37 protein-coding genes and 1 pseudogene are annotated in these 44,894 nt (G+C 68.4%); 24 read left to right on the top strand and 14 right to left on the bottom strand.

The genetic code is table 11. The features are described 5' to 3' along the window. From V7778_RS21680 to V7778_RS21660, 5 genes are all read left to right on the top strand, one after another. On the top strand, positions 1 to 543 hold a 543-nt coding region (locus tag V7778_RS21680), incomplete at its 5' end, for a chemotaxis protein CheW (RefSeq protein ID WP_335559077.1). Beyond that, the gene (locus V7778_RS21675) at positions 540 to 2,174 is read left to right on the top strand and encodes a methyl-accepting chemotaxis protein (protein ID WP_335559075.1); all 1,635 of its coding nucleotides are present in this window, start codon (positions 540 to 542) and stop codon (positions 2,172 to 2,174) included. The genes V7778_RS21680 and V7778_RS21675, both read left to right, overlap by 4 nt. Positions 2,175 to 2,180: 6 nt before the next feature. Then, the gene (locus tag V7778_RS21670; protein WP_335559073.1) at positions 2,181 to 4,325 is read left to right on the top strand and encodes a hybrid sensor histidine kinase/response regulator; all 2,145 of its coding nucleotides are present in this window, start codon (positions 2,181 to 2,183) and stop codon (positions 4,323 to 4,325) included. Further along, positions 4,322 to 5,398: a chemotaxis-specific protein-glutamate methyltransferase CheB gene (gene cheB / locus V7778_RS21665; protein ID WP_335559071.1), complete on the top strand. Its 1,077-nt coding sequence runs from the start codon at positions 4,322 to 4,324 to the stop codon at positions 5,396 to 5,398. The genes V7778_RS21670 and cheB overlap by 4 nt, the downstream gene beginning before the upstream one ends. A gap of 32 nt (positions 5,399 to 5,430) precedes the next feature. Beyond that, positions 5,431 to 8,610, top strand: coding sequence for an EAL domain-containing protein (locus tag V7778_RS21660; RefSeq protein ID WP_335559069.1), 3,180 nt, complete (start codon positions 5,431 to 5,433; stop codon positions 8,608 to 8,610). 74 nt (positions 8,611 to 8,684) lie between these two features. On the opposite strand, the gene V7778_RS21655 is transcribed toward V7778_RS21660, so the two are convergent. Next, the gene (locus V7778_RS21655) at positions 8,685 to 9,977 is read right to left on the bottom strand and encodes an NCS2 family permease (protein ID WP_335559068.1); all 1,293 of its coding nucleotides are present in this window, start codon (positions 9,975 to 9,977) and stop codon (positions 8,685 to 8,687) included. Between the two features lie 182 nt (positions 9,978 to 10,159). Here V7778_RS21655 and V7778_RS21650 point away from each other — a divergent pair, with 182 nt between their 5' ends. Further along, a complete protein-coding gene (locus V7778_RS21650) occupies positions 10,160 to 11,389 on the top strand; it encodes a hypothetical protein (RefSeq protein ID WP_335559066.1) in 1,230 nt (409 codons plus the stop codon). 421 nt (positions 11,390 to 11,810) lie between these two features. Next, complete coding sequence (locus V7778_RS21645) at positions 11,811 to 14,420, top strand: FAD-dependent oxidoreductase (protein WP_335559064.1); 2,610 nt, start codon at positions 11,811 to 11,813, stop codon at positions 14,418 to 14,420. A 720-nt stretch (positions 14,421 to 15,140) separates the two neighbouring features. Here the strand turns inward: V7778_RS21645 and V7778_RS21640 are convergent. Both V7778_RS21640 and V7778_RS21635 read right to left on the bottom strand, forming a co-directional pair. Next, the gene (locus V7778_RS21640) at positions 15,141 to 15,488 is read right to left on the bottom strand and encodes a KGG domain-containing protein (RefSeq protein ID WP_335559063.1); all 348 of its coding nucleotides are present in this window, start codon (positions 15,486 to 15,488) and stop codon (positions 15,141 to 15,143) included. Positions 15,489 to 15,666: 178 nt separating this feature from the next. Continuing rightward, positions 15,667 to 16,761 carry a mechanosensitive ion channel family protein gene (locus tag V7778_RS21635; protein WP_335559061.1) on the bottom strand — a complete coding sequence of 365 codons (1,095 nt, stop codon included), beginning with the start codon at positions 16,759 to 16,761 and terminating at the stop codon, positions 15,667 to 15,669. Positions 16,762 to 16,890: 129 nt separating this feature from the next. Here V7778_RS21635 and V7778_RS21630 point away from each other — a divergent pair, with 129 nt between their 5' ends. After that, complete coding sequence (locus tag V7778_RS21630; protein ID WP_335559059.1) at positions 16,891 to 17,316, top strand: NUDIX hydrolase; 426 nt, start codon at positions 16,891 to 16,893, stop codon at positions 17,314 to 17,316. Between the two features lie 7 nt (positions 17,317 to 17,323). Here the strand turns inward: V7778_RS21630 and V7778_RS21625 are convergent, their stop codons facing one another. After that, the gene (locus tag V7778_RS21625; RefSeq protein ID WP_335559057.1) at positions 17,324 to 19,684 is read right to left on the bottom strand and encodes an ATP-binding protein; all 2,361 of its coding nucleotides are present in this window, start codon (positions 19,682 to 19,684) and stop codon (positions 17,324 to 17,326) included. Between the two features lie 446 nt (positions 19,685 to 20,130). Between V7778_RS21625 and V7778_RS21620 the strand changes: the two genes are divergently transcribed. Then, a complete protein-coding gene (locus tag V7778_RS21620; protein WP_335559055.1) occupies positions 20,131 to 20,988 on the top strand; it encodes a phytanoyl-CoA dioxygenase family protein in 858 nt (285 codons plus the stop codon). An 87-nt stretch (positions 20,989 to 21,075) separates the two neighbouring features. Here V7778_RS21620 and V7778_RS21615 read toward each other — a convergent pair whose 3' ends face one another. The 4 genes from V7778_RS21615 to V7778_RS21600 form a co-directional block, all read right to left on the bottom strand. Beyond that, positions 21,076 to 21,345, bottom strand: coding sequence for a hypothetical protein (locus V7778_RS21615; protein WP_335559053.1), 270 nt, complete (start codon positions 21,343 to 21,345; stop codon positions 21,076 to 21,078). A 66-nt stretch (positions 21,346 to 21,411) separates the two neighbouring features. Continuing rightward, positions 21,412 to 21,693 carry a DUF5985 family protein gene (locus V7778_RS21610; RefSeq protein ID WP_335559051.1) on the bottom strand — a complete coding sequence of 94 codons (282 nt, stop codon included), beginning with the start codon at positions 21,691 to 21,693 and terminating at the stop codon, positions 21,412 to 21,414. Then, on the bottom strand, positions 21,686 to 21,943 hold the full coding sequence (locus tag V7778_RS21605; RefSeq protein ID WP_335559049.1) for a DUF5985 family protein: 258 nt from the start codon (positions 21,941 to 21,943) through the stop codon (positions 21,686 to 21,688). Before V7778_RS21605 ends, V7778_RS21610 begins: the two co-directional genes overlap by 8 nt. A 1-nt stretch (position 21,944) precedes the next feature. After that, positions 21,945 to 22,337 carry a hypothetical protein gene (locus V7778_RS21600; protein WP_335559048.1) on the bottom strand — a complete coding sequence of 131 codons (393 nt, stop codon included), beginning with the start codon at positions 22,335 to 22,337 and terminating at the stop codon, positions 21,945 to 21,947. Between the two features lie 184 nt (positions 22,338 to 22,521). Here V7778_RS21600 and V7778_RS21595 point away from each other — a divergent pair, with 184 nt between their 5' ends. From V7778_RS21595 to V7778_RS21575, 5 genes are all read left to right on the top strand, one after another. Beyond that, the gene (locus V7778_RS21595; protein WP_335559046.1) at positions 22,522 to 23,310 is read left to right on the top strand and encodes a DNA/RNA non-specific endonuclease; all 789 of its coding nucleotides are present in this window, start codon (positions 22,522 to 22,524) and stop codon (positions 23,308 to 23,310) included. Between the two features lie 20 nt (positions 23,311 to 23,330). Then, positions 23,331 to 23,591, top strand: a complete 261-nt coding sequence (locus V7778_RS21590) for a hypothetical protein (protein ID WP_335559045.1) — start codon at positions 23,331 to 23,333, stop codon at positions 23,589 to 23,591. A 175-nt stretch (positions 23,592 to 23,766) separates the two neighbouring features. Continuing rightward, positions 23,767 to 25,245, top strand: a complete 1,479-nt coding sequence (locus V7778_RS21585) for a YsnF/AvaK domain-containing protein (RefSeq protein ID WP_335559043.1) — start codon at positions 23,767 to 23,769, stop codon at positions 25,243 to 25,245. A gap of 166 nt (positions 25,246 to 25,411) precedes the next feature. Continuing rightward, the gene (locus tag V7778_RS21580; RefSeq protein WP_335559041.1) at positions 25,412 to 25,849 is read left to right on the top strand and encodes a DUF2382 domain-containing protein; all 438 of its coding nucleotides are present in this window, start codon (positions 25,412 to 25,414) and stop codon (positions 25,847 to 25,849) included. 26 nt (positions 25,850 to 25,875) lie between these two features. Further along, complete coding sequence (locus V7778_RS21575; protein WP_335559039.1) at positions 25,876 to 28,152, top strand: hypothetical protein; 2,277 nt, start codon at positions 25,876 to 25,878, stop codon at positions 28,150 to 28,152. 106 nt (positions 28,153 to 28,258) lie between these two features. Here the strand turns inward: V7778_RS21575 and V7778_RS21570 are convergent, their stop codons facing one another. The 3 genes from V7778_RS21570 to V7778_RS21560 all read right to left on the bottom strand — a co-directional run bounded on the left by V7778_RS21570 (position 28,259) and on the right by V7778_RS21560 (position 33,353). Beyond that, positions 28,259 to 31,138 carry a M16 family metallopeptidase gene (locus V7778_RS21570; protein ID WP_335559038.1) on the bottom strand — a complete coding sequence of 960 codons (2,880 nt, stop codon included), beginning with the start codon at positions 31,136 to 31,138 and terminating at the stop codon, positions 28,259 to 28,261. Positions 31,139 to 31,226: 88 nt separating this feature from the next. Continuing rightward, a complete protein-coding gene (locus V7778_RS21565) occupies positions 31,227 to 32,168 on the bottom strand; it encodes a sensor domain-containing diguanylate cyclase (protein ID WP_335559080.1) in 942 nt (313 codons plus the stop codon). 273 nt (positions 32,169 to 32,441) lie between these two features. Then, positions 32,442 to 33,353: a hypothetical protein gene (locus V7778_RS21560; protein ID WP_335559035.1), complete on the bottom strand. Its 912-nt coding sequence runs from the start codon at positions 33,351 to 33,353 to the stop codon at positions 32,442 to 32,444. Between the two features lie 215 nt (positions 33,354 to 33,568). On the opposite strand from V7778_RS21560, the gene queE reads away from it, so the two are divergent. The 6 genes from queE to V7778_RS21530 all read left to right on the top strand — a co-directional run bounded on the left by queE (position 33,569) and on the right by V7778_RS21530 (position 38,480). Beyond that, positions 33,569 to 34,204, top strand: a complete 636-nt coding sequence (queE, locus tag V7778_RS21555) for a 7-carboxy-7-deazaguanine synthase (protein WP_335559033.1) — start codon at positions 33,569 to 33,571, stop codon at positions 34,202 to 34,204. Positions 34,205 to 34,235: 31 nt separating this feature from the next. Then, complete coding sequence (gene queD, locus V7778_RS21550) at positions 34,236 to 34,682, top strand: 6-carboxytetrahydropterin synthase QueD (RefSeq protein ID WP_335559032.1); 447 nt, start codon at positions 34,236 to 34,238, stop codon at positions 34,680 to 34,682. Beyond that, the gene (gene tadA, locus V7778_RS21545) at positions 34,675 to 35,160 is read left to right on the top strand and encodes a tRNA adenosine(34) deaminase TadA (RefSeq protein ID WP_335559030.1); all 486 of its coding nucleotides are present in this window, start codon (positions 34,675 to 34,677) and stop codon (positions 35,158 to 35,160) included. The genes queD and tadA overlap by 8 nt, the downstream gene beginning before the upstream one ends. Positions 35,161 to 35,348: 188 nt before the next feature. Beyond that, entirely contained in the window at positions 35,349 to 36,275 is a 927-nt protein-coding gene (locus V7778_RS21540) for an alpha/beta fold hydrolase (RefSeq protein ID WP_335559027.1), read from the top strand. Continuing rightward, positions 36,272 to 37,189, top strand: coding sequence for a muramoyltetrapeptide carboxypeptidase (ldcA, locus tag V7778_RS21535; protein WP_335559025.1), 918 nt, complete (start codon positions 36,272 to 36,274; stop codon positions 37,187 to 37,189). Before V7778_RS21540 ends, ldcA begins: the two co-directional genes overlap by 4 nt. Beyond that, positions 37,182 to 38,480, top strand: a complete 1,299-nt coding sequence (locus V7778_RS21530; RefSeq protein WP_335559023.1) for an NAD(P)/FAD-dependent oxidoreductase — start codon at positions 37,182 to 37,184, stop codon at positions 38,478 to 38,480. The genes ldcA and V7778_RS21530 overlap by 8 nt, the downstream gene beginning before the upstream one ends. 51 nt (positions 38,481 to 38,531) lie before the next feature. Here V7778_RS21530 and V7778_RS21525 read toward each other — a convergent pair whose 3' ends face one another. Beyond that, a complete protein-coding gene (locus tag V7778_RS21525) occupies positions 38,532 to 39,398 on the bottom strand; it encodes a PEP-CTERM sorting domain-containing protein (protein ID WP_335559021.1) in 867 nt (288 codons plus the stop codon). Positions 39,399 to 39,601: 203 nt separating this feature from the next. Here V7778_RS21525 and V7778_RS21520 point away from each other — a divergent pair, with 203 nt between their 5' ends. From V7778_RS21520 to V7778_RS21505, 4 genes are read left to right on the top strand one after another with little or no spacing between them, the layout of a single operon-like run. Then, positions 39,602 to 41,203 carry an ABC-F family ATPase gene (locus V7778_RS21520; RefSeq protein WP_335559019.1) on the top strand — a complete coding sequence of 534 codons (1,602 nt, stop codon included), beginning with the start codon at positions 39,602 to 39,604 and terminating at the stop codon, positions 41,201 to 41,203. A 60-nt stretch (positions 41,204 to 41,263) separates the two neighbouring features. Next, a complete protein-coding gene (gene nadA / locus V7778_RS21515; RefSeq protein ID WP_335559017.1) occupies positions 41,264 to 42,412 on the top strand; it encodes a quinolinate synthase NadA in 1,149 nt (382 codons plus the stop codon). Further along, positions 42,409 to 43,284 (top strand): carboxylating nicotinate-nucleotide diphosphorylase, encoded by an 876-nt coding sequence (gene nadC, locus V7778_RS21510; RefSeq protein ID WP_335559015.1) that lies wholly within the window; start codon positions 42,409 to 42,411, stop codon positions 43,282 to 43,284. Before nadA ends, nadC begins: the two co-directional genes overlap by 4 nt. Beyond that, entirely contained in the window at positions 43,284 to 43,598 is a 315-nt protein-coding gene (locus V7778_RS21505) for a hypothetical protein (protein WP_335559013.1), read from the top strand. The genes nadC and V7778_RS21505 overlap by 1 nt, the downstream gene beginning before the upstream one ends. A 45-nt stretch (positions 43,599 to 43,643) precedes the next feature. Here V7778_RS21505 and V7778_RS21500 read toward each other — a convergent pair whose 3' ends face one another. Both V7778_RS21500 and V7778_RS21495 read right to left on the bottom strand, forming a co-directional pair. Next, positions 43,644 to 44,672: an alpha/beta fold hydrolase gene (locus V7778_RS21500; protein WP_335559011.1), complete on the bottom strand. Its 1,029-nt coding sequence runs from the start codon at positions 44,670 to 44,672 to the stop codon at positions 43,644 to 43,646. Next, positions 44,669 to 44,894, bottom strand: a pseudogene (locus V7778_RS21495) (NAD-dependent protein deacetylase); the annotation flags it as partial. The pseudogene V7778_RS21495 and the gene V7778_RS21500, both read right to left, overlap by 4 nt.

The raw sequence follows: 44,894 nt of genomic DNA, 5'->3' as shown, positions 1-44,894 counted from the left end.
CGCCAGGCCGTGCTGCGCGAACGGCGCGCCCTGCTGGCCCGCCTCCCTGCGCAGTCCGAGGCCGGCGAGCCCGGCGATGCGCTCGAGGTCCTGGGTTTCGAGGTGGCGGGTGAGCGCTACGCCATCGAGACGCGCTGGGTGGCGCAGGCGCTGGCCTTGCCGCCCCTGACCCAGTTGCCCGGCGTCCCGGCCCATGTGGCCGGCATCGCCGCCTTCCGTGGCCGGGTAGTGGCGGCGCTCGACCTGCGCTTGCTGCTGCAGGTGCCCCTGGCGCGGTTGACGGAACCAAGCGCCCTGGTGGTGCTGCAGGGCGCGGGCATGGAATTCGGCCTGCTGGCGGACACCGTGCTCGGGGTCGAACGCTACGGACGCGCGGCGCTGTCGCCCGGCGTCTCCGGCGGCGCGGCGACGCGCCGGGGCTATCTGCTGGGCGTGAGCCCGGACCGCACCGCGCTGCTGGACGGCGCCCGTCTGCTGGGCGATCCGGCGCTGGTGGTGGGTGCGCAGGCGCGCAGCCGAATGAACGAGGAGGAAACCCCATGATGTTACTGTCGAATTACAGCACCCGCGCCAAGCTGGTGGCCGGCCTCGGGCTGCTGGTCGCCCTCCTGGCCGGCGCCAGTGCGCTCACCTGGCACGCCACCGGGCTGCTGAAGAAGTCCCAGCGCGCCCTGTTCGAGGACGACCTGGCGGCCGCGCTCGATGTCACCAGCCTGCGCAACGAATTGAACCGTGAGCGGGTCACGATGTTGTCGCTGGTGGTCGCCGAGCCCGCCGCGCAAGCCGCGCTGCTGGAGCGGATCGCCGCGGTGCGCCCGCGCGTGGCGGCGATCCAGGCACGCCTGCACGAGCGCGCCGCGCGCGATCCGCGCCTGGCGCGCTCGCTGGCGCAGCTGGATCCCGTGATGCGCGCCTATACCTCGCTGCGCGATACGCGCGCGATGCCGGTCCTGCGCGAGGGCCGTCGCGCCGAGGCGGGCGCGCTGATCGCCGGGCCGCTGCAAGAGCGCTACGATCCGCTGCGCGATATCGCCGAACGCATCAACGCCGAGCAGTTCGAGCAGGCCACCGCCCGCATGCGCGAGGCTGACGCGGTGGTCGAGCGCGCCCGCACGACGCTGGGCGCCTGCAACCTGGCGGCGCTGGCCGTGGCCGCCGGCCTGGTGTTATGGCTCGACCGCGCCCTGGCCGCACCCTTGCGCGAAGCGACGGCGCTGGCCGAGCGCATCGCCACCGGCGATCTGTCGGTGGCGGTGCCGCCGCCCGCCGGGCGCGACGAGGTCGGCCAGCTGCTGGGCGCCCTCGGCCGCATGGTGCAGTCGTGGCGCCACCTGATGGGCGAGACCAGCAGCGGCATCGCGACCCTGGGCGCCGCGTCCGGCGAGATCCTGGCCAGCACCATGCAGGGCGCCGCGGGCGCGGCCCAGACCGCGGCCGCGGTCAGCGAGACCACCGCCACCGTCGAAGAAGTCAAGCAGACCGCCGTGCTGGCGAGCCAGAAGTCGCGCATGGTGTCGGAAGCGGCGCGCGACGCCGCCGGCACCGCGCAGCGCGGGCGCCAGGCCATCGAGCATGGCATGCGCGGCATGGAAAGCGTGCAGGAGACCATGGACTCGATCGCCGGCACCATCGTGCGCCTGTCCGAGCGCAGCCAGGCGGTGTCGGACATCGTGGTGACGGTGGCCGGCCTGGCCGACCAGTCCAATCTGCTGGCGGTGAATGCGGCGATCGAGGCGGCCAAGGCGGGCGAGCAGGGCAAGGGCTTCGCGGTGGTGGCCCAGGAAGTGCGGGCGCTGGCCGAACAGTCGCGCCAGGCCACGCGCCAGGTGCGCGAGATCCTGGGAGAGATCCAGAAATCGATCGGCACGGCCGTGCTGACCACCGAGCAGGGATCGAAGACCGTGGCCGAGGGCGTGGCGCGGACCAGCGAAGCCGGCGCGGCGATCCAGACCCTGGCCGAAAGCATCTCGGGGGCTGCGGAGGCGGCGGCCCAGATCGCGGCCTCCAGCCAGCAGCAGCTGGCCGGCATGGACCAGGTGGCGCTGGCGATGGAAAACATCCGCCAGGTCAGCGCCGAAAATGCCGCGGCCTCGCGCCAGTCGGAGCAGGCGGCCCACAACCTGCATGAGCTGGGCCGGAAGCTGCGCGACGCGAGCGAACGTTTCAAGGTGTAGGAGCCGATGAGCGACCCCGCGGCCTTCCACCAGCGCCTGCTGGCCATCTTCGCCGACGAGGCGCAGGAGCATCTGCGCCGGATCGAGGCCAGCCTGGCCGCGCTCGAGCGGCGTGAGGCGCCGGCCCGGCGCGCGGCGCTGGAAGAGATGCTCAAGACCCTGCATACGCTCAAGGGAGCGGCCCGCGCGGTCGACCTCGACCATCTCGAGCGCCTGTGTCATGCGCTGGAAAGCCTGTGCACGGCGCTGGCCGCAAGCGCCGCCGCGCCCGGCACCGAGGAACTCGACCGCCTGCACCGCGCGCTGGCCCTGGCGCGCGAACTGGCCGCGGCAGGCGGCGGGCGTGCGCGCAACCAGGCCGAGATCCTGTGCCGGGAGCTGGACCAGGCCGCGCAAGGCCTGCACGCCGCGCCTTCCGAGGACATGGAAGCGGCGCCGCCCCCGCAGGCGGCGCCGCCTGTTCCCATGGCCGAACCGTCCGGCGACCCCGAGCCCGCGCGCGGCGAGGAACTGGTCATGGTGCGGGTGCGCGCAGCCCAGATCGACGCCATCCGCACCGAGACCGAAGCCTTGCTGGCCTCTGAACTGGCGCTGCTGCACCAGGCCGGGGAATTGCGCCGGCTGGCGCGCGAACTCGGCGCAGGCGCATCGCATGCCGCGGTCCAGTTGCGCTGCGAGCGCCTGGCCCAGGACCTGGCCGCCAGCTGCACTGGCCTGGCGATCACCCGCAAGCGCCTGATGGGTGCCGTGCTGGAGACCGCGCTCGAGCCTTTCGGCAGTGCCCTCGGCGAACTGCCCTCGCTGGTGCGCAAGCTGGCGCGCAGCCGCGGCCGCGAAGCCGCCTTCGACAGCGCGGGCGCCGATATCCAGGTCGACCGGCGCGTGCTGGCGGTGCTGCGCGAGGTACTGATTCACCTGGTGACCAATGCGGTCGACCACGGCATCGAGGCGCCGGCGCAGCGGCGCGCCGCCGGCAAGCCCGATGCCGGCCACTTGCGGGTAGTGGCCAGCCAGCCGGATGCGCGCCACGTGCTGGTGCGGGTCGAGGACGACGGCGCGGGCATGGACGCCGAGGCCGTGGCGCGGGCGGCGGCGCGCGCAGGCGTGGCGGCGGACCTGGAAGGGCTGGACGAAGCCGGGCGCCTGGCCCTGGCCTTGCGCGCGGGCGTCTCGACCCGCGCCGAGCTCAGCGAAGTGTCCGGACGCGGCCTGGGGCTTGCGGTGGTGGCCGACAAGGTGGCCCAGCTGGGCGGCACGGTGCGCATCGAAAGCCGGCCGGGCGCCGGCTGCGCGTTCGAGCTGCTGCTGCCGGTCAGCCTGGCCAGCCTGCGCGCCCTGGTGGTCGAGGTGGCCGGCCGGCGCTTCGCCGTGCCCCTGGGTGCGCTGGACACGGTAAGGGCGGTGCCGGCGGGGTCGGTGCGGACGGTGGAAGGCCGCGAGACCGTGGCGCTGGACGGCCGGGTCCTGCCCCTGGTGCGCCTGGCCAGCCTGTGCGGCGCGCCGCAACCCGAGACGGCACTGGCGACCGGCGTGGCCCTGCTGGCCGGGGCGCGCTACGGCCGCTTCGCGCTGCTGGTCGATGCGATCGTGTCGGAACAGGACGTGCTGCCGCGCGGCCTGGGCCCGCTGCTGCAGCGCGTGCGCTGCTTCAGCGGCGCCACCCAGCTGGGCGACGGCAGCCTGGTGCCGGTACTGGCTCTGGACGACCTGGGGGCGCTGGCCCAAGGGGCGCCCGGTCCCGCGCCGCCAGCGGGCCCGGACGCGGCGCCGGGCACGGGACAGGACGGGGGGAAGCGCGTGCTGGTGGCCGAGGATTCGGTCACCTCGCGCCTGCTGCTCAAGCATATCCTGGAAGGCGCGGGCTACCGGGTCGACGCGGCCGCGGACGGCATGGAAGCCCTGTCGCGCCTGCGCCAGGGGCGCTACGACGCGGTGGTGTCGGACGTCGAGATGCCGCATCTGGACGGCATCGGCCTGACCGCCGGCATCCGCCAGGACCCGCGAACGGCCGACCTGCCGGTGATCCTGGTGACCTCGCTGCAGACGCCGGCCGAGCGCGAGCGCGGGCTGCACGCCGGCGCCGACGCCTACCTGACCAAGGGCAGCTTCGACCAGGACCAGCTGCTGGCCCTGCTGGGGAGGATGACATGATCCGGGTGCTGGTGGTCGACGATTCGCCTTCCGTGCGCGAGCTGCTGGCCTACATCCTGGGCGGCGACCCCGCGATCCGGGTGGTCGGCTGCGCCGCCGACGGCGAGGAGGGCGTGGCCATGGCGGTGCGCCTGCGGCCGGACGTGGTCACCATGGACCTGCACATGCCGAACATGGACGGCTACGAAGCCACGCGCCAGATCATGCAGGCCTGCCCGGCGCCTGTGGTGGTGGTCAGCGGCAGCGAGAACCCGGAGGAGGTCGGCGCCAGCTTCCGCGCGATCGAGGCCGGCGCCCTGGTGCTGGTGCGCCGTCCCTACGGCCTCGCGCATCCCGAGCACGCGGCCAGCGCGGCGGCGCTGCTGCGCACCGTGAAATCGATGGCCGAGGTAAGGGTGGTGCGGCGCTGGGCCGGCACGCGGACGGGGCGCCAGCCGGCGCGCTCCCCCGCGCAGCCGGGCTACCGCCTGGCCGTGATGGGCGCCTCGACCGGCGGCCCGGCGGTGTTGCGCGACATCCTGGCCCAGCTGGGCGAGGGCTTTCCGCTGCCGGTGCTCATCGTCCAGCACATGGCGGCCGGCTTCACCGCCGGCCTGGCCGAATGGCTGGGCGCCGCGAGCGGCTTCCCGGTGCGCATCGCGGCGCACGACGAGCTTCTCGCGCCGGGCGCCGCCTACCTGGCGCCCGACGGCGCACATCTCGGCGTGACACAGGGAAGGGCGGCGGGACTGCAGGCGCGCCTGTCGGCCGAGGCGCCGGAGCACGGCATGCGTCCCGCCGTGTCGCGGCTGTTCCGCTCGCTGCCGCCGGAACTGCGTCCAGCCAGCATCGCGGTGCTGCTGACCGGGATGGGGAAGGATGGGGCGCTGGAACTCAGGCAACTGCGCGAAGATGGGGCGGTGACCATCGTCCAGAACCGCGACAGCGCGGCCGTATACGGGATGCCGGGCGAAGCGGTGCGGCTGGACGCCGCCACCCTGGTGCTCGATCCGGTACGCATCGGCAAGGCGATCCACGCGATCGCGCACAACCCGGGGAGCGGCCTGTCGGTCCTCGGACTTTCGACACCGTAGCAATGCAACACTGACGAGAAGCACAGCGAGCCATGAACAAGAATAACGACTATCGACCCGACTATCGGCCGGACTACCATCCGGCCCCGGCCCGGCTGGTGGAGATCCTGATCGTCGAGGACAGCGTCACCCAGGCGGAACAGCTGGCGCACCTGCTGGCGCGCGAGGGCGGCTACCAGGTGCGGGTGGCGGTCAACGGTCTCGAAGGCCTGGCGGCGGCGCGTCAGCGCGCCCCGACCCTGATCGTCAGCGACATCTCGATGCCGGAGATGGATGGCTTCGCCATGTGCCGCGAAGTCAAGCAGGACCCGCGCCTGCGCGACATCCCGGTGATCCTGCTCACCTCGCTGACCAGCCTGTACGACGTGATTCGGGGCCTCGACAGCGGCGCCGACAACTTCATCCGCAAGCCCTTCGATTCGCGCTACCTGCTCGGCCGGATCCGCTTCATCCTGGCGAACCGCGCGCTGCGCAGCAACGAGCGGGTGCAGCTCGGAATGCAGGTGAACCTGGGCGGCCAGACCCACTTCATCACGGCCGAGCGCCAGCAGATCTTCGACCTCCTGATCTCGACCTACGAGGAAGCGATCCAGATGACCGAGGAACTGAAGCAGCAGAAGCAGCGCATCGCGCGCTCCTACCAGTCGCTCGAAGGCCTGTATAAGATCGCCGAGGCGCTCAACCCGGCCCTGACCGAACGCACGGTGGCCGACAGCGCGCTCGAGCGGGTCCTGGACTTCCCGGGCGTGGCCGGCGGCTGCCTGGCCCTGCTCGACAACGGGCGCCTGCGGGTAGCAGCGGTGAGCGACGCGGACGGGCCGATCGACGCCGGCGTCCTGCTGGAATGCGGTTGCGCGCGCATGCTGATGACGGGAGAGCTGCGCCAGCCGGAGCTGCGCCACGAGTGCGAAGCCCTGGGCGGCACGCACGCTTGCGTGCCGCTGAGCGCCGGCGGCCGCCACCTCGGCCTGCTGCACCTGGCGACCACCCCGGAGGCCTTGAGCGCGGACGATATGCAGGTGCTGGGGACGGTGGGCAACCAGATCGCGATCGCGATCGAGCGCGCCCACCTGTACGCCAACATGGAAGCCCTGGTGCACGAACGCACGGCGGCCCTGCAGAGCGAGCGCAACCTGCTGTCGACCGTGATGGCCACCACCGGCGCGCTGGTGGTGCTGTGCGCGCCCGACGGGCGCATCGCGCTGTTCAACCGCTCCTGCGAGGAAACCTTCGGCTGGACCGCGGCCGAGGCGCTGGGCCGCCCGGTGTGGGACGTGCTCACCCTGCGCGACGATGAAACGGCGGTGCGCCGCTTCTGGCACGACCTGCCGCTGGACGAAATGCCGCGCCAGATCCAGGGCGAATGGCTGGCCCGGGACGGCGCGGTGCGCTCGGTGATCTGGTCGACCGCGCCGATCCGCAACGGCGCCGGCGAGATCGAGGGCGTGCTCAGCACCGGCATGGACGTGACCGAGCTGCGCGGGGTGGAAGACCGCCTGCGCTACCTGAGCAACTACGATTCCCTGACCGGCCTGCCGAATCGCGCGCTGCTGCGTGACCGCGTGTTCCAGCTGCAGGAACAGACCCGCGCCGACGGTCATGCGATGGGCTTCCTGGTGATCGGACTGGAGCGCCTCGCCCTGGTGCGGCAGACCCTGGGCGACCGCGCCGAGCGCGCCCTGCTGGCGGACGCCGCGCGCCGCCTGTCCTCGCTGTCGGCCGGCGACACGGTGGCGCGCTATGCCGAAAGCACCTTCGCGCTGGCGGCGCGGCGCGGCGCGGTGGACGAGCTAGGCGTGCTGGCGCGCCAGGTACTCGAGTGCCTGGGACGGCCCTTCGCGTGGGAAGGCGAGGAATTGCACCTCGACCCGCGCATCGGCATCGCCGTGTTCCCGACCGACGGCGACAGCTACGACGCGCTGGCGCAGGGCGCGGAAAGCGCCCTGGCGCGGGTCGACGCGGGCGGCGAGCGCTATACCTTCTTCCGGCCGGAGTTCAACGAGGGCGCCGAAGCCCGCTTCCGCCTCGAGAACGCGCTGCGGCGCGCCATCGAGCGCGAGGAATTCCTGCTCCACTACCAGCCCCAGGTCGACCTCAAGAGCGGCGCCATCGTCGGGGTCGAGGCGCTGGTGCGCTGGCGCCATCCGGAGCGCGGCATGGTGTCGCCCGCCGTGTTCATCGACCTGGCCGAGGAGACCGGGCTGATCCTGCCGCTCGGGGAATGGGTACTGCGCCGCGCCTGCCAGCAGTGCCGCGCCTGGCAGGATGCCGGCCTGGACGTGGTGCCGGTCTCGGTGAACCTGTCGGCGCGCCAGTTTTCGGAGCAGATCCCGGAGACGGTGCGGCGCATCCTCGACGAGACCAGGCTCGAACCGCGCCTGCTGGAACTGGAACTGACCGAAAGCGCGTCGATGAAGGACCCGCAGAAGACCTTCGCCATCCTGCGGCAGCTCAAGGACATGGGCGTGCGCCTGGCGATCGACGACTTCGGCACCGGCTACTCGAACCTGAACTACCTGAAGCGATTCCCGGTCGACAAGCTCAAGCTCGACCAGTCCTTCGTGCGCGACATCGTGTCCGATCCGGACGACCTGTCGATCTCGCGCGCGGTGATCGCGATGGGCCACGGCCTGCGCCTGACCGTGATCGCGGAAGGCGTCGAGAGCCAGGGCCAGCTGTCGCTCCTGGCCGACAATGGCTGCGACGAAATGCAGGGCTACCTGTTCAGCCGTCCGGTCCCGGCCGAGGAGTGCGAAGCCCTGATGCGCGAAGGCGCCTCGCTCCAGCGTGCGCAGCTGCAGCGCGCGCCGTATGCGCGCACGGTGCTGGTGGTGGACGACGACGCCAGCCTGCAGGCGGAAGTGCGGCGGGCGCTGCGCCACCAGGGCGCCAGCGTGCTGTCCGCCACCAATGCCGCCGAGGCCTTCGAAATCCTGGCGACCACCGAGGTCGGCGTGATCATGTGCGACCGGAGCCTGGCCGGGGACGAGGGGGCGGCCTTCCTGTCGCGGGTGCGCCAGCTGCACCCGGCGGTCACGCGCGTGGTCCTGTCGGGGGAGGCCGAGCGGCAGCCGGTGACCGACGCGGTGAATCACGGCGCCGTCTCCAGCTTCCTGACCAGGCCCTGGGACGACGAGGAGCTCGACCTGGCGCTGAAGGAGGGCTTCGCGGAATTCGAGCGCAAGCGGCTGGCGCGCACCGGGCAGGACTAGTGTCTACCGAGGTGCCGACGCCAGACCCGTAGGGGGGACGGCTTTCCCGTCCACCCTACAGTGCTCGTACCCGCTCAGGTTCCCGTATACGCAATTTTGAACGTGAACAGCGCCGCGATCACCCACACCACCGGCCTGACTTCGCGCATGCGCCCGGTCAGCAGCTTGAGGGCCGCATAGGTGATGAAGCCGAAGGCGATGCCCTCGGCGATCGAGAAGGTGAAGGGCATCACCAGGGCGGTGACGGCGGCCGGGATGCTTTCCGTGCTGTCGCCCCATTCCACGTCGCCGAGATCGGCCAGCATCAGGCAGGCCACGAACAGCAGCGCCGGGGTGGTGGCGTAGGCCGGGACCACGCCGGCCAGCGGCGCGATGAACAGGCAGGCCAGGAACAGCCCGGCCACCGTCAGCGCGGTCAGGCCGGTGCGCCCGCCGGCCTGGACGCCGGACGCGCTTTCCAGGTAGGCGGTGGTGCTCGAGGTGCCCAGGATGCTGCCGGCGACGATGGCGCCGCTGTCGGCCAGCAGGGCCTTGTTGAGCCGGTCCATCTTGCCCTCGACCAGCAGGCCGGCGCGGCGCGCCACCCCCATCAGGGTGCCGGTGGCGTCGAACAGCTCCACCAGGAAGAACACCAGCACCACGTTCAGGATGCCCACCGACAGGGCGCCGGCGATGTCGAGCTTGAACAGGGTCGGTGCGATCGAGGGCGGCAGCGAGAAGATGCCCTTGAAGGTGTTCCCGCCGAAGAAGAAACTCAGCACCGTCACCAGCACGATGCCGATCAGGATCGCGCCGCGCACCTTCAGGCGGTCGAGGGCGACGATGACCAGGAAGCCGCCGATCGCCATCAGGGCTTCCGGTTTGTGCAGGTCGCCGGCCTTGACCAGGGTCGCTTCGTTGGGCACCACGATGCCGGCGTTCTTGAGGGCGATCAGGGCCAGGAACATGCCCAGGCCGACCGTGATCGCGACCCGCATCGAGCGCGGGATGCCGTCCACGATCATGCCGCGCAGGCCGAGCAGCGAGACCAGGATGAACAGGCAGCCCGAGATGAACACAGCGCCCAGCGCGGCCGGCCAGGCGATGCCCATGCCCAGCACCACGGCGTAGGCGAAATAGGCGTTCAGGCCCATGCCGGGCGCCATCGCGATCGGGTAGTTGGCGTACAGGCCCATGACGGCGGTGCCGAGCGCCGCCACCAGGCAGGTGGCGACGAACACCGCTTCCTTCGGCATGCCGGCGTCGCCCAGGATCGACGGGTTGACGAAGATGATGTAGACCATGGTGAGGAAAGTGGTCAGGCCGGCCAGCACTTCGGTGCGGACATCGGTGCCGTTTTCCCTGAGTTTGAAGAGTTTCTCGAGCATGTGAGCTTCCCGGGTTGTGGGCGGGGCCGCGCCGGCCGCGCCCGGGTCTTGTGGTTTTGCCGGAAGCATAACACCGCGCCAGCCCATCCGTCGCGGGCCCGCCGGACCGCTCGTGTTCGCGGTAGCCCGGGCGATGCGTTACCATGGGGGCCTTGACCATTCCACACGCCACGCACCACACCATGCCAAAGAATAAGCGTCCCGCCCCGCGCAAGTCGAACAACGTCCGCGAACCGGATACCTCGGCCCAGGCGCAGGAACTGGCCGACCTGGCCCTCGAGATCGCCGAGCGCGAGGAAGTGCCGGGTTTCGCCCCTGACGACGAGCGCGAGGAAGAACTGGCCGCGGCGGTGCGCAAAGCGGTCCGCAAAGGGGCACGCAAAGGCGGCGACGAGGTGCTGTACGAGGCGATCGAACTGGCCCGCTACACCGATCCGCTGGCCTGCCGCATCCTGCGCGCGCGCATCGAGGAAGAGGCCGCGACCTGGCGCCTGCGCCGCGAGGACGGCCCGGAATACGAGATCGACGCCTTCCTGGTGCCCCTGTTCGTGCGCAGCACGGGCGGCCTGGCGCCCCGGGAGGTGTTCCAGGACGACGAAGCCTTCGCCCAGCTGTCCGGCAGCTTCCAGGCGGCCGGCCTGGACAGCCCCTCGGCCAGGGTGGTGCTGATCCGCCATGCCTACGACCTGGCCGAGATCGACCATGTCAGCTACAGCGCGCTGCACGAGATGCTGCGCGAGGCGGCTAGCTCGCTGCTCGAGAAGAAACTGCAGCCGGCGCCGACCATCGAGGCCAGCATCCGCGGCTGGACCGGGGAGCCGGTGGCGCCCGACGAAACCGCGATGGAACTGCGTTTCCTGCTCGGCTTCTCGCTCAAGCGCGCCGACGACCCGTTCTACCGGGTGCCGAAGGACGAGGAGGGCGCCGACGCCTATTTCGCGCGCCGCATGGAACGCTACCGCGACTGGACGGCGGACGTGGCCCCGCTGGTGCGGCGCTGCCTGGGCCGCGACCCCGAGCGCCTGAGCGTCGACTTCCTCTACCAGGACCTGTTCTTCGGCGCCAAGGAGGGCGCGGTGGCGGAGCTCGGCCTGCTGTCCCTGCTGTCCGAGGTCAGGCGCACCCTGGCGGCCAAGGACCTGGAAGCGGACCAGGTCCATGCGGCGGTGGCGCCGCTCGACATGGGCGAGCACATCGTCCTGCGCGCCAACCTGTACGCGCTCGACGGCGGCCTGCCCTGGGGCAGCGTGGAGAAACCGGTGGACCTCGCGGCCGACCTGGGCGCCGAAATCGACGAGATGTGCGATGCCTTGCTGTCGATCGGACTGGAAGGCGTCTCGGTGGCCGCCGGCTTCAGCGAAGACGGCCATGCCGAGGGCGCCGAACCGTATCGCGCCGCCGGCGCGGCCTGAGGCGCCGCCCCTTTTCCTCCTCCCTCGGGCGGGCCTGAAATACGGTGCCCGCCTCATCTCCCTCCTGTAATCTCCGTCTCCGCATCCGGGAACCGTGCTTTCCACGGTTCTCCCCATGGCGCGCGATCAAAAGTTTTACCGGTGTCCCTAGCTGGATTTCCTGTGTCGATGTAGGAGCCTCCCTACATGAGGCGACTCAGCCGCAGCCCTCTCCTAGGGGAGAGGCGGGAAGTACCCGCATTGCACAGTTCCTGTTGGCAATGTTGCAATGCATAAATGAAAACATTAAAAAATTTACATGTTACGATTCCGGGGTCCGGCCAGGTTCAACCAGCCTGTCTAACCCGGCAATGGAGAGAGAGAACCGGTCCGGGAATCATTGCCAACAACTATAGCGCCAGCAAGGCGAAAGGAAATCAACATGCCGACCCTGATCGTGTTTTGCCACCTGCGCTGGGATTTCGTGTTCCAGCGCCCCCAGCACCTGATGACTCGCCTGGCGGAACACTACAACATCCTCTTCGTCGAAGAGCCGGTGTACAGCGAGGGCCAGGCACACCTGCAGAAAACGGCGGTCGCGCCGAACGTCACGGTGTGCCGCCCGCATACCGCGATCCATGCGCCGGGCTTCCACGACGACCAGATTCCGACCCTGCAGGCCCTGCTGGCCGACCTGGTGCCGGACGGCGAGCAGCCCGTGGTCTGGTTCTACACGCCGATGGCCCTGCCTCTGCTGCAAGGCCTGCACCCGTCCAAGGTCATCTACGATTGCATGGACGAGCTGGCCGCGTTCAAGAACGCGCCCAAGCAGCTGCTGCAGCGCGAAAGCGCGCTGCTGAACATCGCCGACCTGGTCTTCACCGGCGGCCCCAGCCTGTACCAGTCCAAGCGCGACCGCCACGCGAACGCCCACTGCTTCTCGAGCAGCGTCGACGCCAAGCACTTCCGCCAGGCCCAGGACCGCGATATCTCGCATCCCGACCAGGCCCATATCCCGCATCCGCGCCTGGGCTTCTACGGCGTGATCGACGAACGCTTCGACACCGAGCTGGTGCGCGCCATGGCGGCCGCCCATCCGGAATGGCAGATCGTGCTGGTCGGCCCGGTGGTCAAGATCGACCCGGCCCACCTGCCGCAGGCCGCGAACATCCACTACATGGGCCAGCGCAACTACCCGGACCTGCCGAAGTTCCTGGCCGGCTGGGACCTCTGCCTGCTGCCCTTCGCACTCAACGAGTCCACCAAGTTCATCAGCCCGACCAAGGTGCTGGAATACATGGCGGCCGAGCTGCCCTCGGTATCGACCCCGATCACCGACGTCAAGGTGCCTTACGGCGACGTCGTGGCGATCGCCGAGGGCGCCGGGAACTACATCGCCGCCTGCGAACGCATGCTGGCCATGACCGAAGGCGACAAGCTGAAGATGGCCAAGCGCATGCGCGAGGTGGTCGCCGGCACGTCCTGGGACCGCACCGCCGGCCGCATGCACGAGCTGATCGAGAACGTCGTCCCGGGCAACAAGGCCCAGCGCCTGTCGGCGGCGAACCCGGAGGCGCTGCCCGCCACGGTCAACCCGCTGCCGGTGGCCAAGAGCGCCAAGTCCTCGTACCGCAACATCGTGATCGGCAGCGGCCCGACCGGCTTGTCGGCCGCCTACCACCTGAGCGCCGACACCCTGGTGCTGGAACGGAACGCGACCGTGGGCGGCTGGTGCCGTTCGATCCAGGACAAGGGCTTCACCTTCGACTATGCCGGCCACATCATGTTCTCGAACGACCCCTACGTGCTCAAGATGTACGAGGTGCTGCTCGGCGATAACGTGCACTGGCAGAACCGCGAGGCCTGGGTCTACAGCAAGAACGTGTTCACCCGCTATCCCTTCCAGGGCGCGCTCTACGGCCTGCCGCCGAAAGTCATCACCGAATGCGTGATGGGCGCGATCGAGGCCCGCTACGGCGCCCACGACGACGACCAGCAGCAGGCCGCCGCCATCGACGACTGCTGCGCCGACGGCACCCTGGACGCCTGCAATACCGACAAGTCGGTCAAGGGCGAGGTCAAGAACTTCGAACAGTTCATCAACAAGGTGTGGGGCAAGGGCATTGCCAAGCATTTCGCCATTCCCTACAACAAGAAGATCTGGACCGTGCCCCTGGCGGAGATGGAGACCTCGTGGCTGGGTGGACGGGTGCCGCTGCCGAACCTGGAAGAGATCATCCAGGGCGCGCTGGAGCCGGTCGCCAAGCCGATGGGCCCGAACGCGCGCTTCGGCTATCCGCTCAAGGGCGGCTTCCAGGCCCTGATGAACGGTTTCCTGCCCCATATCAAGGGCAAGATCGAGACCAATGCCGACGTGGTCCAGGTGCTGCCGCGCGAGCACGTGGTGGCGCTGGCTGACGGCCGCCGCTTCCGCTACGACCAGCTGGTGTCGACCATGCCGCTGCCGGAACTGATCCGTGTGATCGGCGACCAGGCGCCCGAAGAAGTACGCGCCGCCGCCAAGGGCCTGCGCCACGTCTCGATCCGCTGCGTGAACATCGGCATCGACCGCCCGAACGCGACCGACAAGCACTGGATCTACTACCCGGAAGACACCATCTTCCACCGCATCTTCGTGCAGGGCAACGCCAGCCCGGAATGCAATCCGCCGGGCGGCTTCGGCTTCACCTGCGAGATCTCGTACTCGCCGCACAAGCCGCTGCCGCTGGAGGGCGAGGCCCTGATCCAGCGGGCGATCGAGGACTGCCGCAAGGTGGGCATGATCCAGGAGGGCGACACCGTGCTGTGCGCCAACCAGGTCGACATGCCGATCGCCTACGTGCTGTACGACCACCAGCGCGCGCAGAACGTCGCGACCTGCAAGAACTGGCTCAAGCAGTTCGACATCACCCTGGCTGGCCGTTACAGCGAGTGGGAGTACTACAACTCGGACCACGCCCTCCTGGCCGGCAAGAAGGCCGCGGAGGCGATCGGGGGCGGGGTGCAGGAGACCGAGGCAGCGCTGCGCACTGTCGGAGGTCAGGCGGAGTAACCAGGGAGCGGCGCCCAGCGCCTGCTGTCAGTGGAAACCGCGGGCTTGTCCCGCGGTTTTTTCGTTAACGGTGCCGGTTGGTGTAGGGCTGCGCTGATAACTCGGGTCCCCGCGAAGGCGCACTGCTGTCCGGAATAATCGCTATCGCTGCATTAGCAGGGTTTTGTTAGCAAAACTGGCAACGTCACTAATATCGCGGACCAACTTACAGCCATTATCACGTCGTTCCGGGACTAAGCGTCCCCTTGGCCGGAACCTAAGTGCATAGCTGGACATTAGCGTTCCTTGTGGCCGCACATGCAAGCTTGGGTTCCGGCCTCCGCCCACTGCTTTCCGGGATAATTTCACCTAGCTTGAAAATCGTCGTACGCGCCACTGGCGCCTACGACTTCAGGCGAAGGCCGGAACCCAAGTCCGTTGCTGGCCATTAGCGTTCGTTGCGGCCACTCATGCAAACTTAGGTTCCGGCCGAGGGGGGCGCCGAGTCCCGGAACGACGAGCAAGTGGCTGAAAGTTAGCCATGGTGTAATTTACACTGCTGGTATTGCAAACAAAAAACCTGCTAATGCAGAGATAGCGATTATCCCGGACAGCAGTGCGCGAAGGCGGGGACCCAAGCTCGCAGTCAAACGCGCACGCCCACGCAAAAGACCGGCAGCCGCGCCATGCAAGCGCGCCACTGCCGGTCCGGCCGTCCCATGCGAGGATGACGGGTAGTGCTCAGCGATTACCGTCCTGGCTGCCGCCGCCGCGGCTGCCGCCGCTGCCGCTCTGGCGGTTGCCATCGTTCTTGTGGCTCATGCGTCCGGCCTCGCGCGCCTCCTGCGAGTTGAACTCATGGGCGTTGCCCGAGGCGTGGGCCGCGCGGCCGCCCTGCGCGGCGATCTCGCGCTGGCGCTGCGGGTCCATCGAGGCGAAGCCGCGGCCGCCGCCCGAGGCGCTCTGGCTGCTGCCCTGGCCGCTGCGTTGGCTGCTGCCTGCGTTGCCACCGGCCGACGCGGCTTCGTGTTGCTGCTTGTCCTTCGCGCCGCCACCGCGTTTGCCGCTGCCCTGCTTGTGAGATGCCATGCTAGCCTCCTGGTCCGATGCCACGGTTGCTGGGATGCCTGCGCCGGCGGCGGTCCGAGGGCAGCGCGCAGGGAGGCATGACTTCATCGTAGGCCACGCAAGCGCCGGCCGGAATAGGAGAGGGCAGCCGCCCCCTGTAGGAAGAGTCCGGCTAACTGATGCATATTCTCCAGCCAAATCAATGCCTTAGATCACTGCTTCGCGCCACTGCATGGGGCAGCCAGCCGCCTGCCGGATCGCTCGGCTCGGCCACCCGGATCACCGTCAGCGGGTGGGCGAACTGGATGCGCTCGCGCTCGAACTCGCGGTAGATCTGGAGCAGGATCGCCTGCTGGGCATCCATGTGCAGGATGTAGTCGGGACTCTTGAAGTGGTAGACCACCTCGAAGTCCAGCGACCACTCTCCGTAGCGGAAGAAGTGGGTGCGCTCGAAATCCACGTCGGTGCGCGCCGTGACGATGGCGCGCACCAATTCCGGTATGCGCGCCATCTGGGCCTCGCTGGTGCCGTAGGCCACGCGCAGGATGAAGGCCACGCGGCGCGACAGCATGCGCTTGTGGTTGTGGATGCGGCTCTTGAGCAGGTCGCTGTTCGAGAACACGATCTGCTCTCCGCCCAGGCCGCGCAGGCGGGTGGTCTTGAGGCCGATGTACTCGACCGCGCCGAGGGCGTCGCCGACGATGATGAAGTCGCCGATCTCGAAGGGCTTGTCGAGCATGATCGAGAGCGAGGCGAACAGGTCGCCCAGGATGTTCTGGGTGGCCAGGGCCACGGCGATGCCGCCGATGCCCAGGCTGGCGACCAGGGTGGTGATGTTGAAACCGAAGTTATCCAACATCATCAGGAAGGCCACCGTCCACACCACCAGGCGCATCATGAAGATCACGATGGTGCTCGAGGCCTTGCGCGCCCCGTCGCCGTGGCCGGCCAGGAACTGGTTGCGCCAGGCGCGCAGGCCCGAGTCGCCCCACACGGCAAACTGCAGGATCAGCGCGGCGACCGCGCAGCGCGAGACGATCAGACGGTAGTTGTCGGGCAGGACCAGGAACATGCTGCCCAGGTAGACGCCGATCGCGAGCAGGAAGACCAGGTAGGTCTTGGCCAGCATCTTGGTGACGAAATCGTCGATGCGGGTGGCGGTGCGCCGCGACAGCTCGTGCATCCTGCGCAGCGCGTAGCTGCGCACCACGTACATCGCGGCGGTGCTTCCCATGGTGACGCCAAGGGCGGTCATCCAGTCTTCCAGCGCATTACCCGGCAACAGAAAATCCATGCAGTACTCCTCGCAAGCCAGAACCATCCAAGGCGCTAGTGTGCGGTCCGGGCCGCGCGGGGCGCGCACAATTGACAGGCGTGTTCGCCGGCCGATACATTGAACGTTTGCATCGCTCCACTTCATGGCATGTCGAAATTCACGGTTTCCTGCGGCACCCTGGTCGTCAATCCGCGGCGTGAGCTGCTGCTCTGCCACGTCACCGACACCCCCAAGTGGGACATCCCCAAGGGCATCCGCGATCCCGGCGAAACCGAACTGGAAGCGGCCGTGCGCGAGCTGCGCGAGGAGGCCGGGCTGGCCTTCGATCCCGCGCTGTTCCAGGACCTGGGCCCCTTCGAGTACCGGCGCGACAAGCGCCTGCATCTCTACCTGGTGCGCTCGGGGCCCGAACTCGACAACCTGGACCACCTGCACTGCAGCAGCTACTTTCCGCACCACGCGACCGGCGCGCCGACGCTGGAGATGGACGGCTACCGCTGGGCCGTGCGCGAGGAGTTGCGCGCCCTGTGCTGGCCGCGCATGGCCGAGGTGCTGCTCGGCATAGACTGGTAGAAGGCGCTCAGTCCTGGACCCGCGCCAGTACCTCCTGGATCGCCTCCAGGGTGGCCGGCTTGGTCAGGTGCATGTCGAAGCCCGCCGCCGCCGTGCGTGCGCGGTCCGCTTCGCCGCCCCAGCCGGTCAGCGCGACCAGCTTGATGCCGGCGTGGCGCGCTTCGCTGCGAATCGCCGTCGCCACCTCGTAGCCGGACAGGCCCGGCATGCCCAGGTCGAGGAAGACCACCTGCGGCGCCAGGCCGGGAAGCATGCGCAGGGCCTGGTGGCCGTCGTTCGCCACCGGCGCGCTGTGGCCCAGCAGCTCGAGCAGGGCGGACAGGGTCTCGGCCGCGTCGCGGTTGTCGTCCACCACCAGCACGATCAGGCCCTCGCGCCCGGCGCGGGTCGGCTCTGCCTCAGCGGGGTCGCTGGCCGGCGGCGTGCCGGCCGATTCGGCATGCAGCGGCAGGCGCACCGTGAACACGCTGCCGGCATTGGTGCCGGCGCTGGCGGCGCGTACGCTGCCGCCGTGCAGCTCCACCAGGCTGCGCACCAGCGACAGGCCGATCCCGAGGCCGCCCGCACCGGGGTGCTGTCCCTGGCCGACCTGGGTGAATACCTTGAACACGTCTTCCAGCGATTCCGGGGCGATCCCGATGCCGTTGTCGGACACGGCGATCACGGCCTGGTCGCCGTCGCGCTCGGCGGCCAGCACGATGCGTCCGCCGCGCGGCGTGTAGCGTGCCGCGTTGTTGAGCAGGTTGCTGACCACCTGGGTCAGACGGGTGGGATCCGCGTCGAGCAGCAGCGGCTCGGCGGGCATGCGCACGTCGAGATAATGGCGGGCGGCCTCGATCTGGGGCATGCTGGTGTCGATCGCGTTCGAGAGCACCGCGGCCAGGTCGACCCGCTCGCGTTTGAGCTCCACCTGGCCGCGCGTGATGCGCGCCACGTCCAGCAGGTCGTCGACCAGGTGCACCAGGTGTCCCAGCTGGCGGTCCATGATGTCGTGCACGCGCCTCACGGCCTGGGCATCCTCCGGGGCGCGGCGGATGAACTGCAGGCCACTGCGGATCGGCGCCAGCGGGTTGCGCAGCTCGTGCGCGAGGGTGGCCAGGAATTCCGTCTTCAGGCGGTTCGCCTCGGACAGGTCCGAGGCCATCTTGCGCAGCGCGTCTTCGGAACGGCGCCGCTCGGTAATGTCGGTGAACAGGATGGCGACGCGGCGCCATTCCGCCGGGCCGAGGCGGGTGGCGTAGACGTCGTACCAGCGCCCGAGTTCGCGCGCCTCGTTCACGAAGCGCACCGGCTCGCCGCTCTCGGCCACGCGGCCGTAGATCTCGAACCAGTGCGGCTCGTGGCGGGGCGCGAGCTGGCGCATGGTGCGGCCGACCGCGTCGCGCAGGCCGGTATGCTTGACGAAGGCCGGGTTCGCTTCCAGGAAGCGGTAGTCGGCCGGCTGGCCCTTGCTGTCGTATAGCATCTCGATCACGCACAGGCCTTCGTCGATCGACTCGAACAGGGTGCGGTAGCGCTCCTCGGTCACCCTCAGCTGCTGCTCGGCCTCGATCTGGCGGGTGGCGTCGATCACCACGCCGCGGATGCGCGACGCACCGCCGCGCGGGTCGGTGTCGGCATGGCCGCGCGCGATGGCCCAGCGCCAGGCGCCGCCGGGAAGCCGGATGCGGAAGGTGGCGTCGTAACCGCCGCCGCGGCTTGCCGCTTCGGCCAGGCGCGACTGGATTAACGGCACGTCGTCCGGATGCAGGGCCGCCAGGTAGGCCGCCAGCGGCGCGCCCTCGGCCAGCGCCGGATCGATTCCGAACAGGGCAGCCATGCGGGTATCGGCGCTGACCCGGTCGGCAGCGATATCCCAGCTCCACACCGCCAGCTCGGCGGCGGCGATGATGGTCTCGAGACGCGCGCGGGTATCCATCAGGTCGGATTCGGCGCGCTGACGCTCGGCCATGCTGCGGAAGGCGTCGATGTAGAAGCGCGCCTTGGCCTTCAGGATGGCGGGCGAGAGCGGGGCATGCAGCACCGCGATGGCGCCGGCCTCGTACAGGGCCTCGACCGGCGGCGAATCGGACGCAAAATCGGACGCGGAGCGCGGCGCGGGCAGGCCGAGCGCCACGATCGGCGTGTGCACGGAGCGCAGGTTTGCGCGCATCAGGCGGATCGTGTTGAGCAACATCGCCGTGTCGCCCGCATACCCGGTCAGGATCAGCGCGAAGTCATGGTTCCTGGCCTGGACCAGCCCCTCGGCGGCCGTCTGGACGCGCACGATCGCCTGTCCGAGTTCCTTGGACACCTGCAGCACCACCGGATCCACCACAGGCAGGTTGCAGATCAAGAGGACGGTAGGGTGGACGCCGGCGCTCAGCATCCGGGTCCTTCGATCGGGGTGCACGCGCGTGCGCAAACTGGCGGGCGGGGACGGGCTTCGGTCATGTAGGCGTTGGTGGCGCCGGCCCTTGCGGACCGGCACCGAAGTAATGGTCTCTTCGACAATCTAAGCGGGCGCCCCCGCGCTGTCAACGTCTCTTTTCCGCCACCCGCGCCGCATGGCGCCGGTGGCCGGTGCGCCCCCGATCATGCTTTGCCGGTAGTATCTTTTCGCGTCCAGGGAAGCAATGATTTATTCTGGCGCGCAGGGATCGGTCACGAAAAATGTGCCCGGCAAGGCCTCGCCGGCCGCGCATGAACCGGAGCGATACCCCTTGGTATCGCGAGGATTTGCAACGCCGCCGGATGCGTTTTCTCGTGGCCGAGGACGCCGCCATAATTGCATCAGTGCTTCCCTCAGCGCAGCGGGATTGAAAGGAGAAAAGCATGGAAGCAAGCAAAGTAGGCGGAGCAGGTGTCCCCACGGTCGAACAGGTCGACGTGGCGCGGATCATGGGCGGCCTGTACGGCGACGGCATCATCGCCTGCCGCGGCGCCTTCGAGCGCGCCTGGGTCGAGCGCCTGGGCAAGGAGATCGCGATGCTGTTCGACGAAGCGCGCGGGCGGCCCGGCGGGGCGCTCGAGCGCGGACCGAACCGCTACTACGTCGAGGTCCATCCGGAACGCCTGTCGGGCTTCCTCGACATCGTCACCCATCCCTGGGTGGTGTCGGTCTGCCGCGCGGTGCTCGGTCCCGACTACAAGATCGTCGAGGTGGGCTTTGACGTGCCGGGACCAGGCGCCATGCACCAGCCCTGGCACCGCGATTTCGCCTCGCCGCCCGAGACCCTGAGCGGCCGGCGCCTGAGCTCGCTGGCCTTCAACATCACGACGGTCGATGTCACCGAGGACATGGGGCCCTTCGAGATCGCGGTCGGCACCCAATGGGACGACCTGGCGGGCGGCGACCCGATGTTCCCGCCGCAGGGAACCTGGGCCCGCTACGAGGAGCGCGCCCAGCGCAAGCTGCCGCAGGCGGGCGACATCTCGGCGCGCTCGGCCCTGACCATCCACCGCGGCACGGCAAATCAATCGAACCGCTCGCGGCCCGTGCTGGTTGTGGGAGCGGAGGCGCCCGACTGCACCAGCCTGGTCAAGCACGACCTGCAGATGTCGCGCGCCTTCCATGCCGGCCTGCCGCTGGAGGTGGCGCGCCACCTGAACACCCGCGTGGTCGACGAGCTCGAGCCGATCTACCAGGCGCATACCATCGAAGGCCTGCGCATGGGCGTGTCGATGTCGTAGGGTCGATGTCCCAGGGTCGATGTCGCAAACGGGGGGAAGGATTGGGCGGCAAGAAGCCGCGCACCGGCATGGTGCGCGGTGTGGGAGTCAAGGCTTGTCGGGCACCTGCTGCGCCGGCACCGGCGTCTTGAGACTTTCGGGAATGGCGTCGGCGATGCCGTTGCTTGGCGCCTGGCCCACGCGGCGGGCCTCGTCGGAATGCTGGTCGAGGCTGACTTCCTCGGCCACGTCGAAGCGGCCGTCCTCGGCGCCGCCGTCGCCGGGCAGCAGGTTCTCGGAGCGCTTGTCCTCGCCGCCGCTGTTCACGGGCGTCCCGTCCTTGGACGTCGGGTTCGAGGGCTGTTTGGATTCGGCCATGCTGTCCTCCTGGAATCGTTTCGGGTGGCTCCGATTATCTCCCAGCCCTTTACCCCCGGGCGCACGCTATCGGCGCTTGTCCTTCAGCGGCAGGTTCTTCTCCAGGATCGCCCACAGGATCAGGCCATAGGCCAGCAGGCGGATCAGGTAGTGCAGGGGCGAATCCTCGCCGCCCTGGTCGCGCAGCACCGCGTACAGCCGGTGCGCCCCTTGGATCGCGAAGGACAGCGCGAACCACAGGAAGAAGCGGTCGGCCGAGCTGCGCCAGAAGCGGATGAAGAACAGGGCGATGGTCAGCGAAGCCATCGCGATCGCGCCGCTAAGGAGGTCGTTCAGAGGGTCAATCATTTTCGTAGATCAAACCATACAGGAGGAGCAGGCAGGCCAGCAGGGCGCTGATCAGGCGCAGCGGCATGAAGTCGACGTTGGGGAACACGACCTTGTCCAGCAGCAGGAACAGGTTATTCACGGTCATCACCGCGAAGCAGGACCCGCTCCAGAACAGGAGCCGGTAACGGGTGCGCCGGTAACTGCTGAACAGCAGCCAGGCGCAGGCCAGCGAGGTCAGGATGCAGAGGGTGTAGATGATCTCGCCCATGTCAGGCGTCCTTTCGCAAGCGGAAGGCGTCGGCGAATTTTTGCGCCTTCCGGTCGAGGGTGGAATGGATCAGGTGGGTCACTTCCACCAGGTGCTTGGCATAGAGTTCGGCTAGGCGGTCGACCAGTTCGCGCAGCGCCTCGGTGGCCGGCGCGTAGCAATAGGCATGCTCCGCCGGCGCGTCGCAGCGGCGCGCCATGCCGGCGGTGCACAGGTCGTCGAGCAGGCCCTGCGCGACCTTCTCGCGGGTGTAGAGCCGTTCGGCCAGGGCAGTGCTGTCCCATTGCTGGCCGGGTGCGGCGCGCAAGAGCAGCAGGGCTTCCAGGAACGGCACGGAGGGCACGCTCGTCAGTACGAAGCGCCGCAGGTCCTCCGGAATCTCCGGTTGTGTCATTCGCGAATCATGTGTTTCCGGAAGGGAAATTTTCGTTTAGGAAAAGACAAATTCTAAATCATTCTTCCTAGCAATGCACTTTCAATCGTGCGCCGTATGTACCGCAGCGCATCCACCGTATTGTGGAGCCGCGGGCGTTGCTGTCGGCTAAAATGATCGCACTGCTTTTTTGAGTTCGATCATCATGTTCCGTACCATCCTCGCTCGCCTCTTCATGGCGGGCGCGCTGCTCGCGGCTGGCGCTGTCCAGGCCGCCAGCTGCCCCGTCCATTACCTTGATGGCCGTGCGCCCGAGATCCGCAATCCCAAGCTGGCCAGCGGCGCCCGCGAACTATGCTACGGCGTATTCGGCGTGATGCATTCGGGCGTGACCCGCACGCCGCTCTGGTCCGCCGAGCACCTCCGCGCCGACAACCTGGAACGCGCCGAAGGCCTCGACCGCGACAACGCCTTCCACGCCGAGCCGCGCCTGCCGCAAGGCCAGCGCGCCGAGCTCTCCGATTATGCGCGCAGCGGTTTCGACCGCGGCCATCTGGCGCCCAACGGCGACATGCCGGACCGGCGCACCCAGCGCGAGAGCTTTTCGCTGGCCAACATGGTGCCCCAGGACAGCGACCACAACCGCCACATCTGGGGGCCGATCGAACAGAGCGTGCGCAAGATGGCCAAGCGCGAAGGCGAACTCTATGTCATTACCGGCCCGGCCTTCCTGGGGACCAGCCTGCGCAAGGTCGGCAACGTGATCGTGCCCAGCCACTTGTACAAGGTGGTGTACAGTCCGCGCCAGAAGGCCGCCGCCGCCTGGTTCGTCGAGAACCGCAGTGGGGCGCCGATCCACGTGATACCGGTGGCCGAGCTGGAACGCATCGTCGGCATCGAACTGCTGCCTTCGCTCAGCCGCCAGCAGAAGGAACGCATGCTGCGTCTGCCGAAGATCAAGCAGCGCAAGCCGCGCGCCGAGGGCCGCCAATAACAGGGAGACAGGGAGAACCCATGAAGCCGAAGAAGACCGTATTCTCGCCGTTCGCGAACGAAGCCGACGTGCTCGAAGTCGGCAACCTGATGCTGGAAAACCGTGTCGACCGCATCACCGTGTCGGGCGACGTCGACCTGACCGCGGACCAGCAGGGCCTGGCGGCGGCGCGCCGCCTGCACGAGGCGCTGGGCGCGATCGTTGCCGCGCTGGAGGCGCGCGAGTTGCCCGATCGCCTGCCGCCGCCGCAGGCCAAGACGGTCGGCAACCCCTTCGCCTGAGGGCCGTGTGCGCTGATTCTTCGGGTGGGGAAGTTCTTCGGTTGTCGAGCGTCAATGGTGCGCGAGTCTGAGCGCGTTTGGGGTACGCTCGGTTGGCAAAGCGCTAATCATGCAGCGCGTGAACCGCCAGGACGGCGGGTGCGCGGCGCTACCCAACCCACTTGGAGGAACGATCATGCAACATACGCTTGTAGCGGTATTCGACAACCGTACCGACGCACAGAATGCGATGAACGAACTGCTGTCGTCGAACTATTCCCGCGAGAACGTCCGCCTGTCCGATTCGGACACGACCGGCATGGGCGACACGGGCACCACCCGCACCGCCGACACCGGCGAAGGCATCGGCTCCAGCATCAAGAACTTCTTCAGCGACCTGTTTGGCGATGACGATACGGGCCATGCCAGCCGATACGAAACCGCCGTCAGCGGCGGACGCCACGTGCTGACGCTCACCGCCGACTCGCTGCCGGAAGTCGAGCGCGCCGCCGACATCGTCGAGCGCTACGGCCCGACCGACATCGACGAGCATTCCGACCGCACCGGTTCCATGGCCGGGATGGGCATGGCGGGCGCGATGGGCGCCGGCAGCGCCGGCCTGCAGCAGTCCTCCTCGATGTCGGCCCAGTCCGACACTTCGAAGACCTCCCAGACCTCCCAGACCTTGCGATCCTCGAGCGCGCAGGGCGGCATCCAGCGTACCGACTCGCTGCAGCGCGACACCGCGGCGCTGCGGCGCGACGAGACCAGCGCCTCGATCCCGGTGGTGGAAGAACAGCTGAAAGTCGGCAAGCGCGAAGTCCAGCGCGGCGGCGTGCGCATCTTCTCGCGCGTGGTCGAAACCCCGGTCGACCAGACCATCGGCCTGCGCGAAGAGCATGTGAACGTCGAGCGCCACCGCGTCGACCAGCCGATCAATCCGAACGACGCCACCGCGTTCAAGGAGCAGACCATCGAGATGCGCGAGACCGCGGAGGAAGCCGTGGTGCAGAAATCCGCGCGCGTGGTCGAGGAAGTGACGATCGGCAAGCAGGTCAATGAACGCCAGCAGCAGATCCACGACACGGTGCGCCGCACCGAAGTCGACGTCGAGCGCCTGGGCGCGACCGGCGGCCTGCGCGACGACGACAGCTACTACCGCAGCCACTTCACCAGCAACTACGGCAGCAGCGGCGCTTCCTACGACGACTATGCCCCGGCGTATTCGTACGGCACCCAGATGCGCAGCGACAGCCGCTACGCCAACCGCCAGTGGGACGACGTCGAGAGCGACCTGCGCACCGACTGGGAAACCCGCAATGCCGGCAGCACCGGCTCGACCTGGGAAAAGATGAAGGCGGCGGTGCGCCGCGGCTGGGACCGCATGACGGACGATGACGACGACAGCTACTACCGCAACCACTACAACAGCAACTTCGCCTCCAGCGGCGCCGCCTATGACGACTACGCCCCGGCATATTCCTACGGCTCGCAAATGCGCAGCGACACCCGCTACAGCAACCGCCAGTGGGACGACGTCGAGAGCGACCTGCGCACCGACTGGGAAACCCGCAATGCCGGCAGCACCGGTTCGACCTGGGAGCGCATGAAAGCGGCCGTGCGTCATGGCTGGGACCGCATGACTGACGACAACTCCACCCGCCGCGGCTACTAAGGCGGCTGCCGCCGGACCGGCGTGTCCGGCCTTATGCGACGGCGCCCGCGGGCGCCGTTTTTACTGGGCGCGCGGCAGGCGGCCCCTGCTGGGCAGGCGCGCGCCCGCCCCAGCGGGTTTGGAGTAGTCTGAACGCATTGTCCAGCCACCCACAGGAGCCGACCAGATGTCAAGCAACACACCCCCATCCGGCGCCGCGTCCGAGTCCGGGGAGAGCCTGTCCATCCCCGTGTTCGAGGAGCGGCTCGAGGTGGGCACCCGGGTCGCCGAGACCGGGGGCGGGGTGCGCATCCACAAGACGGTGTCGGAACAGCCGGTCACCATCGACGAGCGCCTGGCGCGCGAAGAGGTGGAAGTCCGGCACGTGCCGGTGGACCGCATCGTGGCCGCCGACCAGGCGCCCACCACCCGCTACGAAGGCGACACGCTGGTGGTGCCGGTGCTCGAGGAAGTGCTGGTGGTGGAACGCCGCCTGCGCATCAAGGAAGAACTGCATATTACCCGCGTACGGCGCGAGGAGCGCTTCCAGGACGAGGTCATGCTGAAAGCCGAGCAGGTCCACGTCGAGCGCTTCGACGAGGCCGGAACGCCGCCAACCACCTGAGCCATTCCAATACGGAGGAAACGACCATGCAACACACACTTGTAGCCGTGTTCGACAACCGGACCGACGCGCAAAATGCGATGAACGAATTGCTGTCGTCGGGATTCTCCAAGGGAGAAGTGCGCCTGTCGGCCGCCGACCCCACCGGACAGACCGACCCTGTCACGGGCGAGTCGGACATCGCGGGCGACCGCGACCTGGCGCATGACCGGGCCGGCGATACCAGCAACCTGGGCATTACCGCCAGCATCAAGCATTTCTTCAGCGACCTGTTCGGGGGCGACAATCCGGACCACGTCAGCCGCTACGAGGGCGCCGTCACCCGCGGTCACCACGTGCTCACCGTGACCGCCGACTCGCTGCCCGAAGTCGAGCGTGCGGCCGACATCGTCGAGCGCTACGGACCGACGGACATCGACGAACAGGCCTCCAGCTTCGGCGAAGTGCCGTCCGGGACCGGGGCCATGCGCATGGGCAGCAGCAGCGCCATGCAGTCGGCGCCGATGTCGTCCCAGTCGCAATCCCCGTCCCAGGCCCAGTCCGGGCGCGGACAGAACCTGCAGGGCGGCCAGGCCCAGCAAAGCCAGCACAGCCTTGACAACCCGGGCGACCGCAAGCTGTTCCAGCAGCAGTCGCTGAACCAGGCCGAGCCGATGGGCACGACCTACCAGGAACCGATGGGCAAGAGCGGCCTGAGCGCGACCGGCGGCACGTCGCTGCAGGGCTCCACCCTGCAGGAGAATCCGGTCCAGGCCTCCTCGCTCGAAGGCACGCCGCAGGGCCTGGGCGCGTCCGCCGGCTCGATGACGGGCTCGATGAGGGGCTCGATGTCGGGCCCGATGGCGGGATCAACGACGGGCAACCCGATCCGTTCCGACTCGCAACAGCGCGGCGGGGTCGCGGCAGGCGGCTGGGCGACTCAGCAGCGCGGCGGTTCGCGCATCTATTCGCGTGGCGACATGGACCAGTCCGGCTATTCGACGGGCGCGAACATGGACGACGACAGCTATTTCCGCGAGCATTTCAGCAGCGCCTACAGCGCGAGCGGCGATTCCTATGACGACTACGCGCCGGCCTACCGCTACGGCTCCGAGATGGCGCGCGGCACCTATGCCGGCCGCAAGTGGAACGAGGTCGAGAACGACCTGCGCACCCACTGGGAATCGCGCACCGGCAACGACACGAACTCGGCCTGGGACCGCATGAAGGACGCGGTGCGGCGCGGCTGGGACCGGATCACGGACGACGACGACACCCACTACCGCAGCCACTACGCCAGCACCTACGGCAGCACGGGCGGCGCCTACGACGACTATGCGCCCGCCTACAGCTACGGCGCCCGCATGCGCCGCGACCGCCGCTACAGCGACCGCAAGTGGGACGATGTCGAGACCGACCTGCGCACCGAGTGGGAAAGCAGCCATGCAGGCTCGGCCTGGGAAAACATGAAGGCGGCGGTGCGCCGCGGCTGGGACCGCGTGACCCGCGACGACGATAACGACAGCTACCGCAGCCATTACAGCAGCACCTACGAAGGCAGCGGCGTCGCTTACGACGCCGTGGCGCCGGCCTATGCCTACGGCTCACAGATGCGCGGCGACAGCCGCTACGCCAACCGCCAGTGGGACGAGGTCGAAGGCGACCTGCGCACCGACTGGGAAACCCGCAATCCCGGGTCGACCTGGGAAAACATGAAGGCGGCGGTGCGCCGGGGCTGGGACCGCATGACCGGCGACGACGACGAGGATTATTACCGCAGCCACTACAGCTCGACCTACGGCGCCAGCGGCAAGGACTACGACGAGTATGAGCCGGCCTATTCCTACGGCACCGAGATGGCGCGCAGCGAGACCTACCGTAACCGTCCCTGGGATGAGGCCATGCCCAGCCTGCGCAGCGACTGGGAAGCGCGCCAGGCGAGCGGCGCCAGGATGGATGCCGACGGCACGAAGGCGGTTGCCTCCTCGGCGTGGGAAGACATGAAGGACGCGGTGCGCCACGGCTGGAACCGCATGACGAATGCCTTCTCCGACACCGACGAGGACAGCTATTACCGCAGCCACTATCGTAGCCACTACGGCTCCGCCGTGGGCGGCGCGGGCGATTCCTACGACACTTACCGTCCGGCTTACGAATACGGCAGCAGCATGCGCCGCGATCCGCAATACAGCAGCCGCGAATGGGACGATGCCCTCGAAAACGAGCTGCGCAGTGGCTGGCAAAGCCGTTATCCGGGCGGGCCGAGCACCTGGGACAAGGTGAAGGAGGCGGTGCGGCACGGCTGGAACCGGCTGACCTACTGAGTCTTTCGGCATGAAGGCCGGCCTGCGGCCGGCCCATGTTCAAACGACCGCGGCGCCCTCGGGCGCCGCTGTTTGCTTCAGCGCACGGAGCGCCCGATGCCGGAGCTTACTGGGCGAAGGCCTGGTCCGCCGGGGTGATCCTCAGCGCCTCCGGCCTGATCCCCAGCTTCATCGCGCCAATCGCCTTGTCCTCGTCCAGCAGCGCTTGCGGCTTGTTGGCGTCGTAGGCGATCGGCGAGAAGGCGTCGCTCACCAGTTTGTCCTTCAGGCCGGCCGCATCCTTGGTGATGATCACCACCGACAGGTTCCTGGCGGACAGGTGGCGCCTGATCGCCGCGTTGACGTCGGCCGCGCTCAGTTTGGCCAGGCCGTCGCGCATCATGCGGGTGAATTCCGGGGTGCCGTACCACTGGGCGTCGAGCGCATAGCCGAGCTGCTGGTCCTGGGTCGCGGTCATCACGAACACGTTCTTCATGAGGTAGTCGCGGGTGGTGGCGAAATCCTGCTCGCTCAGGCCGTTCTCGACCAGCTTGCCCAGCTCGTGCAGGGCCACGCGCAGGGCGAAGTGGCCGTTCTCCGGCGCCACCGGACGGATCCAGACCTCGAACAGCTGCGCCTTGCGGCCCAGGTTCGGGTTGGGGAAGAACTGGAACATCCCGCGCGGGAAGGCCTCGATGTAGGCATAGTCGCCGTAGTTCATGCCGCGTTCCTCGCGGATGCGCTGGTACAGGCGGGCGCTGGAGGCGCGGTGCTCGCCCAGCCAGGTCTTTGCCAGCCACAGCGCCGGGAAGTCCGGGTGCGAGCGGGTGACGGCCAGCGGCAGGCCAAAGGAGATCGCGGTGGCGCGGGTGTTCTTCTCGACGATCTCGACCTCGAGGCCCTGGGGCATGCGGCCGCGCGGCACGCCCGTGGCCGGCAGGCCGGCGCCCTGCGGCAGGCGCGCCAGCTGGCTCTTGAGCGAAGCGGCCATGCGTTCGCTGACGTCGCCGGAGATGCCGACGCGCAGGGCGCCCTGGGCGTAGGCCTGGCGGTAGAAGGCCTTGACGTCGTCCATGGTGATCGCGTCCAGGCCCTTGATCGTGCCCAGCACCGGATGCCCATAGGGCGTGCCGGCGAAGATGTTCGCTTGCAGCCTCTCCTTGCCGAATTCCTCCTCGTTGTTGGCCTTCAGGTCCAGCACCAGGGCATTGCGCTGGGCGTCCTTCAGGCGGCGGAAGTCTTCCTCGCGGAAGCCCGGGTCCACCAGCAGCGGCATGGCGACGGCCATGAAGGCGTCCCAGTTGTCCTTGTGGGTGGTGCCGGTAAAGGTGGTCATTTCCTTGTCGGTCTGTTCAAGGAAGCTGCCGGCGAGGGGGAACAGGGCCTTGCTCACCTCGTCGATCTTGCGCTCGCGCGAACCGGCGCCGGCGACCATGGCGGCGGTGAGTGCGGCCAGGCCCTCCTTGCCCTGCGGGTCATGCGCCGAGCCGGCCGCGAACAGCAGCTTGAAGCGGATCTGCGGCAGGGCCGACTTCTGGACCAGCACGTCGAACTTCGCGTCCGCCGCCTTGGGCGCGAAGCTGGCCAGTGGCGGCAGGGTCTCGATGCCCGCCGGCAGGGCCTCGTGCGCCAGGGTGGTCACGACCATTGCCTCGTCGACCAGGTACTTGCGGGCGGCGGCCTGGAGGTCGGCCGGGCTCAGGCTGTCGACCACGCGGTAGTAGCGGTTCAGGGTGCCGTAGGAACGGTTGAAGTGCACATACGACGCCAGGGTCGATGCGATCTGCTCGGTATTGTCGAGCGAGCGGATCAGGCCGTATTTCTGGGCCGACTTGGCGTCTTCCAGGGCCTGGGCGGCGACCGGTTCGTCGCGCAGCCTGGCCACCGTTTGCAGGATGGCGTCGCGCACGTACAGGGCGTCGACCGGCCGCTTGACCCTTGCCCCGATCGTGGCCAGGGTCGGATCGACCCGGTTCGGCGTGGAGTCGAACAGCTGGTCGACCTTCTGCTCGTCCTGTACCAGGCGCTTGTACAGTGGGGAGGTGCGCCCGAAGGACAGCGACAGCAGCATCGACAGCGCCGCCTGGTCCTTGGCGGTGTCCGAGAAGGCCGGGGCGCGGAAGGCGACCGTCACCAGCGGCAGGGTCGGGGTCTGCCAGGCCACATGGCGGTACTGGGCGCCGCGCGGCGCCGGCTCGGCGGGCACCGGGGCCTTGTAGCTGCCGCGGCGCCAGGAAGACCAGTACTTCTCGACCAGGGCGATGGCCTTGGCCGGTTCGACGTCGCCGGCGACGATCACCGTGGTGCGCTCGGGCCGGTACCAGCGGTCGAAGAAAACCTTGGAGTAGTCGTACTGGTTGGGCATGTCCTCGATGTCCTTGAGGAAGCCCATGGTGGTGTGCTTGTAGGTATGGGTGCTGTAGGCGGCGTCGCGCTGCACCTCGAACAGCTTCTGCATCGGGTTCGCGCTGTTCTTGTTGTACTCGCCCAGCACGGCGCGCGACTCGGTCTTGAAGGCCTCCACCGGATAGGACAGGTGCTGGAAGCGGTCGGCCTCGACCTTCAGCACGGTTTCCAGGTCTTCCTTGGCGAAGGTGGTGTAGTAGTTGGTCAGGTCGTCGCTGGTGTAGGCGTTCTGGCGCGCGCCCGCCTTGGTGATGACTTCCTGGTATTTTTCCGGCGGATAGCTGGGCGTGCCGCGGAACATCATGTGCTCGAAGAAGTGGGCGAAGCCCGACTTGCCAGGCTCGATCTCGTTGCGCGAACCGGTCTGCACCGGGATCTGGACCGAGACCAGGTTCGGGAAACCGGTCGGCACCACGATCACCTTCAGGCCGTTGGCCAGGGTTTTCTCGGTCGCCTTGAAGGGCAGGACGTCGGCGGACGCGGCGTCTTTCGGCGCCGGCTTGGCGGGCGCGGCCAGCAGAAGGGCGGGCGCCAGGGTGGACGCCAGGAGCGCCGGAATCAGTGCCGCGCGCGTGGTGCGCGTCAGGGTCGGGGTGAGCACGTTGTCTCCTTGGAAAATACGCTAAGCGGGCAGCATAGAATATTTGGCAAGGAATGAACAGCGCCCGATTGGCCGCTTGGCGGCGTGTTTACGCGGCTTCGCTCATGGGCAGGCTGATGCGGTTGCGCCCCAGGTGCTTGGCGCGGTACAGGGCGGCGTCCGCGATCGCCACCAGCTGGCTGGCGTTGTTGTCCGGCCCGGCGATGGCGGTGGCGGCGCCGATCGACACCGTGACGTGCTTGCACGGCGCGAAGCGGCAAGGCAGCTGCAGCTGTTCGACCCGGCTGCGGATGCGCTCGGCGACGATGGCCGCACCCTTGAGCGACTGGTTCGGCAGGATCACGGCGAATTCCTCGCCGCCGTAGCGCGCCACCAGGTCGTTGGCGCGCATCTCGCTCGCCACGGCCCTGGCCACGCGCTTGAGGCATTCGTCGCCGCCCAGGTGGCCGTGGGCGTCGTTGTAGGCCTTGAAGTTGTCGACGTCGACCATCAGGAGCGAGAGCGGCTGCTGCTGGCGCAGGGCGCGCGCCCACTCGGCATGCAGCGTGTCGTCGAAGCAGCGGCGGTTGGCCAGGCCGGTGAGGCCGTCGCGGGTGGCCAGCTGTTCCAGGGCGACCTGGGCCATCTTCTCGTCGGTCAGGTCGCGCAGGGTCTCGACCACGGCAGACAGGCGTCCGCCGCCGTCGAAGATCGGGCTGGCGTCGGCGGCCAGGTAGCGCCGCCTTCCGGCGCGCGGCATGTCGCACCAGCTTTCGACCGAGAGCGCGGCCGGGTGCGCGGAATCGGGTGCCTCGCCGGGCGCGCCGCCCGCCGCCATGCGCGGGTAGATGGAACGGCTGGCCTCGGCGCCTCCTTGCAGCAGCAGGTCGGCCAGGGTCGGCTGCTCCTGCTCGTAGAAGCTGCGCCAGTGGTCGGCGGTGCCCAGCATTTCCCCGGCCGGGACGCCCGTCAGCTGCTCGCAGGCGCGGTTCCAGATCATCACGCGCGAGCGGGTGTCGAGTACGAACACGGGCACCGACAGGCTTTCCATCAACTGGCCGACGAAGGCCACGTCCTGGACCAGGGGGATCGTGCCGGGCGCCGAAGCCGGCAACTGAGTCGGCAACTGAGTCGGCAACTGAGTCGGCAAATGAGTCGGCAAATGAGTCGCCAAATGAGCCGCCGGCTGAGCGCCTGTCTGGGGATGGGTGCTGATCATGGAGCCGTCCTTTGCATTCGCGGATGGCAGCCGGCTGGCTGCCAGGAGCAATTCTGCTACCGCGGCAAGAACGACTTATTGATTTTGAGCAAGGGCCGAAGGCGGCTAGGCGGTCGCGGCTAGCTCGCGCACCGGGATCTCCAGCAGCATCCGCCTTCGGCCGGGCGCCGCCTCGGCCATCGCCAGGCTGGCACGGAGGGCGTGCAGGCGTTCATGCAGTTCCTCGGGCAGGGCGGCGGCGCAAAGCGAGGACCCACCCTCGATCTGCAGGCGCAGGCGGTCGGCGCCCTCGGCCAGGCGAACGTGCAGCGGGCCCGCGCCGCTTGCGGCGGCGACTTCCTGCAGCAGGCGGAACACGGCCAGGCGGGCGGCGCGGTCGGCAGGGCCTGGTGCGGCCGGATCGAGGCCGGCGTCGAAGCGGTAGCGCAGGCCGGAGGCGCGCGCCTGGTCCTGGAGCAGCCGCTGCAGCGCCTGGCGCAGGCCTTCCTGCGCGCCGACCTGGCGCAGACCGCCGGCCACGCTGCGGAACGCCGTGATGGCGCCATCGACGCCGGCCAGGGCGTGATCGAGGCGGCCGGCCAGTTGCGGCCCTGTGGCAGCGCCCTCGTGCAGACGGCTGAGTTCGGCGCGTAGGCGGACCAGGCGGCTGCCCAGCTGGCTGTCGAGATCGCGGGCGATCCGCGAGCGTTCTCCCTGGCGCACGCCTTCCTGGCGCCGCACCAGGCGGCACAGCACGTCATGGTGCTCCGCCAGGGCCTGGTCGGCGTGACTGCGCGCCTCGCGCTCGGCGGCCAGCTGCAGCAGCAGGGCATGGGCGCGCTCCTCGGTGCTGACGCTGCGCCTCAGGCCGAGGAAGGCGAGCACCAGCGCGGCCAGGGTGACCAGCGCGCAGGCCAGCAGTTCGAGCGGTACCGAGCGCAGCGCCGCGGGCACGCCCGGCGCGGCCCAGGCCGGGCAGGGCGCCGCCAGCGACGGGACTGCGAGCACCTGGGCTAGGAATGCGGTGGGCTTTGTCATGGCTTCCTTCTTACGGTAGTAGGAAAGTTCCGCTGAATCGTCCGTAAGAACTTATCGCGAAGCCGGGGCGGGAATATTGTTAATGCTCAAAGTTTGTGCAGCCATGGAAACGGCCTCGTCGGCCGCGGATGGTGCGCCGAATGCTGCGGCGCGCTATAATGGAGGGTTGACGAACGCCGAGCCGCCCGACGGATGGCTCCACTCAGGCTCTTATTGTGACCTACAGCATTAAAGAAATCTTCTATACCCTGCAGGGCGAAGGCGCCCATGCGGGGCGTCCGGCGGTGTTCTGCCGCTTCTCCGGCTGCAACCTGTGGACCGGCCGCGAGCAAGACCGCGCCACTGCGGTCTGCACCTTCTGCGACACCGATTTCGTCGGCACCGACGGCGAGCGCGGCGGCAAGTTCAAGGACGCCGCGGCCCTGGCCGCCGAGATCGACAGCCTGTGGCCGGCCGCCCACGCCGCCAGCAAGTACGTGGTCTTCACCGGCGGCGAGCCGCTGCTGCAGCTGGACGGGCCCCTGGTCGACGCCATGCACGCCCACGGCTTCACGATCGCCATCGAGACCAACGGCACCCTCCCGGTGCCCGCCGGCGTCGACTGGGTATGCGTAAGTCCGAAGATGGGCTCGAAACTGGTCGTCGAGAAGGGCAACGAGATCAAGGTCGTGATTCCCCAGGCGAACCAGGATCTGGCCGCCTACGAACATCTCGATTTCGAGAATTTCTACGTCCAGCCGATGGACGGTCCGCTGGCCGCCCACAATACCCGCCTGGCGATCGAGACCTGCCGCCGCAATCCCAAGTGGAAGCTCAGCATCCAGACCCACAAGCTGCTCCAGATCCCTTAAATTTAGTGTCATTCAGACTCATAAAGCTTCCATGCTGACGATTACCCGCAAGCTCGAATTCGATGCCGGCCACCGGATTCCCGACCACAAGAGCCAGTGCCGCAACCTGCACGGCCACCGCTACACCCTCGAGATCACCCTGCAAGGCGCGGTGATCGACGCCGACGGCAATTCCGACAACGGCATGATCATGGATTTCTCGGACGTCAAGGCGCTCGCCAAGGAGCACCTGGTGGATGTCTGGGACCACGCCTTCCTGGTCTATGAAAAGGACGAGAAGGTGCGCGATTTCCTGGCCTCGCTGCCCGGCCACAAGACCGTGATCATCGACCGCATCCCCACCGTCGAGAACCTGGCCCAGGTCGCCTTCGGCATCCTGAAGACCGTGTTCACCGACCGCTACGGCACCGGCCTGCGCCTGCACAAGCTGGTGCTGCACGAAACCCCGAACTGCTGGGCCGAGATCGTCGATGCCTGAACACCCCGTGCCGGCTGATTTCATGGGCCTGGCCCTGCTGGAGGCGCGCAAGGCCTGGGAGCAGGGCGAGGTGCCGGTCGGCGCCGTGGTGGTCAAGGACGGCGAAGTGATCGCCACCGGCTACAACCAGCCGATCGGCAGCCATGACCCGACCGCCCACGCCGAGATCGTGGCTCTGCGCGCGGCCGCCGAAAAGCTCGGCAACTACCGCCTTCCCGGCTGCGAGCTCTACGTGACCCTGGAACCCTGCATCATGTGCTCCGGGGCCATGATGCACGCGCGCCTGGCGCGGGTGGTGTACGCCGCGCCCGACCCCAAGACCGGCGCCTGCGGCTCGATCATCGACCTGTTCGCCGAGGAGCGCCTGAACCACCACACCGAGGTGGCCGGCGGCGTGCTGGCCGACGAGGCCAGCCAGCTGCTGAAATCCTTCTTTGCCGAGCGCCGCGCCGCCGCGCGCAAGCCCCCGGGCGCCTGAGCCGCCCCGGCCGGCGCTGCCGGTCCGGCCCGCGCCCGATCGCGCCGGGCCCGGGCTTGTCCTGCATGAGCGCCGCCCGCGCGGCGAAAGTGCTATGCTGGTTCCAAGCCGTCCCGCACGGCGACTGCAGAGAGCCCAACCACATTATCAGAGCACGGCGCAGCACGCACGGCGCCGACCTAGCCGTCATGCCGACCCTGAACGCCAATGGACTGCGCATCGCCTTCGACACATCGGGCGACCCCAAGGCCGTGCCCCTGCTGCTGGTGCACGGACTGGGCATGCAGCTGACCGCCTGGCCCGACGAGTTCGTCGAGGGCCTGGTGGAACTGGGCTTTTACGTGATCCGCTTCGACAACCGCGACTGCGGCCTGTCGACCAAGTTCGAGCAGGCCGGCGTGCCCAACCTCATGCTGGCGCGCCTCAAGGCGAAGCTGGGCTGGCCGCTGCGTCCCGCCTACCGCCTGGAAGACATGGCCGAGGACGCCCTGGGCGTGCTGTCCGCCCTGGGCGTGGCGCGCGCCCACGTGGTGGGTGTCTCGATGGGCGGCATGGTGGCGCAGATCCTGGCCGCGCGCCACCCGCAGCGGGTACTGAGCCTGACCTCGATCATGTCCAGCAGCGGCCGCCGCGGACTGCCGGGGCCGCTTCCCAGGGTGCGCAAGGCGCTGGCGCGCAAGCCCGCCAACGGCGCCGACCTCGACAGCATCGTGGAGCATACCCTGGCCCTGCTGCGCGACATCGGCAGCCCCGCCTATCCCACCCCTGAAAAAGCCCTGCGCAAGCGGGTTGCCCGTTCCTTGCGACGCAGCTATTGCCCCGGCGGAATCGCACGCCAGATGATGGCGGTCAGCGCCGGCGGCGACCGCAGCGCCGAGCTGCGCGGCATCGGCGCGCCCACGCTCGTGATCCACGGGGCCGCCGATCCCCTGGTGCCGCTGGCATGCGGCCAGGACACCGCCGCCCAGATCCCCGGCGCCCGGCTCGAGGTCATCGAGGGCATGGGACACGATTTGCCGCCCCAGCTGGTCGAGCGGATCCTCGCCTTGATCGACGCCCATGCCCGGGGTAAGATGTTGCCAGACTCAACACCGCGGCTCTTCGTCAAACAGTGATCACACCACAAGTCGGCATCGCCATCGTGGCGCCGGGCGGCTACACGTCCGACCCCACAACTGTCGAGCGCGCGATTGCGCGCCTCGAAGCCCAGGGCTGCCTGGTCCATAACTACTACGACCACAAGGCCATCCACCAGCGTTTCGGCGGCACCGACGAAGGCCGGCTGGCCCAGCTGCACGCCGCCGTGGCCGATCCGGATGTCCAGCTCATCATCAGCCTGCGCGGCGCCTATGGCATGACCCGGCTGCTGCCGGCCATCGACTTCGAGGCGATTGCCGCCAGCGGCAAGATCGTGGTCGGGTTTTCCGACGTCACGGCCCTGCAGATGGGCTTGATGGCGAAAACCGGCGCCCTCAGCTATGCCGGCCCGATGATCGCCGGCGACTTCGGCGCCAGGGAAGTGGAACGCTTCACGATCGACGATTTCTGGCGCTGCCTGGCCGGCCCCACGCATACCATTCGCGAAACGGCGACCGGCAATCCGGCGCTCGCGCTGCACGGGACGGTCTGGGGCGGCAACCTGGCGATGCTGGTCTCACTGCTGGGTACGCCTTACTTCCCCCGCATCGAGGGCGGCATCCTCTACGTCGAGGACATCAACGAGCATCCCTACCGGGTCGAGCGCATGCTCTTGCAACTGCAGCAGGCCGGCGTGCTGGACCGGCAGCGCGCGGTGATCCTGGGCGACATTTCCGGCTACCGCCTGAGCCCGCAGGACAACGGCTACGATGTCGGGGCCATGCTGGCCTACCTGCGCGCCACCCTCCCGGTGCCGGTGCTGACCGGCCTCAGCTTCGGTCATATCCAGCGCCGGGTGACCATTCCCTTCGGCGCCCAGGGCCACCTGGAGTCGAACGCGCAAGGCTTCACGCTCACCCTGTCGGATTACCCGACCGTGCGCCGTGGGTGAGCGCCGGGCGCAGCCAGACACGGCTGCCGCCGCGGGACTTACCTATTACCGGGTCAGTGCGCCGCCCGACAGCTATCCACCCCTGGAGGGTGCGCGCGAATGCGCCGTCTGCGTCATCGGCGCCGGCTTCGCCGGCCTCGGCACGGCCATGTCCCTGGCCGAACGGGGCGAGCGCGACGTGGTCGTGCTGGAGGCCGAACAGGTCGGCCACGGCGCCTCCGGGCGCAACGGCGGCTTCGTGTTCGGCGGCTTTTCGCTGGGCGAGCGCGACCTGCACCGCAGCGCCGGCCCGGCGGCGCGCCAGCTCTACGGCGACACCCTGGCGGCCGTCGGCCTGATCCGGGAACGCATCCGCCGCCACGAGATCGCCTGCGAAGCGCGCGAGAGCGGCGTGATCCTGGCCAACTGGTTCGACGACGACCGCATCCTGCTCGACCAGCAGCGCTTCATGGCCGAGCACATGGGAGTGCACTGGCAGCACCTGGGGCGCGAGGAACTGGCCGAACGCCTGCACACGCGGCGCTACAAGGGCGGCCTGTTCGAGCCGGGCGCCTTCCATTTTCACCCGCTGAAATATGCCCAGGGACTGGCGCGCACCCTGGCGCGCTCGGGCGTGGCGATCCACGAGCACAGCCGGGTCACGACCATCCGGCGCCAGGACGGCGGCTGGCTGGTGACAAGCCCGCGCGGCACCGTCATGGCGCGCGAGCTGGTGGTCTGCTGCGGCGGCTACCTCGCCGGCCTGCACCGCCGCCTGCGCGCCGCCATCCTGCCGATCGCTACTTACGTGATGACGACCGAGCCGCTGGGCGAGCGCCTGGCGTCCAGCATCCGCACCGAGGCGGCGGTCTACGACACGCGCTTCGCCTTCGACTACTACCGGGCGCTGCCGGACACCCGCCTGCTGTGGGGCGGGCGCATCTCGATCCTGCACCGCTCGCCGGGTGCGGTGGCCAAGCTGCTGTACGGCGACATGGTCAAGGTCTATCCCCAGCTCGAGGGGATCAAGGTCGAACACGCCTGGAGCGGCCTGATGAGCTACGCGCGCCACAAGATGCCGCAAGTGGGCCGCCTGCCGGACGGGCTCTGGTACGGCATGGGCTTCGGCGGCCACGGTGTGGCGCCGACCACCCTGGCAGGCGAACTGTTGTCCGAGGCGCTGCTGGGCGACTCAAGGCGCCTGCGCGGCTATGCGCGCTGGGGCCTGCCCTGGACCGGCGGCCCGGCCGGGCTGGCGGCGGCCCAGGCCAGCTATTGGTATTACGGACTGCGGGACATGCTGCGGCGGTAGGCGCAGAAAACCCGGAAGGCCAACCGCGGCACAGCCCCAGGCGGATAGCCATCAGCCACGTCGTCTCCGCGCCCGCCAGCCCAGCCCGGCCAGCCCCGCCGCGAGCATCGGCAGCACGCCCGGCTCCGGCACCGGCGGCGGAACATTGGTGCTCAGTAGATGGATGCTGGCATACGAATACAGGCCCACCCAGGCCCGGGCCTGGCTGTCTTCCCAGTTGTACCAATCGAGGTCGAGAGAAAAATCCCCGGTATGGGTGAAGCCGTCTTCGCCCGCGACGCTGCGCATGTCCGCGCCCATGCGGCGGTGCTCATCGACAATCAGCTGGCCGTCGGCGCCGAGTGTGTAGACCTGCAGCTGGTTCTCGGTGAGGAACTGGCCGGCGAAATCGCCGGCGGCGATATCCGCTCCATACGAGCCGGCGCTGCTGAAGCTCACCCGGGTATTCGGCGACAGCACGAAGGGCAGGGCGTCGCCCTGGATCCAGCTGTAGCCAAAGCTGAGCGGACCTTCGCTCGATGGCCGCGCCCAGGCCTCGATGCCGACCCGCGCCGTGTCCGGGTCGCCGCGTCCGCTCGCGCCGGCGGTGAAGCCGGCCCGGTTCTCGATGGCGAAGGTGTGGCTATAGGGGGCCAGGTCGCCGCCGTAGCGCTTGTCCGCCTTGCCGAGTACCGGCGTGCGCAAGTCGAAGGCGGCGCTCAGGTTCCCGGCGCGGTCTTCGGGCGCCACCGCCAAGGGCAGGAAAGTCAGGGAAGGATCGAGGCCGTCGCCGGGATCGAGGTCGTACAGGGTATAGCCGAGATTGCCGTGGGTGACGCGCCCGCTCAGTTCCCAGCCGGGCCCGGCCTGCGCCGCCGCGCCCGAGGCCCAGCCCAGGCCTGCGAGCAGCAGGGTAATGCCTAAAGGATCACGCTTCATGCCTGCCTCCTTTCGCGATGCGCCAAGTATAGCAAGTCCGGCATAGCAGGCCGGGCCGTGCAAACGCTATGCGCGGTGGATCGGCGCGCAACCTTCGTGCGCATACAACAAGGGCGCCGCCTCCCATGGAGGAATCTGAAATGATAGAATAGCCGGTTATCCGATCGGCGAAATTCGCCGACCAACGCTTCCAAAGGTACACCGTGCTCTCTACTGCCAATATCACGATGCAATTCGGCGCCAAGCCGCTGTTCGAAAACATTTCCGTCAAGTTCGGCGAAGGTAACCGCTACGGCCTGATCGGCGCGAACGGCTGCGGCAAGTCGACCTTCATGAAGATCCTGGGCGGGGACCTGGAACCGTCGGCCGGCAACGTCAGCCTCGACCCGGGCGAGCGCCTGGGCAAGCTGCGCCAGGACCAGTTCGCCTATGAAGACGTGCGCGTGCTCGACGTGGTCATGATGGGCCACACCGAGCTGTGGAACGCGATCGCCGAGCGCGACGCCATCTACGCCAACCCGGAAGCGACCGACGACGACTACATGCGCGCCGCCGAACTCGAAGGCAAGGTCGCCGAGTACGACGGCTACTCGGCCGAAGCGCGCGCCGGCGAGCTGCTGCTGGGCCTGGAGATCGGCACCGACCTGCACCAGGGCCCGATGAGCGCCGTGGCGCCGGGCTGGAAGCTGCGCGTGCTGCTGGCCCAGGCCCTGTTCTCGAACCCGGACATCCTGCTGCTGGACGAGCCGACCAACAACCTGGACATCAATACCATCCGCTGGCTCGAGAACGTGCTGAATGAGCGCAACTCGACCATGATCATCATTTCCCACGACCGCCACTTCCTGAACCAGGTCTGCACCCACGTGGCCGACATGGACTATGGCACCCTGAAGGTCTATCCGGGCAACTACGACGACTACATGCTGGCCTCGACCCAGGCCCGCAACCAGCAGCTGGCGAACAATGCCAAGGCCAAGGAAAAAGTGGCCGAACTGCAGGACTTCGTGCGCCGCTTCTCGGCCAACAAGTCGAAGGCCCGCCAGGCGACCTCGCGCGCCAAGCAGATCGACAAGATCAAGATCGAGGAATTCAAGCCCTCCTCGCGCGCCTATCCGTTCGTCCGCTTCGAAGGCGAGAAGAAGCTGCACCGCCTGGCCGTGGAAACCGAAGGCCTCACCAAGGCCTATGACCGCCAGCTGTTCAAGAACTTCTCGATCATGGTCGAGGCGGGCGAGCGCATCGCGATCATCGGCGCCAACGGCGCCGGCAAGACCACCTTGCTGCGCTGCATCGGCGGCAAGGACATCACCGGCCTGGACGCCGACCATGGCCGCGTCAAGTGGGCCGAGAACGCCAACGTCGGCTACATGCCCCAGGATCCGACCGAGGAATTCGCCAGCGGCGACAACCTGACCGACTGGATGGGCCAGTGGACCCAGGAAGGCGACGACGACCAGGCCGTGCGCTCGATCCTGGGCCGCCTGCTGTTCGGCGGCGACGAGGTCAAGAAGTCGGTGAAGGTGCTGTCCGGCGGCGAGAAGGGCCGCATGATGTACGGCAAGCTGATGCTGGGCCGTCACAACGTCATGCTGCTGGACGAGCCGACCAACCACATGGACATGGAATCGATCGAGTCCCTGAACATTGCTCTCGACAAGTATGCCGGGACCCTGATCTTCGTCTCGCACGACCGTGAATTCGTGTCCTCGCTGGCCACCCGCGTGCTCGAGATCCGCGAGAACGAGATCGTCGACTTCCGCGGCAACTACGAGGAATACCTGAAGAGCCAGGGCATCGACTGATGAGGGAGGGCGGCTTGCCGCCCTCTGCGCCGCAAGTAGCATTGTGAGATCATAGTTCGCATGAATACCGTACTCCCTATCAAGACCTACGAATACGACCGCCCGGTCGCCGGCGCTGCCTGCACCGCCGAAGCCTGGGCACGTACGCCCGCCGCCCCGAGCGCGGCCGAGAAAACCGAGCTCAAGGAACGCATCCGCCGCCTGCTCAAGGAGCGCGACGCGGTGCTGGTCGCCCACTACTACGTGGACGCCGACCTGCAGGACCTGGCCGAGGAAACCGGCGGCTGCGTCTCGGACTCGCTGGAAATGGCGCGCTTCGGACGCGACCACCCGGCCAAGACCCTGGTGGTCGCCGGCGTGCGCTTCATGGGCGAGACGTCGAAGATCCTGAATCCGGAAAAGACGGTCCTGATGCCGGACCTGGACGCCACTTGCTCGCTCGACCTGGGTTGCCCGGCCGACGAGTTCGCGGCTTTCTGCGACCAGCACCCGGACCGGACCGTGGTGGTCTATGCCAACACCAGCGCCGCCGTGAAGGCGCGCGCCGACTGGATGGTGACCTCCTCGATCGGCCTGGACATCGTCCGGCACCTGCACGAGCAGGGCAAGAAGATCCTGTGGGCGCCCGACCGCCACCTGGGCGCCTGGATCCAGAAGCAGACCGGCGCCGACATGCTGCTGTGGCAGGGCTCCTGCCTGGTGCACGACGAGTTCAAGGGCATCGAGCTCGACCTGCTCAAGCTCGAGCACCCGGAGGCCAAGGTACTGGTGCACCCGGAGTCGCCCGCGGCGGTGGTGGCCCAGGCCGACGTGGTCGGCTCGACCACCCAGCTGATCAACGCCGCGCGCGACATGGATGCCACCACCTTCATCGTGGCGACCGACAACGGCATCCTGCACAAGATGCGCATGGCCGCGCCCGGCAAGACCTTCATCGAAGCCCCGACCGCCGGCAACAGCGCCACCTGCAAGAGCTGCGCCCACTGCCCGTGGATGGCCATGAACGGCTTGCGCAACCTGGCGGACGCATTGGAACACGGCGTGGAAAGCGGCGCCAACGAGATCCACGTCGATCCGGAAACCGGCCGCCAGGCCAAGCGCGCGATCGACCGCATGCTCGACTTCGCCGCCGCCAAGAAAGCCAAGGCGCTGCCGCAAGGCGCGCTGGAGCAGAACGCCAAGCTGTTTTCGGGAGTGGGCCCCGCATGACGACCCTGCGCAACCCCTTCATTCCTGACGGCGAACTCGACGACAAGCTCCAGGCGGCTTTCGAGCAGAACATCCTGGCCGCGCTGCTGGAAGACGTCGGCACCGGCGACCTTACCGGCATGCTGGTGCCCGGCGATAGCAAGGTGAAAGCTCGCGTCATCGTCCGCGAAGAGGCCGTGCTGTGCGGCGCGCCCTGGTTCGAGGGCGTGATGCTGGCGGTCGACCAGGATCTCGAGATCGACTGGAAATATGCCGAGGGCGAGCTGATGGCGGCCGACAGCGTGGTTTGCACCATCGCCGGTTCGCCCCGTTCGCTCCTGACGGCCGAGCGTGCGGCGCTCAACTTCATGCAGCTGCTCTCGGGGGTGGCGAGCGCCACCCGCAAGTATGTGGACGTGGTGGCCGGCACGAAAGCGTCCATCCTCGACACCCGCAAGACCCTGCCGGGCCTGCGCCTGGCGCAGAAATACGCGGTGCGCGTGGGCGGCGGCAAGAACCAGCGCATGGCCTTGTACGACGGCATCCTGATCAAGGAGAACCACATCGCCGCGGCCGGCGGCGTCACCGCGGCGCTCCAAGCGGCCGACGCCCTCGGTTCCGGCGCGCCGGTGCAGATCGAGGTCGAGACCATCGCCCAGCTCGAGGAAGCGCTGGCGGCGGGCGTCAAGTCTGTGCTGCTGGATAACTTCGACCTCGCCATGATGCGCGAAGCAGTGAAGGTGAACGGCGGCCGCGCGCTGCTGGAAGCCTCGGGCGGCGTCAACCTGGGCACCGTGCGCGCCATCGCCGAGACCGGCGTCGACCGCATTTCGATCGGCAGCCTCACCAAGGACGTGCGCGCGACCGACTTCTCGCTGCGCATCGTCGCCTGATGTCGACGGCCAAACTCAAGCGCGCCCTCGGTTCGCGGCTGTTCTGGCTCGGCTTCGGCCTGCTGCTGGGACTGCCGCAGCTCGCGGACGGCCTGCGCTACGACATGAACGGCGAGCTGTTCTTCGGCGTCGGGATGGTGCTGCTGGGTATCCGCGGCTTCCTGCGTCCCGTGGTGCCCGGGCGTGCCTTGCGCATGAAGGCCGACAGCGAGGCCGACACCATCGGTTCGCCCAGGCAGATCGGCGCCTTGTCGCTGGCGATGGCCGCCTTCCTGGTGACCGGCCTCATTCTCAAATTCCTGTCGCAGAATTGAAGCGCGCCGCGTGCAGCGGCTACCAGGCTGAACCCACTAGAACCGCTAGACCCCGCTCTCGCTGGCCCGCGCCAGCGCCTCGGCGCGCGGACTGCGCTGCATGACTGGCTCGCCGACCTGGGCGGCGATGGCGTCGATGGCGGCCAGCACCCTGTCCGGATGGGCGTAGTGGAACATGTGCCCGGTACCTGGCTGCAGTTCCAGCTGGCTGTGGGGCAGGCCTTCGTGCAGGCGCTCGGCATTGTGGCCGGAGCTGGCGACCCGGTCCTGGGTACCCGCCAGGATGGTCGCGGGCACCTGCAACTCCCCATAGCGCCTGGACAGCGCCATGGCCGCGGGGATCATCATGGCGCTTTCCGCCGCGCTGGCGCGCAGCTGCGAAGGCCGCAAGGCCATCCAGACCGGCAGCCCGCTGAAGCGCTCGGCCACCGGGCGCGGCGCGAAGGCCCGCTTGATCACCGGCCGCCAGATCATGCGCGAGAGCAGCGGCGACACGGTGTAGCGCATCAGGTCGCCGATCAGCGGCACGGCCGGCGGCGAGGACAGGGGAGCGTCGAGCCGCACACTGGGATAGTAGTAGCCCGACATCAGCACCAGCCCACGCACGAAATCAGGCGCTTGCAAACCCATGGACAGGGCGACCAGCGTGCCCCAGGAATGGCCGAGCACGATGGCTGACTCGACACCGATCTCCCGCAGCGCGCCGTGCAGCAGCCGCGCCTGCTTGTCGGGCGTCCACACGGTGCTTCGCGGGCGTTCGCTGTAGCCGAAGCCGGGACGGTCGAAGGCGATCACGCGGTAGTGGCTGGCCGCCATGTCGAGCAGGCCGCTGAGCTCGAAATCCTTGGCGTACACGCCGTTGCCGTGCAGGAGCACGAGGGCCGGGCCTTCGCCCCGTTCCAGGTAATGCAGGCGCACTCCGTCGACGGTGACGAACTTGCCTTCGGGCGGATGCTCGCGCTCCACCTGGCGGGTACGGGCCTGGACGAACAGCCAGGAGGCGGCCAGACCGGCTGCGGCCCACAAGAGTCCGGGACGGACGGCCGGCGAGGTGCTTCGGTAGCGTTGGATCACAATATTCCCCTATGGTCGATGAGCGCGGGCGGCGGCGCGGTTGGCCGCGCTTCCAGCAGCCGGGCCACCAGCGGCAGCACGTGCTCGGCGGATTCGTCGAGCTTCAGGTGCAGCAGGTCGTCGGCGCGGGTGCGCCCCAGGTTGAGAGCGGCGATCGGCTTGCCGCTCTCGGTCGCCAGGCGGCAGAAGCGGAAGCCCGAATACACCATCAGCGACGAACCC

The sequence above is a fragment of the Massilia sp. DD77 genome, from assembly GCF_036961685.1.
GTDB lineage: Bacteria > Pseudomonadota > Gammaproteobacteria > Burkholderiales > Burkholderiaceae_D > Telluria.
Note: the sequence above shows the minus strand (reverse complement) of the source record. Positions and strands in the feature narration are given on the sequence as shown.

Coding starts and splice junctions, on each gene's coding strand:
- V7778_RS21575 (WP_335559039.1), top strand. CDS start 25,876: ATGCAACACACACTTGTAGCCGTGTTCGACAACCGGACCGACGCGCAA.
- V7778_RS21505 (WP_335559013.1), top strand. CDS start 43,284: ATGTCGACGGCCAAACTCAAGCGCGCCCTCGGTTCGCGGCTGTTCTGG.
- V7778_RS21605 (WP_335559049.1), bottom strand. CDS start 21,943: ATGGGCGAGATCATCTACACCCTCTGCATCCTGACCTCGCTGGCCTGC.
- V7778_RS21615 (WP_335559053.1), bottom strand. CDS start 21,345: ATGGCCGAATCCAAACAGCCCTCGAACCCGACGTCCAAGGACGGGACG.
- V7778_RS21540 (WP_335559027.1), top strand. CDS start 35,349: ATGCCGACCCTGAACGCCAATGGACTGCGCATCGCCTTCGACACATCG.
- V7778_RS21610 (WP_335559051.1), bottom strand. CDS start 21,693: ATGATTGACCCTCTGAACGACCTCCTTAGCGGCGCGATCGCGATGGCT.
- V7778_RS21655 (WP_335559068.1), bottom strand. CDS start 9,977: ATGCTCGAGAAACTCTTCAAACTCAGGGAAAACGGCACCGATGTCCGC.
- V7778_RS21620 (WP_335559055.1), top strand. CDS start 20,131: ATGGAAGCAAGCAAAGTAGGCGGAGCAGGTGTCCCCACGGTCGAACAG.
- V7778_RS21630 (WP_335559059.1), top strand. CDS start 16,891: ATGTCGAAATTCACGGTTTCCTGCGGCACCCTGGTCGTCAATCCGCGG.
- V7778_RS21635 (WP_335559061.1), bottom strand. CDS start 16,761: ATGGATTTTCTGTTGCCGGGTAATGCGCTGGAAGACTGGATGACCGCC.
- V7778_RS21600 (WP_335559048.1), bottom strand. CDS start 22,337: ATGACACAACCGGAGATTCCGGAGGACCTGCGGCGCTTCGTACTGACG.
- V7778_RS21650 (WP_335559066.1), top strand. CDS start 10,160: ATGCCAAAGAATAAGCGTCCCGCCCCGCGCAAGTCGAACAACGTCCGC.
- cheB (WP_335559071.1), top strand. CDS start 4,322: ATGATCCGGGTGCTGGTGGTCGACGATTCGCCTTCCGTGCGCGAGCTG.
- V7778_RS21675 (WP_335559075.1), top strand. CDS start 540: ATGATGTTACTGTCGAATTACAGCACCCGCGCCAAGCTGGTGGCCGGC.
- V7778_RS21595 (WP_335559046.1), top strand. CDS start 22,522: ATGTTCCGTACCATCCTCGCTCGCCTCTTCATGGCGGGCGCGCTGCTC.
- V7778_RS21660 (WP_335559069.1), top strand. CDS start 5,431: ATGAACAAGAATAACGACTATCGACCCGACTATCGGCCGGACTACCAT.
- V7778_RS21565 (WP_335559080.1), bottom strand. CDS start 32,168: ATGGAAAGCCTGTCGGTGCCCGTGTTCGTACTCGACACCCGCTCGCGC.
- V7778_RS21645 (WP_335559064.1), top strand. CDS start 11,811: ATGCCGACCCTGATCGTGTTTTGCCACCTGCGCTGGGATTTCGTGTTC.
- V7778_RS21560 (WP_335559035.1), bottom strand. CDS start 33,353: ATGACAAAGCCCACCGCATTCCTAGCCCAGGTGCTCGCAGTCCCGTCG.
- V7778_RS21525 (WP_335559021.1), bottom strand. CDS start 39,398: ATGAAGCGTGATCCTTTAGGCATTACCCTGCTGCTCGCAGGCCTGGGC.
- nadC (WP_335559015.1), top strand. CDS start 42,409: ATGACGACCCTGCGCAACCCCTTCATTCCTGACGGCGAACTCGACGAC.
- V7778_RS21580 (WP_335559041.1), top strand. CDS start 25,412: ATGTCAAGCAACACACCCCCATCCGGCGCCGCGTCCGAGTCCGGGGAG.
- V7778_RS21670 (WP_335559073.1), top strand. CDS start 2,181: ATGAGCGACCCCGCGGCCTTCCACCAGCGCCTGCTGGCCATCTTCGCC.
- V7778_RS21585 (WP_335559043.1), top strand. CDS start 23,767: ATGCAACATACGCTTGTAGCGGTATTCGACAACCGTACCGACGCACAG.
- V7778_RS21625 (WP_335559057.1), bottom strand. CDS start 19,684: ATGCTGAGCGCCGGCGTCCACCCTACCGTCCTCTTGATCTGCAACCTG.
- tadA (WP_335559030.1), top strand. CDS start 34,675: ATGCCTGAACACCCCGTGCCGGCTGATTTCATGGGCCTGGCCCTGCTG.
- V7778_RS21640 (WP_335559063.1), bottom strand. CDS start 15,488: ATGGCATCTCACAAGCAGGGCAGCGGCAAACGCGGTGGCGGCGCGAAG.
- queD (WP_335559032.1), top strand. CDS start 34,236: ATGCTGACGATTACCCGCAAGCTCGAATTCGATGCCGGCCACCGGATT.
- nadA (WP_335559017.1), top strand. CDS start 41,264: ATGAATACCGTACTCCCTATCAAGACCTACGAATACGACCGCCCGGTC.
- V7778_RS21590 (WP_335559045.1), top strand. CDS start 23,331: ATGAAGCCGAAGAAGACCGTATTCTCGCCGTTCGCGAACGAAGCCGAC.